This is a genomic window from Paenibacillus physcomitrellae (assembly GCF_002240225.1).
GTDB classification, from domain to species: domain Bacteria; phylum Bacillota; class Bacilli; order Paenibacillales; family Paenibacillaceae; genus Fontibacillus; species Fontibacillus physcomitrellae.
Genome location: NZ_CP022584.1, coordinates 2,865,858 through 2,923,528, shown reverse-complemented (window position 1 = coordinate 2,923,528; position 57,671 = coordinate 2,865,858). Strand labels below are relative to the sequence as shown.

Genomic DNA, 57,671 nt, shown 5'->3' with positions numbered 1-57,671 from the left:
AATAACGCTTCCGTGAATGGAACCGTGCATTGGGACGCCAATGGTCATGCCGATTATGGCCAAGCCTCCGGAAGCCTGGACTTCTCGCAGTATCATGTATACAGCGTCGAATGGGATGCAAACTATATCCGCTGGTTTGTAGACGGCAATCCATATAACGAATTCTATATTGCCAATAACACGGGTAATACGGAAGAATTTCAGAAGCCGTTCTTTATTCTTCTGAACCTGGCAGTAGGCGGAAATTGGCCGGGCAGCCCGAACAGTTCAACGGCATTTCCTGCGCAAATGCAGGTCGATTATGTGCGGGTTTATCAGCAATCCTCGGCCCCGGCTCCTTCGCCTATTGTCAGCGGGGGCATCTATACGATCGCTTCCAAAGCGAGCGGCAAAGTGCTTGACGTGAAGGACGTCTCCACGGCAAGCGGCGCCAAAATCCAGCAGTGGACTAACTTTACGGCTCCAAACCAACAATTCCGTGTCGACAGCACCGGTGACGGCTATTATAAGTTGACCGCTATTCACAGCGGAAAGGTGCTGGATGTGCCAAGCGCTTCAACAGCCAGCGGAGTGCAGCTCCAGCAGTGGGATGACAATGGCTCCGATGCGCAAAGGTGGAGAATTGTGGACGCCGGGGGCGGTTATTTTAAACTGGTATCCAAGGTCAGCGGTCTCGTCCTGGATGTAGCCAGCGCCTCCACGGCGGATGGGGCGGCCGTCCAGCAGTACACGGATAACGGCACAGACGCGCAGCGTTGGTTTTTTACAAAAGTAAATTAACGGAAGTGAATTAACAGAATAGAAGGAGGAGACTGGATCAAGGACCGGTCGTTCCGAAGACACCAGCCGTTCCGAAGGCAGCTTGAAAGGCCTGACGGAACGGCTTTTATTTTTACTGCGAATAACTGACTGATTATCTCTGATTAGCTTGATTTAAATAACTGATCTATTTGGGCCTGAAATTCTTTGAAATCGCCTTCTTATGTTGCAACCTTTATCTGGAAGGCCTCGTCTTAAAGATTAAATCAACCAGTAATAACTACCAATTCAGAAGACGGAGGGGTTTAAAGATGAATATTTGGGCTAAGAGATTGGGAGCAGTAGCTTTGGCGGGAGGATTGCTTGCAGGAGGCTCGGCTGTGGGTACACTGATTAATCCGACTACTCCCGCTTATGCGGCGGACAGTGAGTCCCAGCAGAACACGATTACCGTGACGGGAAGCGGCGAAGTATCGGTGAAACCGGATGTGGCTTATCTGTCGCTGGGTGTAGAGACAACGGCGGCTACGGCCAAAGATGCCCAGTCTAAAAATGCGGCAAGCCTGCAGAAGCTTACTGCTCTGCTGAAGGACACATGGAAGATCAGCGCATCCGATATCCAGACCAGCCAGTTCTATGTACAGCCGAACTATACGTACAATGACAAAGAAGGACAAAAGGTCAACGGATATACGGCTTATCACACCCTGCGGGTGAAGTATAAAGACCTGGACAAGATCGGGCAGCTGCTGGATGCGGCCTCCAGTGCCGGTGCCAACCGGATCGATAACGTTACGTTTACGGTAGACAATCCGGATCAATACCAGGAGCAGGTCATTACGAAGGCCATGGCCAATGCCGGCGTTAAAGCGGGTATTATTGCAAAAGCGGCCGGACGCAGCCTTGGTGTTGTAGTCAACGTCGTGCAGAATGACGGCGGATATACGCCGATCGTCAAACAAGGCGAGTCGTTCCTTGCGAATGCTTCCGCCGCCGACAGCGCGGCCAGCACCTCCATTGAAACCGGAGAGTTGACTGTAAATACAACTCTGACGGTTCAATATTCGATGAAATAAGGTCACGTTATAAAATACGCAGCGCAAGCAGCCTGTCCCGGGTCGGGGCAGGCTTATTTTTTTCCGCATAAGCCATAGAAAAAAAGCTCCGTTAACTCCGAATTAAACTTCTCGGCATCTCCGGAATTTTTCGAGGCTTCCAGCAGCTGTTTGGAGTTCGAAATGAACATTTGCAGGTAGGCGATGAACACGGGCAGACTGACGCTGGACGATACTTCCCCGCTTTGCTTGCCGCGTTCAATCAATCGGATCATGAGCGGAAAAGCTCTTTCCTTATATTCGTTTTCAATGAAGCGGCTGATTTCCGGATCCTGGGCGATCAAATCCTCAACCAGGCTCGAGGAGACCAGTGAGTAGGTGTTTTGTTTGTTTCGGAGGACATAATCCATCGTTTCCCGGAAGGAATGTCCGGCCTCCATAAAGGTTTCAAATTCATCCATTGAGGTCATCGCGCGGTCTTTAAAGGCCTCCCGCAGCAAAACTTCCTTACTGCCGAAATAATTATAGATCGTGACCTGGGACACGCCGGCTGCTTTGGCAATGTCGGTGATTTTCAGTTTTTTGTAGGGCCCGTTCTGCAGCAGGGCAAACGTAGTTTGTAAAATCTTTGTTCTGATTTTGGCCGTTCGTTGTTCAAAGCCGTTTGGGGCTGCCTTTTCTTCAAAGCCGTTCATTTCCGTCTCACCTGCCTCATTTTCGTTCTTTAACCTAATAATGAAATTATAACACGAAAATATTACATAAATAGATTGACGGGGAGAAAAGGGAAGCGTAGTATGAGTTGTGAAATAATGTGGTTAAAATATTTCATAATTTTGAGGCGGAGGTGCGGTTATGTTGGCCGTACAGCATTTGACGAAAGTATTTGCAGGAGGAAAGGGAATTCACGACATCACGTTTGATGTCCAGCCTGGCGAGGTATTTGGTTTCCTGGGGCCGAACGGGGCCGGGAAATCGACGACGATCCGCCATATTATGGGGTTTATGAAGCCGGAACAAGGCTCCTGCACCATTAAGGGGATGGATACGTGGAAAAGCCGGGAGAGGGTCCAGCAGTTGGTCGGCTATCTGCCGGGGGAGATCGCTTTTTTTGAGGGGATGACCGGTAAAGGTTTCCTTGATTTCATGGCGGACATGAAACATCTGAAGGACCACAGCCGCAGACAGGAGCTGATCGGGCGGTTTCAATTCGATGATCGTACCCCAATCCGCAAAATGTCCAAAGGAATGAAGCAGAAGGTAGGTATCGTTGCGGCTTTTATGCACCGGCCCGAGGTGATCATCCTGGATGAACCTACGTCAGGTCTGGATCCTCTGATGCAGCGTCTCTTTATTGAACTGGTACTGGAAGAGAAGGAGCGGGGTACCACTTTCCTGATGTCTTCCCACAGCTTTCCTGAAATTGAAAGAACGTGCGACCGGGCGGCGATCATCAAAGACGGCAAACTGGTCGGCGTTAAAAATATGCATGAGCTGCGGACGATGCAGCGGAAGTGGATCGATATTACGTTTGCGGATGCGGATTCGGCCGTAAAGTTCTCGGCATCCGGCCTGGATATTCAAAACACCAACCGCAGCAGGGTTGTAGTGGCGGTGCAGGGGGGCGACTACCCGGCTGTCCTTAAGGAGCTGGCGAAGTACCCGGTCGTCAATCTGGAGATTGCGGCACAGAATCTGGAGGATATATTTATGGATTATTACGACGCGGGTAAGGAGGCGGCGAAATGAACGGGGTATTGTATAAAAGAATGCTGGGCATCAAGCTCAAGGGGCTTTTGCAGTATGCGATCGGCGCCGCTTTTTATATGCTGCTTATGCTTGGCGTTTATCCCAGCATAGCCGGCAATAATTCGGCGGTCGATGAGGTGATCCGCTCCCTGCCGGAGGGGGTTTCGCGGGCGTTTGGCCTGGGCAGCGGCTTCGGCAGCGTGGATGCCTTTATATCCGGCGAGTTCTACGGGCTGATCATGCTGGTGCTGCTCGGCGTCTTTACCGTCCAGCTGTCAGGTACGCTGATGAGCCGCCTTATCGATCAGGGATCGATGGCTTATCTGTTATCCGCTCCTACAACGCGTGGGAAAATCGCCTGGGCGCAGGCTTTGGTGCTCGTCACCGGTCTCCTGCTGGTGGTGGGCGTCACGACGTTAGCGGGGTTCGCCGGTTATGACTGGCTGATCGGCGGAAGATACTCTTTTGACGGGACCGCTTTTGTCTGGATGAACGTGCAGGCCTTCCTGCTCTTTTTTGCGCTTGGCGGATTGTCTTTTCTGATCTCCAGTTTAAGCAATGAAGAGAAGAGGGCGAAAGGGATCTCCGGAACGGTTGTCTTTTTGTTCTATACCTTTGATCTGTTAGCCAAGCTGAGCGAAAGTCTGGACTGGATGAAGTGGCTGACCCCGTTTTCCCTGTACCGTCCAAGCGACATTGTCGCCGGAGGAGGACATTTGCTGCTGTCAGGCGTGGTTTTGTTCGCCTTGGGCGTCCTTTGTTATGCGGCTGCTGTCATGAGCTTTACAAGGAGAGACCTGCCGCTTTAACCGCAGGGCAGTGTTAGGTCGATGACCCTGCGGCTTGGCCGTTTGCCTTTGAGGACAGATTCCCCGTTTCCTCTTGTGAAGCTCCTTCATATGCTAGATAGAGAGCATAGCTGAAAGGTGCTGAGAGGAGCATATGAGTTATCAATATACGGCAATCGGCGATTCGCTGACGACCGGCTTCGGGGCGCTGCCCGGAAACGGGTTTGTCCCCGTTTACCGGCGGATGGCGGAGGTCAGACTGCGGGAATTTGTCGCATACAACAATCTGGGAGTAAACGGATTGACCAGTTCGGAGCTGAACCAACGGGTGAGCCGAAATCCGTCATTCAGACAGGCGCTTAAAGAGGCCGATATGATTACGATCTCCATAGGAGGCAACGACCTGATCAAGGCATCCAAAGCCGCACAGGCACAGCCCTCGAATACGTCGCGGATCTTGCGCGGGGCCTTGCAGGAGTGCAAACAGAATTTTTCCAGTATCATAAGCGAAGTGTACCGTTTGAAATCCGGATATGGAAAACCTCATATCATCCGTGTGGTAGGCCTTTATAATCCTTATCCGAGGATTGGCGAGGCGACGGACTGGGTTCAGCAGTTTAACCGCTATGCGGCCCAGTACAGCAATCAGGTCTACGGTTTTGCCAACATTTATCCGGATTTCGCCGGACGGGAGAGAGAACTGCTGTTTCTGGACCATCTCCATCCGAACGGAAGAGGATACCGGACGATTGCCGAGCATCTGAACGCTTTGGGTTATGGAAGATTGGGATAGATAATAGATATAAGAAGAGGTAATAAGACTGGAGCCTGCATTCGGACGGATGCGGGTCTTTTTATTTTTGCCCGGAAAATGGCAGGATTGTCTCTGGATTGTTACCGGAACTTTAATTTCTAGGGGCAAGGGGAAGCTATAATAGAACGGGTAATAACGATTGGGTGAAGATGGCAGTCGAATCAGCAAGCAACGAAAGGGATGACCGACATGAAAGTGACCGACATGAACAGGAACCACAATAGGAATCATAGAAAATGGAGCGGCGCTTTGCTGGCTGCGGCCCTGCTGGTGGGGACAAGCGCAGGTTCGGTACAGCTCGCGTCAGCGGCTTCAGCCTCAGCCTCGAACTCGAACTCGAAGTCTGCTCTGGCAGCTCCGGCAGCGTCCAAAACGCAGGCCTCCATCCATCTGATGCTAAACGGTAAACCTCTTGCGCAAAAAGCATTGGCGGGACTAGAGGGAACATTGATTCCGCTTGGGGCCCTCCGGGACAGCCTGGGCTTTAAGGTGACCTATGACGCCAAGACGAAAACCTATCAGCTCGTCCGGGGGAATCTGACCGTCCAGCTTGCTCCGACGACTTTCGGAACGGTGGGCGTCAGCATAAACGGGGCCACGCAATTTCCGAATTACGAATGGATCAATAAGCAGGGGCTTAATTATGTGTCCGTGCATTTGCTGACGGATAATCTGGGCTACCGCACAGAATGGAACAACGCGACTAAAACCGTAAATCTCTTACCTTTCCAATTAAACAGCCTGAAAGTAACGGCGAACACCTTGAACCAATCAGATAAAGTAACGAATATTCAAATTCAGTATCCGGTAATCAGCGGGCTCGCGAATACTGAGGTTCAAGAGCAGATCAATAAGATCTTTAAAGATCGGGCGGATGCTTATGTGCAGGATTCCCTGAAACGTTCAAAGGATCTCGGCCTTGGACCGCAAGGTGCTAAAAATGAATTCGATATGTATTACACTGTCACCTATAACCGTAACGGATATCTCAGCTTCCGTATGCTGAACTATGATTACACAGGCGGCGCGCACGGAATGAGTTATCTGGAAGGATTCACCTTCCGTCTGAGTGATGGCAAACAGGTTGAGCTTACAGATCTTCTGAAAGCTAACCCCGACTTTGTGGAAGCTATTGATGCCAAGGTAGGGGCCAAACTGAACAACGATCCCGGCTACTTCGGCGGCTTTAAAACCGTAGGAGACAAACCGGGTTTCTACCTGAAGGACGATGGCCTCGTAACCTTCTTCCAGCTTTATGAGTATCTGCCTTATGCGGCCGGCTTCCCGGAATATTATCTTCCTTTCTCATCGCTGCTGCCCAAAGGGGCAGACCCGCTTACTGCAGAAGCTGACAAATGACACATTTGAAAAGCCGTATCCGGCGGAGGTGTTTTCCCTCCCAGCCGGGTACGGCTTTTGTTTTTAATTCCGGCTACGGGGTGAGCTGCTGCTGGAAGGGGAGCTGCTGGAAAAAGGAAAAGCGGCAGCCCGCTGCCGGTGTGCACCGCAGAAGGTTGCCGCTTTTAGGATTTCTTTGAAAGTTACCGATTGTAGAGACGCTCTTAAAGGTGGCCCTGAAAATAGTCCTAACTTCGTTCGGTAAGACTTATACGCCTTCCGAATTCACTTTCTCGATCACTTTGTCGATCAGGCCGTATTCTTTGGCTTCCGCCGCGGTCATGAAATAGTCGCGGTCGGTGTCTTTTTCGATGCGTTCCAAAGGTTGACCTGTGCGCTCCGCCAGGATCTTGTTCAAGCTGTCCCGCATCTTCAGGATGCGGCGGGCACGGATTTCGATATCCGTAGCTTGGCCTTCGGCTCCGCCCAGCGGCTGGTGAATCATGACTTCACTGTTCGGCAGTGCGTAACGTTTGCCTTTCGCTCCGGCATTCAGCAGGAAAGCACCCATGGAAGCGGCCATGCCCACGCAGATGGTGGAGACGTCGGATTTGATGAACTGCATCGTATCGTAAATCGCCATACCTGCCGTAATGGAACCGCCAGGACTGTTAATGTAAAGGTGAATGTCCTTGCCAGGCTCTTCGGCATCCAGGAACAGCATTTGCGCGATAATGGAGTTGGCTACAACATCGTTCACTTGGGAGCCAAGGAAAATGATCCGGTCTTTGAGCAATCTGGAATAAATGTCGTAAGCACGCTCTCCGCGGTTACTTTGTTCGACGACCATAGGAATATAACTCACGATAAAAACCCTCCTAAATGATAATGTTAAAGTCATATGCTCAGTGCCCGGCAATCAGAAGCCGCAGCATTGTTAACAGGTTAACCCGTCCGGGTCCAGTGGCTACAAGATTACAGGATTAACCAAAACCCCGAAATTTAAACCCTGCCCAAAGAGTCAGACACTGTTAATAACCACATCATAAACAATTTCAAACAGAAAGTCAAAGAAAGTCAAACTAACCGATCAAAAAAAGCCCGATTCCTCGGACTACTGGTTAAACATATATAGGGTACTGTTATTCCTGCTCTTTTGGACAAGCTTCAAAAGCTGTTGAAAGGTCAAGAGTTTAAAAATGGCGCGCCCGCGAGGAATCGAACCTCGATCTCAGGCTCCGGAGGCCTACGTCATATCCATTGGACCACGGGCGCACAGATTAAGAATCAAACTAACGTCGATAAAGTCAACAGAATTTATTATAGTCGCTTCCAAATTAAAAAGCAAGCCCGTAAATGCAAAGAGTCCTTTCATTTCTTGCAGGCTGCGGGGATTGCGAATAACGTATGGAAAACTTGCTCATTCTACGGACGATACACTTGCAACAGGAGCAGAAATTGGTTAGAATATCAGTGGGACTTAAAACGTTAACCCGGGACATTTTAAGACCAGAGGAATGGAGAGAGATAGTCGAAGCCGCAGGAGTGAAGACATTGCGAGATTTGTTGGAGATCCAAAAGCAGCTTCTGCCTGATCTCATGGACGTTCTCAAGAAGAGATATCTGATCCTGAACCAGATCATGCTTGAAGAAGTCATCGGAAGGCGCACACTGGCGCTCTCCCTGAATATGACGGAACGCGTATTGCGCGCGGAAACCGATCTCCTTAAAGCTCAAGGTCTTATTGAAATCGAGAATGTGGGCATGAGAATCAGTGAAGCTGGCCGCCAGCTGCTGGAACAGATGAAGCCGTTCGCGAAAGAACTGCTGGGGCTGTCCGAGATGGAGAAGAAGATCCGCGACACCTACGGATTACGCAAAGTGGTTGTGGTGCCAGGCGACTGTGAAGCGGCTGAAACCGCCAAACGCGAGCTGGGCCGCGCAGGAGCAAGGGCTTTGCTTGAGGTGATTGGGGAGAATGACGTGGTTGCCGTAACCGGCGGTTCAACGCTGGCCGTTATGGCTGAGCAGCTTACACCCCCGTCCGCACCTATTAAAGGAAGCTGGTTTGTACCGGCCCGCGGAGGTCTGGGCGAAAGCCTGGAGATCCAGGCCAACACGATTGCTTCCGGCATGGCGAAACGGGTCGGCGCCGAATACCGGCTGCTGCATGTTCCTGATCTGCTTGGCCGGGAAGCTTATGAATCCCTTGTCCATGATCACAACATTCAAGAGATCGTAAGCCTGATCCGCAAGGCGCGAATCGTGGTGCACGGCATCGGAGACGCTATGGAGATGGCGCGCAGGCGCAAGCTGGATGCGGAGATGGTGGAAGAGCTCGCGAGAGACGGGGCCATTGCCGAGTCCTTCGGTTATTATTTTAACGAGCAGGGTTCCGTAGTTCATAAGATGTTAACTTTGGGTTTAAGGCTCGAGGACATCAAGTCTACGGAGACGATCATCGGTATCGCAGGCGGGCGCAGCAAAGCGCAGGCCATTCATGCCGTGCTGAAATTCGGGCAGGAGGATATCCTGATCACGGATGAGGCGGCAGCCGAAGAGATCATTAAAGCTTTGTAGAAGCGAAATTAGGTATGAATTAACGTTGTTTTACTCAGGTCATCAGGCCTGAATAAATATAAAAAAATTATTTTCTTTGGGAGGATCTATCAATGAGTGTAAAAGTAGGCATTAACGGTTTTGGACGTATTGGTCGCTTGGCATTCCGTCGTATTCAAGAAGTAGAAGGTATCGAAGTAGTAGCAATCAACGACTTGACTGACGCTAAAATGCTGGCACACCTTCTTAAATATGATACAACTCAAGGCAAATTCAACGGTGACGTTGAAGTTCACGAAGGTTTCTTCAAAGTAAACGGCAAAGAAGTTAAAGTTCTGGCTAACCGCAACCCTGAAGAGCTTCCTTGGGGTGACCTGGGCGTTGACATCGTTCTGGAGTGCACAGGCTTCTTCACAACTAAAGAAAAAGCCGAGCTTCACCTGAAAGGCGGCGCTAAGAAAGTTGTTATCTCCGCTCCAGCTACAGGCGACATGAAAACGATCGTTTACAACGTAAACCATGAAACTTTGGACGGAACTGAAACTGTAATCTCCGGTGCATCTTGCACAACGAACTGCCTGGCTCCTATGGCTAAAACATTGAACGATTCCTTCGGTATCGTTGAAGGTTTGATGACTACAATCCATGCTTACACTGGCGACCAAAACACTTTGGATGCTCCGCATGCGAAAGGTGACTTCCGCCGCGCTCGTGCTGCTGCTGAGAACATCATCCCTAACACAACTGGCGCTGCTAAAGCGATCGGCCTGGTTATCCCTGAACTGCAAGGCAAACTTGACGGCGCTGCACAACGTGTTCCAGTTGCTACAGGTTCCCTGACTGAGCTGGTTACTGTTCTGAACAAGAAAGTAACTGTAGACGAAGTAAACGCAGCTATGCAAGCAGCTGCTGATCCGCAAACATTCGGTTACACAGAAGATGAAATCGTATCTTCCGATATCAAAGGTATGACTTTCGGTTCCCTGTTCGACGCTACACAAACTAAAGTGTTGACTGTTGGCGACCAGCAATTGGTGAAAACAGTAGCTTGGTACGACAACGAAATGTCCTACACTGCACAGCTCGTTCGTACTTTGGAACACTTTGCTAAACTGGCTAAATAAGAGCCTTGCTTGAAACCAAAGAGCGGAAACAGCTAGTGTTTCCGCTCTTTATACATGATGAGTGTTTTTCCTTGAATTGCAGATAATCAAATTTAAGGGTGCGGAGGAACGAACTATGAATAAAAAAAGTGTTCGCGATGTAGAAGTAACAGGTAAACGCGTATTTGTACGCGTCGATTTTAACGTGCCGCTCGAAGACGGCAAAATTACGGACGACACTCGGATCCGCGAAACGCTGCCAACGATCAACTATTTGATCGGAAACGGCGCGAAAGTGATTCTGGCGAGCCACCTGGGCCGCCCTAAAGGTGAAGTTAACGAGTCTATGCGTTTAACAGCTCCTGCTGAACGTTTGGCTGAGCTGCTTGGCAAACCGGTTGCCAAAGCGGACGAAGCTGTAGGCGAAGCCGTGAAAGCCAAAATCGCCGCATTGAACAATGGCGACGTACTTGTGCTTGAGAACGTGCGCTTCTATCCAGGCGAGGAGAAAAATGACCCTGAGCTGGCTAAACAATTTGCTGAGCTTGCCGATCTGTTCGTCAACGACGCTTTTGGCGCTGCTCACCGTGCGCATGCTTCTACAGAAGGCATCGCTCACTATCTGCCGGCCGTATCCGGTCTTCTGATGGAGAAAGAATTGTCTGTACTGGGCAAAGCCTTGTCGAGCCCGGACCGTCCTTTCACCGCGATCATCGGCGGCTCCAAAGTTAAAGATAAAATCGACGTGATCGACAACCTGCTGAACATTGCAGACAACGTACTTATTGGCGGCGGCTTGTCCTACACCTTCTTCAAGGCTCAAGGCCATGAAATCGGTTTGTCCCTGTGCGACGACTCCAAACTGGATGTGGCGCTTGGATTCATCGAGAAGGCGAAGAAGCTCGGCAAGAACTTCCTGCTTCCGGTTGATATTGTGATCGCTGACGACTTCAAAGCGGATGCTAACGTGGATATCGTGGATGTCGACGGCATTCCGGAGAAATGGGAAGGCGTGGACATCGGTCCTAAGACACGCGCTATTTACGCTGACGTGATCAAGAACTCCAAACTGGTGGTCTGGAACGGACCTATGGGCGTATTTGAAATTGAACCGTTCTCCGGCGGAACACGTGAAGTGGCAGAAGCTTGTGCGACTACAGAAGGCTACACGATCATCGGCGGCGGTGACTCCGCAGCAGCAGCAGAGAAATTCCATCTGGCTGACAAAATGGACCACATCTCCACAGGCGGCGGCGCTTCCCTTGAATTCATGGAAGGCAAAGCTTTGCCGGGCGTAGTGGCTTTGAACGATAAATAAGACGGCTTGGACCGGTGCTGAGTGGCACCACGGATTTAAGAAAGAAACATTGGAGGTTTAACGGCATGAGAACACCAATCATTGCAGGGAACTGGAAAATGTTCAAAACGGTTTCCGAAGCAAAAACGTTCTTCGAAGAAGTTAAAGGCAAAGCGGAAGTAGCTGGCGTGGAAAGCGTCATCTGCGCTCCGTTTACCAACCTCCCGGCATTGGTGGAAGCGGCTAAAGGCACTTCCATCAAGATCGGTGCCCAAAACCTTCACTTCGAAGACGAAGGCGCGTTTACCGGTGAAATCAGCGGTAAAATGCTGCAGGAGCTCGGTGTCGATTACGTCATCATCGGGCACTCCGAGCGCCGTGCTTATTTCGGCGAAACGGATGAAATCGTGGGCAAGAAGGTACATGCTGCATTTAAATACGGCATTACGCCAATCCCTTGCGTAGGCGAGAAGCTGGAAGAACGTGAAGCCGGCCAAACCAAAGAGGTAGTGAAGGTGCAAACCGAAGCGGCTCTTCAAGGCTTGACGGCTGAACAGGCTGCTCAAGTGGTTATCGCTTATGAGCCAATCTGGGCGATTGGCACAGGCAAATCTTCCACAGCTCAGGATGCTAACGAAGTGATCGCTTATATCCGCAGCCTGGTGGATGGCTTGTACGGCTCCGAAACAGCGGGCAAAATCCGCATTCAATACGGCGGCAGTGTGAAACCTGAGAACGTTAAGGAATACATGAGCGAAAGCGACATCGACGGCGCGCTCGTAGGCGGCGCAAGCCTGCAGCCTGCTTCCTACATCGCTCTGGTTGAGGGGGCCAAGTAAGATGGCTGGAAATACTGTACCTAGACCCGTAGCTCTGATCATCATGGACGGTTTCGGTCTTCGCAATACGGTAGAAGGCAACGCGGTTGCCCAAGCCAAGAAACCGAACTATGACCGTTACCTGAAAGAATATCCCAATACCACTTTGACCGCCTGCGGCGAAGCGGTAGGTTTGCCTGAAGGCCAAATGGGCAACTCTGAGGTTGGCCACTTGAACATTGGCGCAGGCCGGATCGTTTATCAGGATTTGACCCGGATTTCGAAATCGATTCGCGAAGGCGAATTTTTCGAGAATCAAACCTTGGTTGAAGCGGTTCGCTTTGCCAAGAAAAACGGCAAAAAATTGCACCTGTACGGGCTTTTGTCCGACGGTGGCGTGCATGCGCACATCGACCATTTGTTTGCGATGCTGGAGCTGGCCAAGAAAGAAGATATGCAAGAAGTGTATATCCATGCTTTCCTTGACGGCCGCGACGTAGCACCGGACAGTGGTGAAGGTTACCTGAGCCAGCTGATCAAGAAGATCGAAGAGATCGGCATCGGCAAAATTGCAACGCTTTCCGGTCGTTACTACTCCATGGACCGCGACAAACGTTGGGACCGCGTAGAGAAATCCTACCGTGCGATCGTTTACGGTGAAGGCCCTCATTATGTGGACCCTCTCCAAGCTGTTAAAGATTCTTACAGCAATGGTGTATTTGACGAGTTCATGGTGCCGACTGTAATTGTGGACGGTCAAGGAGAGCCGGTCGGTTCCGTTGAATCCGGCGATTCCGTTGTGTTCCTGAACTTCCGTCCAGACCGTGCAATCCAGCTGTCTCAAGTGTTCACCAACCTGGATTTCCGCGGTTTTGACCGTGGGCCGAAATTCCCTGAAGGCCTGCATTTCGTATGCTTGACCCTGTTCAGTGAAACGGTTGGCGGATACGTGGCGTACGAGCCTAAGAACCTGGACAATACGCTGGGCGAAGTGCTTGTGCAGCACAACAAGAAACAGCTTCGCATTGCGGAGACTGAAAAATACCCTCACGTAACGTTCTTCTTCAGCGGCGGACGCGATGTAGAGCTTCCGGGCGAAACCCGTATCCTCATCAACTCGCCGAAGGTTGCCACTTACGACCTGCAGCCTGAAATGAGCGCTTACGAAGTAGCGGCCGCAGCCGTGAAAGAGATCGAAGAAGAAAACTTCGATACGATCATCCTGAACTTCGCCAACCCGGACATGGTTGGACACTCCGGCATGCTGGAGCCAACGATCAAGGCGGTTGAAGTAACGGACGAATGTGTAGGGAAAGTGGTTGACGCGGTTGTTTCCAAAGGCGGCGTAGCGATCATCATCGCCGATCACGGCAACGCGGACATGGTATTTGACGAGAACGGCCGTCCTTTCACGGCTCATACGACGAACCCTGTTCCGTTTATCGTAACTTCCCATGACGTCGTTCTGCGCGAGCATGGCATTCTGGCCGACGTTGCGCCAACGATTCTGGATCTGATGCAGCTGCCTCTGCCTGCCGAAATGACAGGACAATCCATGATCGCTAGCCGCAAATAAGCCTGCTTGCTTGCGAAAGCGAACATAAAGCGTTAGACTTCTGCTCAGAGAAGTTTTAACAGCTAAGCCAACTGAACTGGCTAATACACACAACTTGAATTCAAAAAATGATTTCAAAAAGGAGAATACTCAAAATGACTATTATTTCTGACGTATACGCACGCGAAGTCCTTGACTCCCGCGGCAACCCGACTGTTGAAGTTGAAGTTTATCTGGAATCCGGCGCTATCGGCCGCGCTATCGTACCATCCGGTGCTTCCACCGGTGCTCACGAAGCTGTTGAGCTTCGCGACGAAGACAAATCCCGTTACCTGGGCAAAGGCGTTCTGAAAGCCGTAGCTAACGTTAACGACATCATCGCTCCTGAAGTAATCGGCATGGACGCTCTGGACCAATTGGGCATCGACAAAATGATGATCGCTTTGGACGGAACACCTAACAAAGGCAAACTGGGTGCTAACGCCATCCTGGCTGTATCCATGGCTGTAGCCCGCGCTGCTGCAGACGCTTTGGACCTGCCTTTGTACGTTTACCTCGGCGGATTCAACGCTAAGCAGTTGCCAGTACCTATGATGAACATCGTTAACGGCGGCGCACATGCCGACAACAACGTTGACGTGCAAGAATTCATGGTACTCCCTGTAGGCGCACCAAGCTTCAAAGAAGCGCTTCGTATGGGCGCTGAAATCTTCCACAACCTGAAATCCGTATTGAAAGGCAAAGGCCTGAATACAGCAGTTGGCGACGAAGGCGGGTTTGCTCCTAACTTCACTTCCAACGAAGACGCTTTGACTTCGATCATCGAAGCGATTGAGAAAGCCGGCTACACACCAGGCAAAGACGTATTCCTGGGTATGGACGTTGCTTCCACGGAGTTCTACAAAGACGGCAAATACCACCTGGAAGGCGAAGGCAAATCCTTCACTTCTGCTGAGTTCGTTGACCTGCTCGCTTCTTGGGTAGACAAATACCCAATCATCACCATCGAAGACGGCTGCTCCGAAGACGACTGGGAAGGCTGGAAGCTGTTGACTGAGAAATTGGGCAGCAAAATCCAATTGGTTGGTGACGACCTGTTCGTAACAAACACTGAGCGTCTGGCTAAAGGTATCGAAGACGGTATCGGTAACTCCATCCTGATCAAAGTAAACCAAATCGGTACTTTGACTGAAACTTTCGACGCTATTGAAATGGCTAAACGCGCTGGTTACACAGCTGTTATCTCCCACCGTTCCGGTGAGTCCGAAGACAGCACAATCGCCGACATCGCGGTTGCAACAAACGCTGGCCAAATCAAAACAGGTGCTCCTTCCCGTACAGACCGTATCGCAAAATACAACCAATTGCTTCGCATCGAAGACCAATTGGGCGAACTTGCTCAATACAACGGCTTGACATCTTTCTACAACCTGAAGAAATAAGAAGTTTGTAGAGGTTTAAGCTTTTACGGGTACAAACAAAGTCTGTAATCCCCTGGTATGCTTCGGTATGCCGGGGGATTTTTATATGCTGGAGGGGCTTGCAGCTTAGCAAGAATTCTTTCAAATTTTACTCAAATATGGCAAAACGCTGTTCATTCGTATACAATGACTGCAGAGAGAGCCATACGTCCATACCAATTTTGTAAAAGGGAGGCATCGGCATGAGACACTTGTTTCAACTGAACGCTGTTTGGAACGGCGGCCGCAACAGCGAAGGAACCATCGAGACCGGCAATTTGAAAACGGTTATCTCCATTCCGGAGCCGATGGGCGGACCGGGAGTTGGCACAAACCCGGATGAAATGCTGCTCGGGGCTGCGGCAACCTGTTATTTGATCACGTTGGCGGCCGCGCTGGAACGATCGGGAATCGAGACGGAGAGCTTGTCCCTGAATTCTGAAGGAACCGTGGATGTGACCAACAATATTTTCACTTATGAAAGTATTGTCCATCGTCCTCATATCGTGCTTAAAGCCGGTACAAGCGAACGCGATGTAGAACGTGCCCGTTTGATCGCCGGGAAAGCCGAGGGAGCCTGCATGATCTCCCGGGCGCTGGCAGGGAATGTGGGGCTGACTACGGAGCCTGATATTGAGGTAGCTCCTGCTGAAGCGGCACTGTAAGACAGGCGGTTTGAATAAATAGGTAAAAGGCTGCAGGGTTCCTGCGGCCTTTTTTATAAGTGGCGGCATATAGCCTGGCCTGGCCTTAGAATGTGAATGAAATCCGGATTTCTGAGGCGGCAGGTACAGCCCGTCTGGGGATTTCAAGGACTTAACGGGTCGAAGGAGGGGAAGGCGAAATCGTGACAACGAACGTTCTGCATGAGATTGTTAAAAGTTATGGGATTCAGCAGCCTGTGATTACTTATATCAGGCACAGCGAGAATCGGACCTACAGAATAGATGGGGCAGACGGAAGCTACCTGCTGCGCATTCACCAGCCCGTGAAGGACAGTATGGCCGGCCTGCAGCATACCTATGAAGGGCTACTTGTTGAACTGGACATGCTTGAGCAGCTTGCCAAAGGAAGCAGCCTGCTTGTGCAAGCCCCTTTACGTCAGACGGATGGAGAGTTGATCTACGTCCTGAAACAGGGAGGGGAGAAGCTGAACTGCTCTATACTCACCTGGCTTGAAGGCCGGGATCTACAAAGAGAGGATACGGCTGCTCCGGAGATGGCGCAGAAGCTTGGGACACAGGTGGCGAAGCTGCACGCTTTCTTTAAAGGTTACAATCACCCCGGCCTGAAGTACCGCCCCAGCCAAGACCTTTCGTATAACGAACGTCTAGTGCAAACCATCAAGCGGGGAGCTCCGATGGGTCTATTTACAAATAAGGACGTCCTCATCATTGAGGAAACGATCCAGCTAGTCAATTCAAGGATACGGCAGCTTGGGATCACCGAGGACACGTGGGGGCTCATCCACGGCGATCTGGGGATGGGGAATACGCTAATTAATGACGAAGGGGAGACCAGCTTCATTGATTTTGGATTTTTTGGTCGTGGCTACTATTTAACAGATATAGCAATGGGGACCTTTATGGTTCCTTACGGTCACAGGGATGTCTTTCTGGACAGTTATTACGGGTATTTGGGAATGGAGCCCTACGATTTGCAACTAGTAGAAGGTTTTATGCTAATTGCCGTTATCGGTTTCTATGCTTTTGAGCTGGAGAATGAGGCCTATCACGATTGGATGCGTGAGCGCATGCCTAAGCTGTGCAAGGACTTATGCAGGCCTTATCTGGCCGGGGAACGTATTTGTTATAAGTTTTAAAAAAAGGAACCCCTTGACCTGTGACGATCATACAAACGGCGCCCGCTAATGGGCGCCGTTTGTATTTCAGGGTCATATGGGGTTGATGAGCTGCGTCAAAAGCTTTGCTGAGCTTTGAACCCTCAGCTCTTACTCTTTAAGCCTTCTGCAGGCCAAAAGCTTCCGCCACAAGCTGATAGGAACGCAGACGGGCTTCCAGATCGTAGATTGGAGACACAAGCAGCAGCTCTTCCGTCTGATACTCCTCGGCCAGCTTCTCCAGCTTCGCTTTCACCTGATCCGGCGTACCGATGACGCGTCTTTGGCGGGCGGCTTCAATCCGGGACAGGTCGTACGGCGTGTAAGGATAGTTCTTGGCCGTTTCGACAGACGGCAGATAGGCAAGCTCCATGCCGGTCTCCAGCGCGTAGAAATACAAGCTGACACTGGAGGACAGATCAAGCGCCTCTTCTTCGGTCTCGGCGCAGATCACCATGACGGCGGCAAGGGCGCGAGGTCCTTCTTCCATCAGGGACGGAACGAACCGTTCCCGGTACATGTGGATCGACTCCGCGCCGCCAGCCGTGCCGAAGAACTGCGCGAAGGCATACGAAGCGCCGACTTCGGCAGCCAGTCCAGCGGTGCCGCCGCTGGACCCGAGCAGCCACAGCTCCGGCGCCGTAGGCACGGACGGGGCTGCCAATATGCCCGGGAAGCGGTGGTCGGCCGGTACGGCGTCATTCAGATACGCAATCAGGTCGACGACCTGCTGCGGATAAGTGTCGCCGTGATGGTACCGGCCTTCCTGCAGCGCCCGTGTGGACAAGGGCCGGCCGCCCGGCGCGCGGCCGATCCCGAGATCGATCCGGCCGGGGTACAGCGCCTCCAGCAGGCGGAAATTCTCCGCCACCTTATAGGCGCTGTAGTGCGGCAGCATGATGCCGCCGGAGCCCACCCGGATCCGCGAAGTGTGCGATGCCAGATGGGCAATCAGCACCTCGGGGCTGGAGTGAGCCAGACTGCGCGAGCTGTGATGCTCGGATACCCAATACCGGTGGTAGCCGAGTCGATCCGCCTCCTGAGCAAGCCGGGTAGTATCGGATAAGGCCTGAACAGCTGTTCCGCCTTCATTTATATGCGATTGGTCGAGAACACCTAGTCTCGTTAACATGTCATCACCTCAATTCCTACTTTATCAATTGAAGGGTAGGAGGTCAAAGTTTTATTGTTTCATAACAATAGAAGTCGTACTCTGACTAATGGACGGATGGGGGGCCGCAGAGCTGGGTGTGTACAACTAAACCGATAACGAAGATATTCTTATAATTAACCTTTTCTCGAGCGGAAATCCCTTTTCTATTCATCTTGCTAGGAATTATAACTTGTATTCAGCAAAGCGGCTGTGATAAAATATAAGCAATGTGTAGTTTGGATAACTGTTTTTTGATGATTATAGATGTGCCAGCCTGGGGGGTGGAATGAATGGATATTCTGTTGAAAATTTTGTTAGTTATCTTTTCCATCGGTTTGATTACAATCGTTCTTTTGCAAAAGGGCAAAAGCGCAGGTCTTGCCGGTGCCATCTCCGGAGGTGCGGAGCATCTTTTCGGTAAAACGAAAGCACGCGGTATGGAATTGGTGCTGGAACGTACGACAATCGTTTTGGCGGCGGGATTTTTTATCCTGGCAATTCTAGTTGCAGTAGTTGAATAAGATAGCGCTGTTCGAATGAGACATTTCGAATCAGATAAATGAACAAGAGCCTTCGATCCTAAAGATCGGAGGCTCTTTGTTTTGCTGATAAGCTTCAGGTAAGCTGCCGGGTAAGCTTCAGATTATGTAAAATTACGGGGCTTGCTGGGGTATTGATGATTAGCGGGCTGCTCTTTCAGGGGCTTTCTTATAGGTCTTTCTTAAAGATTTTCTTTAAGTCTTTCCTGGTGTTTAATGTTTTACCGGGATTGCTGCTGTGGTGATGCTCTGAGACTCGGGTTCTGGCTTTCATGAATCTGAATTTTTGGGATAAATACGCTGGAGAGAAGAAAGATTTGTGGGTCAAGCAGCCTGGCTTTGATTTCAAAGCTGTCCCTGTGCCTTGAATGGCCTGGATCAGGCCGGATAATTGACCGTACTGATGGGACAGACCGGCATGAATGTCTTCGATGGATTGTCGGTTCGCCATCATCTGCTCGGATAAATGCAGCATTTTGACTGTAATTCTGAGGAATCGTTCCCGAATGTCGTAGGGATTAACGGTACTGGCTGAAGAGGCTGTTTCGCCTGGAGCCCGAGCGGATTCCGCTATCTTTTCCCATTCCAGTGTAAAACCGGCGGCATCCAGCGAAATCCGGATGTCTTGACAGACCTGAACGGCATGCTCCAGTTCGAGCTCCAGCTCTGTGCTCCAGTTGTACAAGAGGTCGGCGGTCGATTGTAAATCGGCTGCTGCTGCGGTTGTTCGGGTCTGCATTTGCTCGCAGGCTCTTCTCCTGCTAACAAGGGTGAGCACTGCTTGTTCAAACCTTCGGGCGTTGATGGCCAGGATAGCTGTAGTGAGCAGGCTTCCGCCCAGAAGGAGCAGCTCGTTATCAGCCAGAAATTCGTTGTTGGCCTGAAACAGCTGACTTACCGTCATGATGGTGGCGGTGACCAAACAGCCGTTAAAAAGGATGAGCCGGGAGTTCGAGTAAAGCGAGCATAAAAGGAGACTTATGTACAGCGTCAGAAAGTTAAACAAGCCGGAATTTCTAGCCAGGGCATAGCAAGTAATCAGAGCGAACAGTGCTGCCGTAATGTAGGGGATAGAGGAGATTTTTAAATTCTTGTAATGCATCAAGGTTGGAAGACTGCAGGCGATGCCTCCGCCGATGATAACAAACAACAGTCTGGGGTCATCCTGTCTGAGCAAAGGATCCCTCAGGACGACAAGAATAAGAGCAATCCAGGCCAGTACGACGAACAAGCCGTTACGAGACTGGTAAAAGGTGCTGCGATCCATTCCTCGACCTCCTTCTGAATGATGGGGGGCAGCTAATTAACAGCAGATAAACAACAGTTGAACAACAGATGAACAGCTGTAAAAAGTGCCCGCTACCCTCATTATCGGGGGACTCCTTCCGTTTATTTATAAGGGATTGTGTAAAGCGCCGTGACTGGCGGAAAGGATTTCAGGGTTTACGGATGCGCAGGGTTAAATTCGTGTATACTAGGTTATATACATGGAAAAGAAAATATTGGATTCTATTATAACGGCTTCTTCATTGGACGGGGCTTTTGAGGTGAAATCATGATAACGGAAAATACGCTGCTCGATTTTATGCGGGAGACCGCTTATAAACCGATGACTTACCAGGAGCTTGAGGAACATTTTCAAATTTCGGATGCTTCCGAATTTAAAGCGTTTCTGAAACTGCTGAATGAGTTGGAACAAAGCGGAAAAATCGTGCTGACCCGCACGCAGCGCTACGGTGTTCCCGAGCGGATGGATCTGCTGCGCGGACGCCTGCAGGTGCATGCTAAAGGATTTGCATTCCTGATCCCGGAGGATCGGGAGCATCCGGACGTTTATGTCCATGCGAACGATTTGAAAAGCGCCATGAACGGCGATACGGTGCTGGTCCGCGTGAACAGCAAAGGACCGGCGGAAGGCCGGCTGGAGGGCGAGGTTGTCCGCATCGTGACGCGGGCGGTGACCCAGGTGGTCGGCGTGTTCCAGCATCACGAGACATTTGGCTTTGTGATGCCGGATGACAAACGGATTAACCGGGATATTTTTATCGCTCAGGAGAAAATGGGCGGTGCCGCTAATGGCGACAAAGTGGTCGCTCGGATTGTTTCTTATCCGGAAGGCCGGGCGGCCGCTACGGGTGAAGTCGTGGAGATTCTGGGTCATAAAGATGACCCGGGCGTGGACATTTTGTCCATTATCCGTAAACACCAGCTGCCGGAGGAGTTCCCTGAAGACGTCATGGAGGAAGCGACCGCCGTGCCGGATACGATTGATCAGGAAGAAATCGTGCGCCAGGGGCGCCGTGACCTGCGTGACCGGGTGATCGTAACTATTGACGGCGAAGACGCCAAAGACCTGGATGACGCGGTGAATGTGGAACGTCTGGAGAACGGCAATTACCTGCTTGGCGTACACATCGCCGATGTCGGCTATTATGTGAAGGAGAACTCGCGTCTGGACCAGGAAGCCTACAACCGGGGCTGCAGTGTTTATCTGGTGGATCGCGTTATTCCGATGCTGCCGCATCGTTTATCCAACGGCATTTGCAGCTTGAATCCGAAGGTGGACCGTTTTACACTGTCCTGCGATATGGAATTCGACGAGCAGATGCGTGTGGTCCGGCACGATATTTATACGAGTGTAATCCGGACGAAAGAACGGATGACGTACACGAATGTGCGCAAGATTCTGCAGGAGGAAGATCCTGAGGTTACGGAGCGTTACAGCGATCTGGTCGATACCTTTAAAAATATGCGCGATCTCGCCCTGCGCCTGCGCGGCAAACGGATGAGACGCGGCGCGGTGGACTTCGATTTCGAGGAATCGAAGGTGATCGTGGATGAGTCAGGCAAGGCGGTCGACATCGTCAAACGCGAGCGGTCCATCGCGGAGCAGATCATTGAGGAATTTATGCTGGCTGCCAACGAGACGGTAGCCGAGCATTTCCACTGGCTGAAGGTGCCGTTTATTTACCGGATTCATGAGGATCCGGATCAAGAGAAGCTGATGAATTTTATGGCGTTCATCGCCAACTTCGGTTATGCCGTGCGGGGCAAAGGCAACAAGGTTCATCCGCGCGCCCTTCAGTCGCTGTTGGAGGATATTGACGGCACGAAGGAGCAGACGGTGATCAGCACAATGCTGCTTCGGTCGATGAAGCAGGCGAAGTATGACGCTGAAAGCACGGGTCACTTTGGACTGGCAGCGGAGTTCTACACGCATTTCACCTCACCGATCCGGCGTTATCCGGACTTGGTGATCCACCGGGTCATCCGCGAGGTGATCGAAGCCGGTGGTGCCCTACCTGCCGACCGTCAGGAATATCTGGCGAGCCGGATGGCGGACATTGCGCAGCAGTCCTCGGAGCGGGAACGGATTGCCGTAGATGCGGAGCGCGACACGGAGCAGCTGAAGAAAGCCGAGTTCATGCTGGACAAGGTCGGCGAGGAATTCACCGGCATGATCAGCAGCGTAACCAGCTTCGGCATGTTTATCGAGCTGGATAATACGGTGGAAGGCCTGATCCGTCTCAGTGCGATGACGGATGATTATTACCATTTCCATGAGCAGCATATGGCGCTGATCGGGGAACGCACGTCGCGGATCTTCCGGATCGGCGACGAGGTCAAGATCCGCGTGGCCCGCGTGAACATGGACGACCACACCATCGACTTCGAGCTGGTGGACATGAAGCCGCGGCGCCGTGAACGCGGCGGGGATTTGGAGCCGGGCGGCGGCGGTGGCTTTGGCCGGGGCGGCGGTAAAGGCGGCCGCGGGAAGAAAGGCGCGGCCGGCGGGTTTGGCGCTGCCGGGCGCGGCAAAGGCAGCGGCGGTGCTGGCAGCGGCCGTGGCAAGGCCGGCGCTGGTGGTTCCGGCGGCGGCAAAGGCAAAGCCGCCGGCAAGGGCAAGCCGCGCGGCGATGCGCGCGGCGTGTTTGGCAGCCCGGACGCGTGGAGTCCGGGCGCAGGCGAGCCGCCGGCATCGGGCGGCTCGCAGGGCCGTCACCGGGGCGAAGCCGGTGACGGGGTGCTGGCCGCGGCCGAGGCGGCAGGCCGCGGTGAGGGCGCGAAGCCGGAAGCTGGCGCCGGTGGCGTTAGTTTCGGCTTCGGCTCGGGCAAGGGCGGCTACGCCAGCGGCTCGCCGAACGGCTTCACCCGCGGCGGGGATAGCCGCGGGTATGGCAAGGGCGGCGGTGGTGACAATGGCCAACGCCGCAAAAAGACGTCCGCCAGCGGGATCTTTAACGCTGGCGGCGCGGGCGGTGCTGCCGTCACCGGAGATCCTTCCGGCTCCGGCAGCAAGAAACGCAAGAAGAAAAAGCAGGGCGGCGGCAAAGCCGGTAACGGCGCTGGCGGTTCAAGCCGCAGCGGCGAAGGTGATTCGGGCAGAGGTGGTTCTGCCAAGAACGCTACCGCAGCTTTTGTCCGGAAGAAAAAGAAATAAGAAAAGCTTCAATTCTTTACTGTTCATTTTTCGATGAATGAGGCTTCCAAATAAGGTATTCATCATGTGCTGCGGGCTTTGGGTCCGCAGCCTTGATTTTGCCTGCGCCTGTTGATACAATTGAGTTCTGAGTCGCTTAGGTAGGTATTTTTTGAATAAGGGAGTGAGCACATGGGTAAGAAAACGACAGAAGGCAAAGTTTTGGCCCAGAACAAGAAAGCTTCCCATGACTACTTCATCGAAGATACGTATGAGGCGGGCATGGTGCTGACGGGAACGGAGATCAAATCGCTGCGGGCGGCGCGGGCGAACATTAGTGACGCTTTTGCGACGATTCGGAACGGTGAAATTCACGTCCACAACATGCATATCAGTCCTTTTGAACAGGGCAACCGCAGTAATCCGGAAGATCCGACGCGCGCGCGCAAGCTGCTGATGCACAAATCGCAGATCAACAAGCTGCTCGGACAGTCGAAACAGGAAGGCTATACAATTGTGCCGCTAAAGGTTTATGTGCGGAACGGTTACGCCAAGCTGCTGCTGGGTCTTGGTAAAGGTAAGAAGCAGTTCGACAAACGCGAAACAGCAGCCAAGAAAGACGCTCAGCGCGATATTCAGCGTGCTTTGAAGGAACGTCAGAAGGTTGCACGGTAACTTCGCAGCGAATTAGCAGGATTTATCGGCAGTTCCAGCAACTTGGCGAGCAGTTCTTCGCCGGTTGTGTTATAATAATTGATGTACCGTTGATATAGCATTTCTGCTATACGTTGGCGCTTGACCTTCTTTTATGGAGGGAAGGATCAAGTAAGTAATGTGCTTCCTGGAGCTTCGGCATCCGATTTAATCCGGAAGACACCCTTTTTGTAGATAGGCCCGGCGCTGTAAGGTGCTGGTGAGCCGATTCTCATTTTACGGGGGCGTTTTTGGATTCGACGGGGGTTGTTCGAGCATGGGTAGCGGGTAGTGGGGACGCGTCCACTTCATCAACGCTAAAGCCTATTAAACGGCAAACAACAATCTAACTACGCTCTCGCAGCTTAATAACCTGCAGACGTGCTCTCGCTCTGCATCGCCCATGTGCCGGGATGAGGGCTCAACCTTTAGTGGGATACGCTGTCTAGTCTCCGCCTGCGGCTAGCTGAAGAAGATAACCAGGCTGACCCAAAGGGAATCCGGTGACGGGGAGTTCCTAGGGTGACATCAAAACTGTCACTACACCCGTAGAAGCCTATGTGGCGTTGCCTTCGGACAGGGGTTCGACTCCCCTCGCCTCCATTAAAAAAACCCGCTGGTAAGCGGGTTTTTTCCTTTTCCGAAGTGAAATTATAGACGGAATGTAGACAAGAAATTTTTAGTTCTTTATTTTGTGGATTCTTGTAGACAAATCGTCTACAAGAATCACAGTTTAAGACTAATCGTGACAAATCATATCTGATACTGCTTGAAGGAACCGGGTTAATATAGACAACTGGCCAAGGCATGAGATACCTACGGAAAACTAGACTACAAGATGGATGAGAGCGATGCGGAGCAACAAAATGAACAGCGGAAAGGCTGTAGTGCCTTTCCGCTGTTTTCTGTATACAGGTTTTTGCCGCGAGCTGGATATATCTAATCATCCTGGTTACATAATCACTTTTTTGAGGTCGTTGAAAATAAATAAAATAATGTAAGGGGTAAATTACTCTTTAGTTTCTTCACCGGCCGCAACCATTTGATCTACCCAAAATATCTTCATATACTCTTCGACCATCGGAGCTTGCCATTCTTTGATTGCCTGTTCTAGTTCGGTCCAATCATCTTTTTGATATTTCGGTAATAGAGTATCGACTGAATGGTCAAGAGGGTTGTCCGTCTCTAAGCCAAAGGCACTTTTTACTATGCTCATAAATCTTTGAGGCAACTGATACAACTCTTTTTCCTTTAGGAATTCATAAGCTGAGAAAGATTTAGATGTTCCTTTTTCATAACCATCAGGCATCTCAGATTCAAATGTATACTGAAAAACATATTTTTTATTACCTCTGGCTAGTGCCAACTTCTCTAATTTGTGATTGATCGTGATGACTGATTTTAATGCAGGGACACCTCTTCGTTGTTTTTTAGAATTATATTCTGTTATATCAAAGTCGTGTACAACTGTATAACTAATATTGAAATTGTTTAGTATATTCATAATTACATACATAGTGGGTTTACCTGCGCAATTTATCACGGTTGTTCTGTTAAGTACTTCTTGTGACAATAATCCGTCACTCACAAGCTTTTCACCAATAACTTTAAAAGCAACAACTTCTGTGTCACCTTCAACCAAAATTGCGTGATCTGCAAAAAACACTTCGTTAACATATGGATTAAACTTTAACAAAGCTTGAAAACGTTCTATATCATCTGTTTCCATACCATAAATATCTGAGCTAACTTGTGCTACACTAACCAGTTTATTTTTATCTAATGACAGTTTTGCCAATGTCCTATTTGGCTTTGATAAATCTATAAAATTAGGAGAATGTGAAGTTGCGATTACTTGGAATAAATTATCGTCAGCAAGTGAATACAACGTATCTTTGAATACCTTTGCAATTTGAGGATGAAGGTACAATTCAGGCTCCTCAATTGCTACTATTAGAGACCTCTTGTACAGTGATTGTTCTTTTTTATCAGACGGATATTTACTTTTAAATTTCCTAAATCCTTTGAGTATTGAAACAATAAAGGTGCGTTGAACCCCGTTCCCTTGAAAATCTATACCTGTTTCTATACCGTTATAGTTAAAGAAGGGGCTAACACTCGTGCTTACAATCTCATCCATAGGTTGGACGTCAACTTTGAAGTTTATTTTTGTAGATGTTACATCATTAAGGAAGGTTTGGACTTCGGACTCAAAATACTTTATTTTCTCATCATCATGCTGATTTATTTTCTCTTGAAGCTTTTTTGTTTTCTCTTCTGCAACTGAATACTCATCAAGTGAGTGGATGATATCTTTATAGAGTGTTGTTAAAGTCTTCATATTATCCGAACTATTTTTTAGTTCATCACTAGCATTTTTCACAGCTGGAATATAAATCACTTCAGGGAAAACACTGACAAAATGTGAAGAATTATTTCCACCGCCTAATTTTCCGTCCCAACCAGCGTCCTCTAGATCATGTTCAAGGGAGCCCGTGGTTTTTGCGGCTCTTTTTACATCTTCACCAAAATTATAAACTGCACGAACAATGAAATTATGAGAATCGGAATGCATAGAAGCACGGATACCATGCATTTCTGCCTCTTCTAATGAGATATCTGTAAATGTCGCATGAAATGAAATTGGTAGCGAGGTGTTGTGTCTAAAATAGTATTTGGAGTCGATCTTCTTATCGCTTGAACCGAATAACTTTAATGCTTGCAATATTGTACTTTTACTACAATTGTTTGGGCCAATTATCACAGTTATATTTTCCACATTGATACTTAACTCTTTGATTCCTTTAAAGTTTCTTATTGTTAGTTTTGACAGCTTCAATGGATTTATTCCCTCCCGTAATAACTAAAATTGAATATTTATTCGACATAGCAGAGCGTTATTCCTTCATTTGGAATATAAACCATTTTTAATTAATGGGAACGCATGGTTACTTAGTCTATGTAGGGTTCATTTTGTCTTCAAAGGTGGTTTTTAATGCATTGCAACAACACTGATATTTTGCTGGACCTATTGGTAAGCCCATGTTATAATAGAGTCACAAACATGATATAATATTAGGCTAAACAGAGCGGAGTGAAAAGAATGAGCTATCCAACAATATCACTGTTCTCTGGAGCCATGGGACTAGATTTAGGTCTGGAATCAGCAGGCTTAGAGATAAGAGTTGCACAGGATTATGATAAGTGGTGTGAGAAAACTGCAATTGCAAATAACAAAAATTTTGTTTTTGGTGATATAAAAGAATTGATACAAGAAGACCCGAGTTGTTCGTTTCTTCTAAGAAAGGCTGATCTAAGAGCAGAAGAAGTTTTTGCAGTTGTAGGAGGCCCCCCTTGCCAAGCGTTTTCCACTGCTGGGAAGCGGGAGAGCTTAGGTGATCCACGCGGTTCTTTGTTTATGGAATTCGCTCACGTTATTAGAACAGTCCGTCCTAGGTTTTTTGTAATGGAGAATGTAAAAGGACTTACATCCGCATCAATAACAAAACCACCTAAGGGAAAGAAAAAAAGCGATTATACTGAAGATGAAAAACCGGGTTCAGCATTTAAGATAGTAAGGCAGACGTTGGAGGGGTTGGGATATAAAATTGTATTTGGTGTCTTAGATGCTGCTCATTTTGGTGTTCCGCAATTCCGTGAACGTTTAATTATTATTGGTTCGAGAGATCACGAAGATATTTTTTTACCTGCTCCAACACATTTTCAGAGACATCAAGACCCTGACTACAGATGGATGACATTAGGGCAGGCAATTAGAGATATTGAAGATGAGCCTGGAATATGCGGATCGTTCTCTAAAGATCGGGTAGATATTTTAAAGCATGTCCCAATGGGAGGGAATTGGCGTTCATTGCCGGTAGAACTGCAATTGAAAGCAATGGGTGGGGCATATAAGAGCGGTGGTGGGAAAACAGGATTTTTCAGGAGGCTGGACTACAATCAACCTTCACCAACACTACTTACAAGCCCTGTTCAAAAAGCAACATTGCTTTGTCATCCCACAAAAGATAGACCCCTGAGTGTTCGGGAGTACGCTCGTATTCAGCAATTTCCTGATGGCTGGACTATTGAAGGAACTGCAGATGATATTTATCGCCAAATAGGCAATGCGGTGCCTGTTGGGCTTGGAAAAGCAATAGGACAGGTACTATTATCTGTTGCTGAAGGGTCAGCAACAGTTGAAACCAAACGTCTACGGGGGACGAGTGTTCATAAAACTTTAAATGAAGTTGCAGTTACCAAAGAACTTGAGATTGCCAAAGCTTAAGTTGTGGAAACCCGTCCTGTGTAGGATGGGTTTTTCATTTGGTTCTTTTTTCCTATTAAGGTCCTGTTCATAGAATGCATCTTTGGTTATAATTACAGGTGCTGATGAAATGGAGGGACAAGAATGGATGCAGAGACTCGCTTGCAGGTTAAGAACCACATTACTATTGCAATGAATAAGAAAATACATGACATGACTATAGGCAATCCTTTCAGTGAAGATGCCATCCTTACAACAAACCCTTTCGGTGCTCGTATCGTACCTGTTGAGGTTTGGAAGGGGAGTAAGTTTGAGCGTTCCTTTGTTACAACGCTCGGTCAAGGTATTTTTGAACAAATCGGAAGGATCATAGCTCAGGGAACAGGCGCATACGCTGAAAATCAGCATACAAGTGTTCTTACTTTAAATACTTTCCAAACTCAAACAATCGAGCAGATAGTTGAGCGACAAGGTAAAGATAAAGGTAAAAATAAGGTTGCTCCGAATGTAAATAATGAAATCAAAAAGATTCAAGAACTGTCCATTGATTCTACTGTTCCGGTGTCTGTAATCAGTGATCTTTATGTCAGGAGGTTGGATGGGCATGAGGAGTTCTATTCTTTTAAGACTGTCAAGCCCAACAAGGATCAATCTGCAATTGCGAAGAAGAGTCTCTTATATTTAAAAGTAGCAAAGCCTATGTGTGATGCTTACTTTGGATTGCCGTATAACCCTGCTGGGGAAGGTAATTCATACGGGTCGCAATCTCATAAAATTCCATATAAATATTTTGATATGGATGATGACAAATTTGTCTTGGTTGGTTCCGACTTATGGAATCGTATCGGACAAGATGAGGGCACTTATAATGAGCTGTTAGAAATTTTTGATGAAGTTGGTGAAGTCACCCGCAAGAGAATTAAAGCTGAGTATTTTTAAACCTTAATTGTAAAGGGCACTCCTAGCAGTGCCCACTTTTATTGTGACCCGCTATGCCCAATTAAGTTTGCTCTAATAGAATGTTTGTTGCTACCCTCTGTAGGTTATCAAAGTACTGAAGGCTTTTTTGTATGCCAAAAACAAGGAAATGAGTGATTGAAATTACCTATCCCCTCATGGTAAGTGGTAGTCTCGAAAGGGAAAGTCATTAATCTAGGAGTAATGTTAATGAAATATTTAGAAGTAAAAGAGAAGAGTGAACGGGAAAGAATTCTCTTAGAATTTGGGTTGACCCTGAATCCTTCAGTAGAAGAGTTAAGTCAGGGAGTATCTAAATATGTTTATGAGAAGTGTGAATTTTCCATACCAAGCAAGATTAAAGGGATATTTAAATATATTCATAAATTGAATTTGAACAGCAAAGAGAGATCAGTACCAGAAGATGAACTATTTCGCGATATTGAGATTCATTTAGAGTTAAATACTCATATGCTAAGGATTTTAAATAGTTCAGAAGAGAGATTAAAGGGTATTACTACAAAAATGGAGGCTCTAAGGAATAGCTTGAGTTATAGAATTGGGGAGTTTCCGCAGGCACCTGAAAGGGATTGGATGAAGCCCCTAATAAAAATATGTGAAGAGGATTTTGAGGTCGAGGTAATAAGGAAGCAGAATTCTTCTTCCAGGAATCAAATTTATGCTCCAAATAGCACCAGTTTCTTTTTTATATTTTTAAGTGCATTTTATAACAATTATAGGCGGTATAAACAATTAGATATTGATAAAAGTTTTATAGGGTTAGTTACGTGTTTTATAGAAATAATGAAGGAGTTTCCTATAGATCAACAAATCATTAGTAAATATTTATTCGAGAGAACCTTCAAAGTCAATTTAATAAAGCAAATAAGAACTGTTTTAGATAGTGCCGCTAGTACTAAAAAAGAATCGGGAGAGGTATCCATTTCTAAAAGTGAAGAAAATGGCGATCCACAGATACAAGATCGGTTATCTTTCTACATTGATTTTTATAGCAATGAAGGCAGAAGTTTACTTAGTCTTGCGACGCTTTTACCGAATATCCATAGCAGGGGTAAGTTCGTTGATTATATTAACCAGACAATTCTAAGTGGAGTGTATACGAAGATTGTGCCTGAATACACCTACGGATGGTACGGTAGTTCTTCCATTTTTAACTCTTCTGAAAACATGTATAAAGAGATAAGGAAAATGATCTTAGAATTGTCTGTAATAGCATTCCCTTTAATGGAGTTATATCACTACCATTTAAGTGAGATGGGCTTCTCAGATGAAAATAAACAAAGTAAATATTCTCCTGCATTAGCTGAATTCAATCTTTCAGTTCCAGATATTGATAAGACAGCCATTGCAATAATGGGGGATATATCTAATATTGAGAAGATGGTTTCTCAAATAAAAGATAGTGAGGTTGTTGAAGACCTAGATAAGATTGATCATTACGATGAGCTAGCTAGGTTTCTTTTAGAGCCTCAAAGTACACGTGATCTTTGGAGAAGTAGAGTAGATGAGTTATTAGATAAATTAAAATAATAGTAAAATAAGAGGTTGTCCAAATGGACAACCTCTTATTTTACTGTATTTAAACCTGATTTTTCTAGTACTAATTTTTTTGAAGGGCTGTTCTGAATATTAATCTCTAGAAAAGTTATATTTCTGTTATACCCAAAAACAACACCTTAAAGGAGATGTTCAGAATGGAGAACAACAGTGTTAATTTATTAAGTGGACTAAGTAAGCAAGGGGAAAAGCTGGTTAAGATACTATCGAATGGAGAGGGCTCTCATATTTCCATTATTGCAATGAGTGATACTAAGCTACAAGCAAACGTAAGTGGAAAAAGCGTGCAGCCATATGCAGCCTTTATTGGATCAAAACTAGGGGGTAAAAAATCTTATTCAGCTTATTTGGATAATGAGGTAAAGAGTCTCAACTTAAAGGAAAATGGATTTATCAGAATAATCATAGATGCTAATGACAATCAAGAACTAAAGTATCACTATTACTTAAATGGTGAGAGTGAAATTTTCAACAATTCAGTGCCGGCTAGCGATGATGTTATCGTACTATTCATAGAGACGCTTGATTTTACACAGTTTTGTATATTTGATGGGAGTCTTAAGTACAAAAAGACAGCTGAAGTATTTGCTACTAAGCAAGCAACAAAAGAAAGCATCCGAGTAATAGCGTTCGCTCTTATAAAAAATATCTTTCCTGAACTAAAGCTCGATGCTTGGTTTAGTGAGGAGGAAGATAGGGATGAATAATAACTATGGAAAATATCGATTTGAAGGGCTTGATAATAATACAACGTCTTACGAGGACAGACTCGATTTCGATACTGAGGAAACACTATTTTCAGAAGATAATGAGTACTCTTTAGAAGTTCAACAAAGGTTTATAGATCAGGAATCCGAGATAGAATCTGGTATCGTAGAATCAAGCTGTATTAGTGAGGTGGTTAGTAGTAAAAACAGACTTGAAATGGTTAATGCGTCTTCAAGTTTTGTTGCAAAATATGTAAAAATTGAATATATCATATATCTTCAAATATTGGATAGATACATTATAAAAAGTTCAAATAATGATATATATATTTACACGGAAGAATTTGGTTACCACAAAAGGTTGTCCGATAATGAATTGATAGTCCTTATACGAAGTAGCATGGATGAAGAACAAGATAGGCAAATAAGTCGCTATAAATTAGAGGAAATAATCTTTCTTCTAAAGAGCTGCCCAGACATACAACTTGATATAAATGCATTCGATAGTCAAAAAAATATGATTAATTTCCGGAATGGTGTTCTTGATCTTGTACAAAGAGTATTAATTCCTCATCATCCTCAATACTTATTCACCAGCTTTATAGATTCCGAATACTACGATTCTAATACGTACACCGGGGCTAGTTTAAGAAATGAGAACTTTTTAAGTTTTTTAGATTTTTCTACGGAGGAGGATGCAAAAAAGGAAGCAACACTTCAAGAAATGACGGGCTACATTTTAAGCAACTACACAAATGCAAAGAAGTTTTTTGTCTTAATGGGTAAGCCACACAGTGGGAAAAGTGTTTGGTTGAGCATCCTTCAGAACTTAATAGGTAAAGAACACACCACCGCAATGACATTAAAACAATTATCTGAAAATAGATTCATGCAGGCACGACTTGCACATTCCAAATTAAATATCTCACCGGAAATGAATGAGGACGGTCCTTTGAAAGGCACAGAATTTATTAAGGCTATTACGGGTGGGGATTTAATTACAGCTGACCGTAAAGGCCAGGTTTCAATTGAATTTTATGGAAAAACCAAGCTGATAGCAGCTGGTAATCATATGCCTAAATTAAATAAGCGTGATGCTACACATGCGTTTACTGATCGGATTTTATTTATTCTATTTAATCACTCAGTGCCAGAGAGCATGAGAGATAAATCACTCCTAGATAAGATTTTATTTGAACGGGATTACATTGTATCTTGGGCTATAGAAGGTCTCTACAGACTAATAGAAAATAACTTCATATTTACAGAAAGTGATGAGTCAACTCAATTTAAACAGCAATATGTGGAGGAAATGAATAGTGTGACTCAGTTCGTTAAGGATTGTTGTTTAATTGATTTAAGCAACAGCGATATTAAGGCTCATAGAAGAGACTTACTACCTGCATATGAAGAGTTCTGCAAAGCTAACCAAATCCCAATATTGTCCAAAGAGGAGTTGTGGAGGGAAATTAGCAGTTTGGGAGTAAAGCCAGGAAAATTTAGAATAAATGGTTCGGTACCTTTATTGGGATTTAGAGGAATTCTTTTGCAAAAGAGTTTCTAGAGTTTTAAAAGCAGTAAGAAATTTCTCTTAATGTCTACATTAGCTACGGTTATTTTTAATCACTAAGAATTACCTAACTTACTAGGATTGCCATAGATATATCCGTAGAAAACGAATGCTACTGTGAAGCTACAGAATGAGCTACAAGTTTATGAAAGTAAAAAGTTAATTAGCGAGTTTGGATTATATATTATTAATTGGAGGTTCATTGAAATGACCAAAGACAACCAGCAGGTGTGTTACACAATTAATGATTTAGCAGCAATTCTTCCCCTAGGGAGAAACTCCCTTTACAAGCTGGTGAACAGAAGTGATTTCCCAAAAATAAGGGTCGGCAGAAAGCTACTAATTCCTATTACTTCTTTTAAAGCTTGGTTGGAGCAGAATCAGAACGGAGTTAATTAATGAAACACAGGAAAGCGAGTACATCTAAAGAAATGTGTCTATAGTGAAAGGAGAGCATATGGCTGGAAGTATTCAAAAAATAGGAAAAAAATTTAGAGTTACCAAAGAATTAGGTAAGGATCAGAATGGAAAACGGCAGAGAGAGTATGTGTACGCTTCAACAGAATCTGAAGCAAAGAAGCTGCTAGCCGAATTTGAGTATAATCAACAACGTAACCTGTTGGTTCAAACAAGTGAGATTACAGTATTAGAGTTTTTTGAACACTGGTTAGATAACTACGTAAAATACAATTGTGAAAAAACTACTGAATATGGATATCGAAATATAATATTCAAGCATATTGCACCTTATCTTGGGCATATTCCGCTACAGAAGCTACAACCAAGTCATATACAGCAGTACTATAAGTATTTGATGGATGAGAAAGGACTTTCGCCCAATACAGTGCATAAACATCATGCCAATATACGAAAAGCATTAGATTATGGCTTGAAGCAACAGTTTCTTTACAGGAATGTGGCTGATGCAGTTTCATTGCCTAGAAGAAGAAAATTTGAAGGCCACTCATACACCAAAGAACAGCTTGTTTTACTCTTAGAAAAGGTGAAGGAAACAAAGCTCGAGTTACCTGTAACACTTTCAATTTATTTAGGACTACGGCGGGAGGAGATATGTGGTTTGAAATGGAAATCAATCGATTTTAATAATTGTACTCTACAGATTCAAGAGGTCAGAACGAGTGCCGGTAAGGATGTAGTCGTAAAGGCTCCGAAAACTGAAAAGAGCAAAAGAACGTTATTCTTAAATAATGAAGTAATTGAAGTTCTACAGAAAACTTTAGAGCAACAGAGAAGCTTTAAGCAAACCCTCGGAAAAGATTATATAGACAGTGAGTATGTGTTTACACGTGATGATGGTAAACCGTACAGAGTGAATTCTATTACAGAAAGATTCAATGAATTTATCCAAAGGAACAATTTTCCTAAAGCCAGATTACACGATTTAAGGCACTCATTTGCCAGCGTCTTGTACGAAGAGGGAGTAGATCTCTTAGCAATATCTCAGGCATTAGGACATAGTGATATTTCTACAACAAGTAGAATATATACCCATCGTTTTGATAAAACGCACAAGAGTACTGTCAGTGCTATGAGTAATGCTTTGAGAAAGGAATAAGTGAAATAAGAATTCTTTACTCAAATGTACTAATTTATCAAAGAAGCAATCTTTCATAGGTTGCTTCTTTTACTTTGTAGCAAAACGCATGCTTTTTGGCACTGTCTCAGAAAGATTAAATGCATATGTCAAAACGTTATTAAAAGTCTTTTGGCATGTGCCATTCAGTTCGTAGACAATATGGCATGAAAAAGGAGGGGAATAGAATAGATGGAAATGGGGTATGGTCGAGTATCGGCTAAAGACCAAAATCCAGAAAGGCAACTATTGAAATTCAGGGAGCTTGGAATTGATGAAAGATATGTATTCCTGGATAAGTTGAGTGGAAAGGATTTTAATCGCCCACGCTATCAAGCAATGCGTCTAATGATTCGCGAAGGTGACCTAATTTACATCGATGCATTAGATCGTTTAGGGCGTGACTATGAAGGAATTATAGCTGAATGGAAGTATATTACCCGTGAAGTAAAAGCAGATATTATTTGCCTAGATAATGAAACACTATTTGATTCTAGGAAATTTAAAAGGATGGGTGATTTTGGAAAGGTTATGGAGGACCAATTTTTAAGCCTGCTGGCATATGTGGCCGAACAAGAGAGAAAGAAAAATAGGCAACGACAGGCAGAGGGAATTGAAGTTGCAAAGGCCGAAGGTGTGAGGTTTGGGCGCCCGAAGAGAGAAATTGATGAAATGTTTATTAAGATCTACAACGAATGGAATTTAGGAGAAATAACCGGAGTAAAGGCTATAGAGAAATTAGGAATGAAGCGGAGGACTTTTTATAGAAGAGTAAATGAATATGAAGAGCTTCTAAAAAGGCAAACAATTGGAGGTATCAAAAATGACTGATTACAGAAAAAACGAAATAAAACAGCTTCTATCAGTATCTCTTTGCGAGAAACAGGATAGTTATCTAATTCAAGAGCTGTTTCAGAATTTCCCTACAACAAGTGAATTGTTGGATGCGAGTGAACAGCAGCTAATACGGCTTAAAGGAATTGGAACGAGGAGAGCGCAACAAATAATGGCGTTATTTCGACTGACAAAAGTCCTTTCTATCCCAAGCTATGAGGATCACTACACTATACAGAGCCCTAAGGATGTTCAGTATTTGTTAGCCCCAGAATTAAGACATTTAACCAAGGAGCACTTTATCTGCCTTTTCTTAAATACAAAGAATCGTTTGATCTTTAAAGAAACTATCTCAGTCGGATCACTCAATGCTGCTATTGTACATCCGAGGGAGGTTTTCCGTGCAGCAATCAAACATTGTAGTGCTTCCTTTATATGCATACACAATCATCCAAGTGGTGATCCAACTCCGAGTCAAGAAGATATTCAGATTACTAAACGGCTGTATGAAGTAGGGGAAATAGTCGGTATTGATCTGCTAGATCATATAATTATAGGAGACAACAGTTACTATAGCTTAAAAGAACATGGTCACATGTAGCGACTATGTTCTTTTTCATGAGAACTACATTACTGTTCGTTCAAGTGGTCGAGGTGAGAAAACAGGACTTTCAACATGTCAAGTGCCATTTGCTTTTCTTGAATACTACGATTATTGACTATCTGTTTTAATGCTTCAAAAAATTGCTCATTGTTTGAGCTAACTGAATCTTGCAATAAAAAATCTACTGTAACACCAAATTGATTAACCAGTTTAATTAACGTATCCAAAGATAGGCTTCTTTCTCCCCGTTCAATCTGCCCTATATATGCCTCAGAAACTTCAACTTTTTCAGCTAACTTTTCCTGAGTAAGATTCAATTTTAGTCGTTCTTCCCGTAATCTCTTTCCGAGTTTAGTGTAATCCAATTTTTTGTACCCCCTTTTAATTAACAGTAGATAATGAAAAGGAGAATATTAATTAACTATTAGTTGTTTTTATGTTTACTGATAGTTTTGTTTTAGATATACTTCTTAATATGGTGGATATTTAAGGAAAAGTTTTTGAGAAGGGGGTGATTGAAAATGGAAGATAAAGTTATGGAGTCCATTGGTCGTACTGCAATAGCAGGAGGGGGAGCCCTATCTGGTGCAGCTGTTGGAGCAGCATTAGGAACAGCAGCTTGCCCTGGAATTGGCACGGGAATAGGATACCTAGTGGGTGTCGGAATAGGTTGCCTTGGGAGTGTTAGCCTAACTAATAAGTGGTTTAAAAAGGAGAATCGATATGAATGAAAAATGGGGAGAAATGAAAAAAGCTGCTAAAGATGCTGTAAGTCGCACTTTGGAAAACGGTTTTGATGTATTAAAAACAGCCAAAGAGCTAAATGAATCCTTTACTAAAAAATCGGATTCAGACAAGAAGTAACCCGTTAAAAAATAAGAAGGAGAGAAAATTATGTTCAAAAAATGCATAAGTATTGTAAGTACAGCAATTTTTATTTTTGGATTACTTGGTCAAACTCTAACCACGTATGCTGCTGATCCCCTGACCAAACGAATTATTTTAAAGGTAAATCACGCGGGGATGTTTGTCGACGATGCTCAATATACAACCTATATCGATCCGATAACATATGCATCACCTACTGTAGTAGATAATAGGGTCCTTTTACCAATCAGTAATCTAATTAAGGAATTCGGTGGAACTACAACTTGGGAGCCGGCCCAAAAGAAAATCACAATCAACCTCAACTCTAAAAAAGTGATTCTGATTCTGGATAGCCGCACAGCTTATGTAAATGGCTCAACAATAAAGCTTGATGTTGCCCCGACCACGATTTCTGGAAGAACGATGGTTCCTTTAAGATTTGTAAGTGATAATTTGGGGCTACAGCTAGTTTGGGACCAAAAGAATCAAATTATAGCCTTATATCAAGGGCATTTTGACAACGTCCCCACTGACTATAGTGATTACTTCTTACCAATCACCTCCGATGATTCAAATAACAGTACTCCTCAAGAGAATAACAACAACCAAGATGCCACCAGTAATAAACCAATTTCTAAAGAAGGAGTCAAAATCAATATAGGTGATCGTGTACAATATAGCTTTTTCTATGGGGAAGTGCAGAAAATTGATGGTGGGCGAATATTAGTGTATTGGGATAGTAAGGATAACCTTTGGCTAAAAGATGGTGATGCTGATTACTGGGCTATGCTTGCTGGCATCAAATATAAGTCATCTAGCTGGATTGATGCTAGTGATTTGACTGTTCAAAAGTAGAATAATGTTTTAATGCCACTTAGTTTTTATCTTAACCTTACTGAAAGACTTCTACTGGAGAGGGACCTTAAACCCCAACTTTACTTGGGTTTAAGGTCCCTATGTGTATAAATTACTCTATGTTCCTCTATGTTGAAATCTTTTATAGAACTACTTTAGTTAAGAGTGTTCAAAAAATGAGACATTAGCTGGTTTGCAATTGACTCAGATAGACCCATTAGTGCAAATGCAAGATATTTACCCACAGCTTCAGGATATTTAAATATTACATATAAAGCAGCCAAAACAACAAATATCTTGACTAAATCACGTTTAAGTATCAATTCAATCACCTCCATTGTATATTGTTTTTAAAAAACAACATTGTTTTTATAATGCAATATTATCAAGAGATATCTTCTGTTGTCAATAGATAACACCGGTTGAATTATAAAGACAACAACTGTAATATTAAAAATAATGAGGTGTTATAAATGCGGTCATACAGTGAAATTCTAAAGAAATACATTGATGATTCAGGATTGTCTTTAAGTCAAATTGAGACACTTCTTCGGGAAAAAGGATTATCGACCAATAAGGCTTATATAAGTAAGTTGCAAAACGGTAAACTTCCCCCTGCTGGAGATGAGATTAATAAAGCTTTATCAGAAGTATTGGGTGGAGATGAAGATGAATTAATTTGGGCATCGTATGCTGAAAAATCTCCTGTACTAAAGGAAATTGTTGATAAGCTTATTGAGTCGTTTAAATTATGGTTTTTAAATAATAAAGAAATAGTGGTTGAGCTCATTAGTCCGTTAGTCGATGTTGAAGAAAGTGTTCTAAATTCTGACTTAGAAAACTATATAGACCGGTTTGTGTCTCAATTAAGTTTTAAGGACAAAGTAGAGACGATTAAACTCTGTGCAACATTTATTTCAGAACAGAACCTTAAAGAAGATGCTCAATTAGAGAACGGATTATTACAAATTGATCCCTCTAGGTTTCTACAAGAGGAGGATAAAGTAAGATATCGAGATAAATTTCAAAGTACAGAGATACATTCTATTGGTGGACTAACCTCTGATGAATATTTATTCTTATCCAAGCAACTTCAGTTATATAGATCTTTAGGTTTGAAATCTATATAGCAATTAAAAGTTAATAATCGTAGTATGCAAATCTCCTGTCCGATTTTTGTAGACATGATGTAGACGAAACGAATAAAACTAGCTAATACGTTATGAAATGTATTAACACATCTTAAGAAGTATCTATTGGGAAAAGCTTATTATATAAGGCAAACGAGGACTTATTGGTATAATAAGAAATCTTTTAAAATTCGAGGGACAACAGTTCGACTCCCCTCGCCTCCATATGCAGTACCAAAAAAGCGACCTCGTGAGGTCGCTTTTTTTGTTATAGGCTTTAGCCTGTTGAGCGCGTGAAACGTGCGAAATATAAAACCACCCGCTATGCGGGTGGAGGGATCTAGGGTTACACCAATAAGACCATCCGGATAAAATTGAGATGTTCAGGCTCAATTCGAAAGGATGGTCTTATATGGCAAATAAAAATTTTAGTTTAGCGCACACAAAGTGGATGTGTAAGTATCACATTGTGTTCACCCCGAAGTATAGACGTAAAGAGATCTACAATCAAGTGAGACGAGATCTAATTGAAATTATGAAGCGTCTATGTAAATACAAAGGAGTCGAGATCTTAGAAGGCCATATGATGCCGGATCATGTCCACATGCTGGTAGCGATCCCACCGAAAATATCTGTATCTTCCTTTATGGGCTATCTAAAAGGGAAAAGCGCACTCATGATCTTCGAAAAGCATGCCAATTTGAAGTATAAGTATGGGAATCGGAAATTCTGGGCGGAAGGCTACTACGTAAGTACAGTAGGGTTAAATGAAGCCACCGTCGCCAAATACATTCGAGAGCAAGAGGCACATGACCAGGCAGTAGATAAGCTGAGTGTAAAAGAGTATGAAGATCCATTCAGCAGCAACAAGAGCAAGAAAAAGTGAAACCAGTTTAACTGGTAAGTGAAAGAGACAAATAACACTGAGCCTGAACGCTTTGTGGTCAGGCTAGCGTCTTTAGGCGCAGTTTGGCAACAGGGGGTTATACCCCTAGTGCAAACCACCCGTTGGACGGGTGGTTCTGATTTTCGTATACGTTGCGGTTAGTAAATACGAGTGGTTGTTGGGATTGTGCTGATTCTGACGATGAATAAGAAATAATTCTGATGATGTAGGGTGTGGTACCAGACCCAGTTGTTAAAAAGGTATGGTAGTCGTTCTTAAGTGTGTAGGTTGTTAAATCACCAGCTTACAGGTCAAGTCCCAGGTCAAGCACAATGTTTAGCATCCGAACAATGATTGCTACCGACTGCTCGCGGGTAGCGGTAGCGTTCGGTGCAAACTTGTCGTCGCCGACACCGCTCACAATACCTGCCTGGCTAAGCTGATTGATATAGTCAGCGGCCCAGTTATCGTCGATATCAGAGAAGTTCGTTCCATTAGCTGCACTCATATTCAGAATACGAGCCAAGATTGCAGCCATTTCGGCGCGAGTAATCTCTTGATCCGGCTTGAAGTTGCCATCACCCGTACCGTTCACGATACCTGCACGATGCAATGCACTAATGTCAGTACTCGCCCAGTGACCGGCCGTATCAGAGAAGGAACCATCCGCTCTTGTCGTGTCAAGACCCAGCGCGCGGACGATCATCGTAGCAAATTCGGCGCGTGTTACTTTCACAGAGCCGTGGAACATACCATCAGATTTGCCTTCGATAAGACCCAGCTGTGCAGCAAGCTGTACTGCCTTAGTAGACGAGCTTGCAGCAGGTAGGTCAGAGAAGTTGACTGGCTCGTTCGATTGCAGTGCTTGTTGCACTGCGGCCTTCACTTGCTTTACATCTACAAGTTGGCTATCCAACAGCGGCTTCTCTGGAGTTGGCTTCTTATCTGTAGAACCATCCGCTGCACCTAAACCTATAACTGTATAGAATGCCGCCTTAGGTCTATAGCTGTTGTCGAACAGCAAAGGCATACCCGATCCACGCCAGCTTTGAATATCGGCTTTGCCCCAGAATGTAACGCGGTCGATATTGGCAGCATATTTCTTGTAAATGGTAAACAGGGTGCCGTATTCATTCGCTTGTTTAGCTAACTTCGCTTCGTCAAGGTGATAGTTGTTGTTGGCTGAGTAAGGAATATCAAGCTCAGAAACACTGACACTAGCTCCAGCATCAACGAATCTTTTGATAGCTCTTTCTACTTCTTGTGCATTCACGTCCGGCTTGCTATTAATCCAGAAGTGAGATTGCATGCCAACGCCTTCGATCAACTTGCGATCATCATAACGGGAATCTTGCTCCCACTGCGCGTTAAGGTCTTCAACCATTTGAGCAATTTCCTCGTATTTGTAAGTCTCGTTGTAGTCGTTGTAATACAACGTAGCTGTGCTGCCAATTTGGGCCTGAGCTAAGTGTGCGAATACGAACGCATCGTAAATATAATCCGCGCCGCTCTCGCCTTTGCTCTCGTCCGCGCCATTGGTATAAGCAGTAAGCCAAGGTGAACTGCGTAGACCCGTTTTCCAATCCGTACCATTGAATTTTGCCGTGTTGTCGTCGAAAGCTTCGTTTACAATGTCCCAGGAAATAAGGTTAGGGCTGTTGAAATGCGTGATTACATTGGTAATATAAGTTTCCATATTAGCTTTGGCGGCTGCACGTGTGCCAGAAGCGCCAGAGTTAATGAAAGCTGGAGTCTGTGAATGCCATACAAGCGTATGCCCGTGAATGGACTGGTTATTCTCTTCAGCCCACTTAACAATTTGATCAGAACCTGCAAAGTTATACTTGCTGAGATTCGACAAGTCGCTTGCCGAAGAGATGTTCTTCAAAATATTTTCAGGCTTCATCGCATTTTCAGCGGTTACTACGTTGTACTGCTTGTCGTACATGGCAGTAAGTGTTGTATCCGTAGTTTGCTCTGGCTCCATGATGTTGCCGATTTTGAAGTATTTGCTGTAAGCGTCTTTCAGCGAGGGCAGCGACAGATCCCACTTCGGTTCCGGCCATACATAATCGTCTGGCACGAATGTAGAAGCCTCGGCAGCCCAATCTACCAGAGTGTTTCCACTATCATCCGTGATCTTAATGCTGTTCAGAATAAAGTCATTACTGCCTGATGTGCCACGAATACCAATGTTACCAATAAGTCCTTGATCAGGTTCGCTGCCGCTCATGGTGAAGTCGATCGCAAAGTCAGTCGCTTCAGCTTTTTCGACACCCGTGTACGAAGCCGGAATTCCGTCAGCTTTTACGCCAACTGCATAGGTGCGGTTAGGATCTGCTGTGACAACTCCATTATCTCCTTGAGTATAACCGCCATTATCATTGCCTGTAACCCAACGTACTCGATATCCAGTTGCCCCTGTGGAAGTGGCGTTGAATGTAAGGTGATATTTTGCGTCTTTAACAGGTGTGAAAGCCACTGCGTCGCCAGTAGAGAAAGGCCATACTGAACTGTCGGTACCCAAAATAATGTTAGCGCCTGACCAGCTGTCGCCATTGGATGTCAGCGAAACATGGACACCAGGAACATTCGACAATGATTTAGGAGGCATGGCTGTTCCACCTTTAACTTTAATTACAAGTGTATCAATCACAAATCGGGACAAACCAGGGTCGGCTTGTATTCTAAGCCCCGAGGTTTCGCCTGTATCTGCAGCTGCTGTTCCGCTATAACTTAATGTGAATGTGTCAGCTGCATCGACTGATTTTAAAGTGGCATAGGAAGATGCTGAACCACCTAAAATAATTTGTGCGCCGTTAGGAATCGTAAAGCCAGCAGGAATATGCCCTGTCAGTTCAACAGTGTAATCAGCGCCAGCTGTTAAGCCGATTGCGGAAGCTTTAATGTCAACGCCATGCCAGCTATCTGTTCTGTTCGAAAGGTCAAGTGATACTGTGCCGTTACCGTTAGAGATCGCGTTGATGGTTAGAGGGCCGGCTTTTTGCAAATAGGTATTTCCACCAGCAGAAACGAGATCAGCAAGCCCGGTATCCTGTTGCAGGTCGTAGGCTGTAACAGCCTTATCAGAAGCCGGGGGTGTGTCGGTTGGAGGTGTTGGAATTGTTGGGGTAGTTCCTGTGGATGTGATCATAATACTGTCGATAACGAACTTATCTAAAGTGCCTTTAGTATCTTGGATCCTTAGGTTGGTTGATTTATCCACATAGCCGCTAAGTGTTGCATAGTCAAAAGCATAATCCAATGTAAACGAAACACCTGCTGCAGCGTTATCCGTAGTCTTTAAATAGTCATAGCCGTCATTAGACTTGCCAAGCAGCATTTGATCGTCCTCGTAGCCTGTTGCATCTGCTGGTAGGTGACCTTTTACTTGAAGCTCAAAGGTTGCCCCGCCAATCGCCTTTATTGGCGCGGTCAAAATATCAACGCCGTTATAGTTTGCTGTTCTTCCAGAAATTTCGATTGTTTTTACCCCGGCAGTGTCAGTAACATTAAAGGCGTTGTCACCAGATTTTTGCAAGTTATCTGTGGAAGTAAATGCGCCAGCGACAAGTTTGGCATCGCTTTGCATATCGTAGATAACATTCGGGCCGCTAGGATCCGCCGCCCTTGCATTGTGCGTTATTCCAAACTGTGGCAAAAATAAGGCAACCGCAAACACTACCATCATAATCTGTTTAAACCGTTTGTTCATGGTGTTACTTCCCCTCCCCAAATATGATCTAGCCTCTCGGTACTTGCCGAGGTTTGTGGCATAAGGATTTTCTTGTACCGCCAATCCTGCCTTCATCCCACTGCTGTTTTGTTGGCTCGACCTCCTGAAGTTTTTGTAAAACAATAATGTAATCGCATACATAAGCGCGGTGATAATTTATGTATATCAAAAAAAATGAAGGCTAGCCTTGCAGTATATGCACGACAGATATCAGGTCTTCTCATAAGGGAGCCAAATAAATGGGATGGTGAAATAAGCGGAGCATCGAATAAGATTTTGTCCGCATGCGTTGATACTACATCCTAAAAAATATAGAATAACACTAAGAACGTAATCGCTTTCAACGAGGAAAATAATCTTATATATCATAAGGAAGAGAAGGATAGCCTTGCCATACATGCACGAGCGTTATCATTTCGCGCAAAGGGAAATCTAGCCGAATGGATGGGATGAGGTAAAACCTATGAATTCAATGGAACGAATCAATAGTGCGATTGATTATGTTGAAGCCCATATCACAGAGGAAATTGACTTTCAGCAGGTGGCTCGAAGAGCGTACTGCTCGGCATACCATTTTCAACGTATGTTTTCCTATATAACGGATATCTCCATCTCTGAATATATTCGCCGCAGGAGGCTAACGCTGGCTGCGTTCGACTTGCGTGAGGGCGGGGAGAAAGTCATCGACGTAGCTGCCAAGTATCGATATAAATCACCTGAAGCTTTCTCGCGGGCATTCAAAAGCATGCACGGTATCATGCCCACGCTGGCGCGGAACCCGGGCACGTCGCTCAAGGCCTATCCTAAGCTTTCCTTCCATATGTCTATGGATGGCGATAGCGAGATCAGTTATCGGATCATGCAGAAGCCTGCTTTCGAGGTATGCGGAATTAAAACGGATATCATCGCGGATCCGGAGCGGACGAACGCCCAGATCACTAAGTTCTGGGATGATAATATCGACAGCGGCGCCGTGGCTCAATTCCATCGTGATATCAGGCTGGACTATAATACTCCGCTTAACGCTGCGCTTTTCAATTATTCGCCGAGGATGTTCTCCTATATGATTTGCTATGATTCGCCTAGCAGCAGCGTGCCTCCGGGATACTTCGTGCTGCCTGTTCCGTCACTTACCTGGGCGGTGTTCTTTACCGATAAGCATCCTGGTTCGGAAACCACAAGGGTTGTTCGTCGCTTACGCGAACGGATTTTCCTTGAATGGTTCCCAACGTCCGGTTACACGCAAGCTGAAGGTCCAGAATTTGAGATGTTTAGTCAGGACAACGGTATCTTTTCTGTGGAGGTATGGATTCCAATTACGAAAGCGGATAGATGCTAGTCTATGAGTCTTCGAAGAATTTGTAACTTTGAATAGCCAAGGTTCGCCTCCATACATAAAATCCACAACCGAATCCGGTTGTGGATTTTATTTTTACAAATAAAACTAAACAAATTTGATCTGCAATCTTCGAAAAAGAAACTGCAGACAGCTCCCTTACTTTATCACCCTAACGTCTCCTGTGCTTCACAAGGCTATACGGTATAATGGGTACCAGCAAACAGGTTCCCGGCACATTCTAATAGCTTATTAGCCAGCGTTAACAGGACGGCGAATCGAACAAGAATGCCCTTTGTACCGGACAAATGGGAGACCCCGTAGTCCTCGGGCTTAGCTAGTCCAACAGATTGACCCTTTATCGAGCACGTTCGCGAGTCTGCCGCAGGAACTGAATCCTCTACACTTGTAATATAGGTTACATTAGGCACTTTACTCATGTCGTAAATCAGGGGGACTGCCAAGAATGAAAGGCTTATTGCACGAATGGCTCAGACGGCGATTGCAAACGCCTTATAGAAGCTTACGCTTCAAGCTGATGACTTTTTTCCTTCTTGTGGCCATTATTCCGCTGCTTTCTTTGGGAGTTCTATCCTACCGTTCGTCGTCCAGTCTGACCCACAATCAATTTGGTAAATACGGACAATATGCGGTTACACAGGTACAAAATCAGGTTGATGCGCAGCTAAACCAAATGAAAATCACGGCGGAAAGCATTTATTCTTATTTGCTGGATCCAACGAAAAGCGTCATTACCGAAGAAGTACCGAGGACGTATAGGCAGATCCAGGAGAAGAATGATTTTGAGGACTTTTTGAAAGCGCTTAAGTCAGATGACTACACTCGAATCTATGTGATTACACAATCGGGTTATTACTATGGTGATAACGATCTATACATGAGCATGCTGGAGCAGGAAAGCTGGTGGAAAGACTTCTCTTCCTCCCATACCGACGAATATTGGATCGGTATGCACCCGGCCATTTATTACAAGGAAGGTTCAAAAAATGCCGGTGAGGACGTGATCGGGCTCATCCTGCCGATACGTAATCAACAAGGACCACTGGAGAATGCGCGTATTCTCATCGAGATGAAGGCGGACAAAATCTATAATTTGTTTCATCTGCTCGAACGTGATACGAACGCCCATGTTGCACTTCGCGGGAATTCCAATCAATCAATTTACAAGACAAACGATCATTTCATTCCCCATGCGGATGATGTGATCTGGACGAGTCTGCTCAAAACAAACGACTGGACAATCGAAGCCAGGCTGTCTTATCAGCAATTTTATCGATCCACGGCAGTTATTCGCTCTTATACAGTCATTGGTTTGGCGGGGGCGATGCTGCTAGCCATGCTGCTGGCTTACTGGCTGTCCTCACGGCTTACCGGCAGAATCAAACATTTGAAGAATTTGATGCTCAAAGCAGGAACGGGTCAACTCGAAGCCCGGTTCACCATCGATTCCGATGATGAGCTGGGCGTGCTGGGCAGAAGTTTCAACAACATGCTTGAGCAGATACAATCGCTGTTCGACGAAGTGGCGCGGACCGAGAAGCTGAAGAAAGAAGCGGAGCTCAGGGCCATGCATTATCAAATTAATCCGCATCTGCTGTTCAACACGCTGAACTCGATTCAATGGAAGGCGAGACTGCAGGGCAATGAGGAGATTAGGCAGATGCTGTATCACTTAACGGTGGTGCTGGAAGGCAATCTGGATCTTTCCCAGGAGCTGGTGACGGTGGAGCAGGAGCTGAAGCGGATTGATCACTTCTTAAGCATTCAGCGAATCCGATTCGGGGAGGTGTTCGATTATGAACGGGACATTGATGAACGGGCGATCCATTGTCTTATACCGCGGATGAGTCTGCAGCCGTTATTCGAAAATATATTTTTCCACGGCTTTGAGGATGGCGCCGGGCGCATCGTCCTGCGGCTGAAAGCAGAGAACGATTACCTGCAGATGATCCTGGAGGACGATGGGCGAGGGATTGACGAAGCTAGGCTCCGAACGCTCCTGCAGGCGGAAACGCCAAAGACTACGCGGGGAGGTTTGGGGCTTTATAACGTTGATCAGAAATTTAAGCTGCATTTCGGGCCGGGTTTCGGTCTTCGCATAGAATCGACGAAAGGGAAAGGGACGACGATCACGTTCGTATGGCCTAGAAGAGAGGAGACTGAGGATGGACGTGCCAATTAAAGTGTTGATTGCTGACGATGAAGTCATTGTACGCAAAGGATTACGAATGACGGTGAATTGGGCGGACTACGGGATGGAGATAGTAGCAGATGTGCCGAACGGTACCAAGGCTTGGGAAGCCTTTGAAGAACACAAACCTCAGGTGGTCATCACGGATATCGTAATGCCGGAGCTGGACGGCATTGAACTGACTAAACGGATTAAGGGCGCGGAGCCTAAGACAAAAATATTGCTGTTAAGCTGCCACCGGGATTTCGAATATGCGCAGCAAGGCATCAAGCTGGGTGTCTCCGGCTATTTGGTGAAGACGGCCTTCGAAGATGAGGAATTGGATCTTTATTTGGATGAATTCCGGCGAGAGATCCTCGCTGAGCGAGCGGCAGCAGGAACAGAAGCGGCGGCGGAGGCCCGATTCAATGCGTTGTTCAGCTCTTGGCTGTATGGGGCGGATAATGAATTTGAGGGCGAGCTGCAGCAGCGCTGGAACGCGGAATGGAGCTGGATGGAGCATGGTGTGTACTTGTATGTCATTCAGGTGGCTCAGGATTTTGGCGAGCTGCTGGCTTCCTTGGATCGATTGGATCCGGGAGCAGTTATTCCTTTTAGCCGCGAACGCTGTTACGCAGCAGCATCCCCGGCTATGAAGCTCAAGCTCGATACGCTCCTGCTTGAGCGTAAGAGCGCGATCGCTGCGATGTATGTCCACAAGAGCGGTGAGATCAAGCACCCCGCAGCCTGGATGGAGGAAGCGCTTGAATTGCATCGCAAGGTGGAGCTCGAACGCAAGTATGGAATCGAAGCCGAGAGCTGGCCCTCGCCGCTGCTTCAGGCCGTCCGTCTGGTGGCAGACAATTTAAAATACCCGTGGTCAGTCACTGAGGTAGCCGAACGGGTTGGTTTAAGCCGCAGCCACTTCAGTACACTGTTCAAGAAGGTTTCGGGCGAGAACTTTATAGATTTCCTATATCGGCTTAGATTAGAGCTGGCTTGTGAGCTGCTCTGCCATACAACGATGACGCTACAGGAGATCGGGGAGCAGATTGGCATGAGCGACGGCAAGTATTTCAGCAAATGGTTTAAGCGCAGCAACGGAATGACACCGAGTCAATTCCGTGGCCGACAAAAGGACGAATCCCGGCAAACGTAGCGACCCCTGTCTGCCAGCCGCAGCCATAGTCGGACAAATACGCCCAAAACGACGAACGCCCGTCAGTGTTGAACCGCTTACATCATCTCTACAATAAGGGATGTAAGCGGTTTATAAATTTACTCCCGCTTACACTCGCTCATTACTTAAATAAATAGCATAGGGGGAAGACAAATGAAGAAAAGCGTCATCGTCCTGACAAGTATGCTTCTGCTGTCCATGCTTGCGCTAAGTGCTTGCGGTTCAAGCGGCAGCGGCAATTCTGGCAACAACGGTGGGAATGCGGCTGCCGGCAAGGACAACGGCAGCGAACAGCAGACTGCAGGTGGCAGCTCGCAGGAGCCGGTTACCATTCGTTTTGCCACATGGGATACAGGCCAGTCCTTGCAGTTCGAACAGGAAGTGGCCAAGCAATTCGAGCAGAAGCATCCGAATATCAAAGTTCAAGTGGAACCGTACGGCGACGGATTTGACCAGAAGATGTCGGCCGGCTTCGGGGCAGGCGATCCGCCGGATGTCATGTACATGTATAACTTTCCAACCTATAAAGAATCATTGGAGCCGTTGGACAGCTATATCGAGAAGGATGCGGATTTGAACATTGATGATTTCTATCCCGGATTGCTGAACTATGACCGAATCGACGGGGTTACTTACGGTTTGCCGGTAGGCTTTACGACAAGGGTCGTTTACTACAACAAGAAGCTGTTTGATGAAGCAGGTGTCGCGTATCCCCAAGATGGCTGGACCTGGGATGATCTGAAGCAGATGGCGGTTAAATTGACGGATAAGAGTAAAAAGCAGTACGGCATCGGCATGCGTGCCAGCGTCGACGTATATGGGCTGCAAGGCACGGTATGGAGCAACGGCGGCAGCTACGTCAGCGACGACGGCAAGCAGATCGACGGTTACATGAATGGGAAAGAGACGGTAGAGGCGCTGGAGACGCAGAGCAATGCCATCAAGGATGGCTACGGCGTGCTGGTCGGTGGCAAAAACCAGCAAAGCGGCGACGATATTTTTAAAGCCGGGAAAATTGCGATGTGGGAAACGGGCCTTTGGCCGCTGCAAGGCTTTAAGGACGCCAACATGGATTTTGGAACGGTCGTAACGCCGGCATTCGGCGACAAGCCGCTCAAAGGGGTTATTAACGAATCCGCCATTTCGATTGCCAAGGATTCCAAGCATAAAGAGGAGGCCTGGGAGTTCTTGAAGTTCTTCGTATCACCGGAATCCATCAAGATTCGCACGGCAGACCTGCCTGTCCGCTCCAGCACTGCGAAGGAGATGAATTTGTCGGAAGATCCGCTGTATAAACCGTTCTATACGATGCTGGATCGCTCGACGAACATCCCGGCATTTCTGCTCAATCCGAAATGGGATCAAATCGACAGCAATCTGGCGACAGCGGTCGAAGCGATTATGCTCGGCAACGATGCACAGGATGCGATGGATCAGGCCGTCAAGGACTCCGAGAAATATTTGAATCATTAACACCCATTCTCACGGAAGGGACGGACAGAGATGAATTCTACCGTTAATACCCATTATCCGCTTGCGAAGGGGCGCAGAAAGATCAAGTGGGGTAGGGTCACACCCTACCTCTTTATCTTTCCTTGGCTGTTCGGGCTGTTTGCCTTCACGCTCGGACCGCTGCTTTTTTCGCTGGTTGTCAGCTTTTTCGATTGGCCGATTGTCGGCCAGTCCCATTTTATCGGCTTCGGCAATTATATTGAAATGTTCACTGCCGACCCGTTGTTTTGGACCTCCTTGGAAGTGACGGTCAGATTTGCTGCTTTATTTGTTCCGCTCAATCTGATCATTGCGCTTGGACTTGCCATGCTGCTGCATCACAATCGGCGGGGGAAGGCTTTTTTTCGCACCGTGTTTTATCTGCCTTCGGTTATTTCCGGCGTAGCGCTTGCGATGATTTGGGCCTGGGTGTATAGCGGTGAATACGGCATTCTGAATTATTTCCTGTCGCTACTCGGCATTCAAGGGCCGGACTGGCTGAACAGTTCAACCTGGGCCCCGGTGTCGATTGTCATCGCAAGCCTCTGGGGGCAGGGAACGATGATGCTGATTTTCCTGGCAGGGCTGAAGAACATCCCTCAAGAGTTGTTCGAGGCCGCCTCGATCGACGGGGCGGGTTCGGTGCATAAGTTCCTGCGGATTACGCTGCCTATGCTCAGTCCAACGCTGCTGTTCAATCTGATTATGACCATCATTTCGGCGTTCCAGCAGCTGACGTTGTCGCTTGTGCTTACTGGGGGAGGACCGCTGCACAAGACGTATTTCTACGCCATGTATACGTACGAGAACGCGTTCAAATACTCGCGGATGGGTTATTCCGCCGCTAATGCCTGGTTTATGTTCATTATTGTGCTGGTATTGACGCTCTTGGTATTCAAGTCCTCCTCCGCTTGGGTGTACTACGAAGGCGAAGTGAAGAAAAACAAAGGCGCATAATAGAAAGGAGGAGATCCGAATGCGCAGAAGCTTGAATTACTTCTTATTGATCATGTTTTCAATTTTATTCCTGGCGCCGTTCTTCTGGATGGTGACGACAGCGTTGAAGTCAATCGATGAACTTTATTTGTTCCCGCCGAAATGGATTCCATCAAAGCTGCACTTCGATAATTTTATCGATGCCTGGAAATCGCAGCCGTTCCATATATATTTGAAAAACTCCTTGACCGTGACCATCATGACGATGCTCGGCCAGCTGATCTCTTCGTCTCTGGTCGCTTACGGCTTCGCCCGGTTTCAATTTAAAGGCAAAGACTTTTTGTTCATCCTGCTGCTGGCGACGATGATGATCCCTTGGGAAGTGACGATGATTCCCTTGTATATGGAATTCAATTGGCTGGGGTGGATCAACTCGTTAAAAACGCTGATCGTGCCATCGTGGTTCGGGGCGCCGTTCTTTATTTTTCTGATGCGGCAGTTTATTATGACTATTCCGCTTGAACTGGAGGAGGCCGCGCGTATAGATGGGGCAAACCGGCTGCAGATTTTCACAAGATTAATCATACCCCTGATGGCGCCGGTGCTTATTCTAGTAGGTGTCTTCCAATTCCTGAACAGCTGGAACGATTATCTGGGGCCGCTCATTTTCCTGAACGATCAAAGTAACTATACCCTGACGCTGGGGCTTGCTTTGTTCAGGGGCGTATACGGTGTAGACATGAGGGGTGTTATGGCGGTAACGGCATTGATTTGCCTGCCGCCGCTGGCAATCTTTTTCGCGGCGCAGCGCCATATCGTAGGCGGTATCGCGAGCACCGGCATCAAAGGCTAACGGAATCAAAGGGCATCGGAAGATGAAGATGACTCCGATCTCGTCTGCGCAATTTAGAGAGGATGGTGACGAAATGGAATTTAACTTGAAGGGTCAGGCGTTCAGTACGTATGGTGCGTACACGGCTTTTTCTTATCCTTTTGATAGAGATAGCGATTATAAGAACAACGTTTGCTTGCGTATTTTGTACGGAAGTTTCGCCGATCAGGAGCATTATCCGATTCTGCTGCTGGATGAGCTTGGGAGGCAGGTGCTCTACCAAGCTATCGGTACGCCGGAGGAATGTAGGCTGATCGGACAGGACCAAGAGCTGAGGTTTTGTTATCAGGACACAAAAACGATTCATTTCAACGGCAATTGCGGCGTGCAGATCGACAAGGAAAAGTTAAAGCAATATGATCGCATTATTTATCACAAGGACTCTATGTGGGAATTTGCCGGTGATACTTCTTCTTTAATGGTGATCGTCGATAAGGGCAAAGTTCAAAACGACTCTGTTTGGAACCGCCAAGGAATAGGAAACGAGCGGTTTGCGTTCCGATTAGATCCGGACGATTCGGGTCAGCTTGATTTTCAAATCGTGCAATTCGACGTCACGTTTCACCCGCAGCCTTATCGGGATTATCCATTTAATGTGCAGACGAAGAAAAAAGAGTTCGCCCGGTTCGCAGCCCAAATGCCGAGTGTCCCGGAACCATATGCAGAGCTTGCGGAATTGGCTCTTTACATCAATTGGTCCGGCGTGGTTGAGCCTGAGGGCTACGTCAAGGTACCGGCTATGCTCATGACCAAGTCCTACATGAATTTTATCTGGAGCTGGGACTATGCCTTTAATGCTTTGGCCATGTGCCAAGGCTGGGAGCAGCTTGCTTATGATCAGTTCTTGTCGATGGCTCGTGTTCAGGATGAGGACGGCGCTTACCCCGATTGCTTTCATGCCCGTAAAATCATTAGGGGGTTTGTAAAACCTCCCGTTCAGGGATTTATCCTGGAACGTATGATGGAGCATTCTCTCCCTTCGGAGGAGGTCTTGCAAGAGCTGTACCACTCCATTTCCAAGCTTACCGAATGGTGGCTGAGCTACCGGAGCGGCGCCGATGGAATTCCGCTCTATTATCACGGCAATGATTCGGGGTGGGATAACGGGACTGTATTTGCCGAAGGTGTCCCGGTCCAATCGCCTGATCTTTGTACTTGGCTGATCCTGCAAATGGATTTCCTGAAGCAGACAGCCCTGAAGCTCAATCAACCGGAAGAAGCCGCGGACTGGGAGAGAAGAGCCGATGATTTGTTAGCCAGGATGCTGACAACGCTCGTTGAAGAGGATCAATGGATTGCCCGAAAGGTTCCGGAGAACACGATCGTCGGCACAACAAGCCTTATGCTGTACATCCCGCTGCTGCTGGGCGACAGATTGCCTGATCGATTACGTGAGCGTATGCTTGGTTCACTGCTGGAGCACAATCGGTTCCGAACGGCAAACGGATATGCTTCCGAAGCGCTGGACAGCGATTTTTTCCAAGAAGACGGCTACTGGAGAGGGGCGATTTGGCCTCCCCTGGCCTATATCGTATCGGAAATTTTGAGAAGAAACGGGCATGAACAAGAAGCTTTGGAGAATGCCGAAAGCTATTGCAGAGTCTGCGCCGCGTCCGGGTTTGCCGAGAACTACAGCGCTTTGAACGGCCGGGCTTTGCGAGATACCGGATACACCTGGTCGACAAGTGTATTCCTGATCTTCCTGCGCGATTATTTAAGTTCTGCAACCCCTGCAAGTTCCGCCGGACAGCTGCAAGACAAATAAGCACGGCCAATAAGCCTTCAGCCAGAAATGGTTGTTGGCTTTTTTTACAAGCCATTGCAGAAGACAATAAATTTGCAGTAAAGTTGTAAATCAGCTCCAACTGTGGTATAGTTATTTTATTGAAATTTCGACCTGAACTCACATATTGTAGAGGGTTATGATTTTCATTTATAGCCTTGTACAATATGTGATTTTTTTTTGAAATTTGAAGATCATGTACAAAATTAAAAATATGGAGGTAATGAATCATGGAAAAAGGAACAGTAAAATGGTTTAACGCAGACAAAGGTTTTGGTTTTATCGAGGTTGAAGGCGGAGACGACGTATTCGTTCACTTCAGCGCTATCGTTGGCGACGGCTTCAAATCGCTGGACGAAGGTCAACGCGTTGAATTTAATGTAGTACAAGGCAACCGCGGCCCGCAAGCCGAGAACGTTGTTAAACTGTAAGACAGTGTGAGAAAGTCCCAACTGGTGTTGGGGCTTTTTTTTCGCTCATTATTCCAGAAGAGAAAGAGGGATGCTGCTTGTACTATTCACGGAAAAGACAGATGATCGACCTTCCAGAGGAAATGACAGCGATTTGGTCATGCACCAACGAAAATTGCAACGGGTGGATGAGGGACAACTTCGTTTTATTGAATCAACCGATCTGTGGCCAATGCAGCTCGCTTATGGAAAAGAGTGAGAAAATGCTGCCTATTTTAGCTAATACAAGTCCTAATCAGACGAAGCGTTAAATCGAGCGAGGATCATCAGGTAATCCAGATTCACCTATTGAATTTTTTTCATTTTGCTCCTTATATTACTTTCATCATCAGGATAAGAGACACTCGCGAAGAGTGTCTCTTTTGTTAATTCAGGCCAACAATTCCAAGCGAAGTTTTTCGCTAATCGTGTTTCGTAATCTATTGATTTTATTAGTTCAATTTCCGATAGTTAATATATTAGGTAATTTTTCATTAAAATATTGGGGGAATTACACCATGACGATTACATCCTTAGAGCAACTGATTGCGATGGTCCCTGTGTTCAAACAAGCGGTTCCCGTTGAATTATCCATTGCAGTCTGTGACAAGGAGAAATTTATAGCTTATTGGCCGGGGCAGGATATCCAGCTCCCTATTGAGGTTGGACAGCTCCTGCATGAGGAAGAACCGTTGACCCGGGCTATTAAAGGGGATGCCCCGATTAAAGCCGATGTGCCCGCCGAATTCTATGGATTCGAGTTTGTTGGAACGGCTTCGCCGCTTCACGATCCGGAGGGAGAGGTAATTGGCGGCATTGCGGTACAGGTACGCAAACAAAGAGAATTAATGGACATTTCCGATCAAATATCCGACGCCCTTTCGCAAGCGAGCAACGAGCTGAATGTCGTGGCTAACGGGTCAAATACACTGGCTGACCATACCGAACAGCTGCTTGATTTGGCCAAGGAAACGGTGGTTCAAGTCAACAAGACGGATGAAATTATTAAGCTTGTCAAAAATGTAGCCGACCAAACCAACCTGCTTGGCATTAACGCAGCCATCGAGGCGGCTCATGCGGGGGATACAGGCAGGGGGTTCGGCATCGTAGCCGGGGAGATCCGCAAGTTATCCCATACCACCGTCGACTCCACCAAAGAGGTGCAAGAGGTGCTGAAGAACTTCAGAGAGGCGACGAACCGCATCGAAACCTCGATTGAGCAAATCACGAAAGTGGTGGACGAGCAGGCAGCGTCTTCCCAGCAAATTTCATCGTTCATCGAAGAAATTCATCAAATGTCGGAGAAGTTAAACCTGTACGCCAAGAAGCTTTAATGCGGCAAGCCCGTTTACCTTTCCGCAATCATATTAAGAAACCAGCCTACCGAGGCTGGCTTTTTTCTGTTCAAATCTACTGTTAAAGAAGGCAGCTTGATGCCTTTGATTTTGATCAGGGGCGCTCGGTACATAAGCACAAATTCTTTCTCGGTATTTCCTCTTTGCAGCTCGGCAAAAGCTTCATAGATCTGGTCGAGTTTATCGGCTACCTCTAAAATACGGCTTTCCACGGAATCGTCCTTTCCTTCCCGCAGCTGACGGCGGAAGATCGATTTAAACTCTTCCGGAATATGCTCCTCGATAAAATGAGCCACCATGCCTTCCTCAACCTGCTGCAGCATAGCGCGAGCTCGAGGGAGTAATGCTTCACAGGCGTCTTGATATCGTCGATAAAAATTTCCCCGTAATCATGACTGCTCGTGATTTCGAACAGCTTCTTTCAGTCCACGGTGACGCTGTGGCTTTCTTCAATATCCGCCAAGGTTTTGGCGTATTGCACGACTTTCCAGGAATGCTCGGACACGCTGTGCTCCTGAAACTTGAACTTACCAGGGCATCGGATAATTCGCTCTAAATCGGTTAACGATTGGAAGTAGGTATGAATCCCCATCTTATGAGTTCCTTTCATGTTGGAATGAATAGCGCGCTGTATACCTAGTATAAGCCTCATTTGTTATTGGATCGTTAACTGGGAAAGGAAGTTATTACATTAAAGTGGATATGAGAATTCTAATCTTATATAAAAAAAACGACAGTCCTTGTTCGATACTTCCAATTCAGCTAAACTAGAAGTAGATTTAGGTATATTTTCCTATTTCACTTTCTGTAAAGCTGCTTTTTATTCTTCATTTCTAACAATATGAGGTGAGTTATGAAAGAAAAGATGGTTCAGCTGACCCGGATGACGCAAATATCCCATCGTGGACATGTCTTATATATCTATGATGAGGTAGACCATTATGTTGACAACGCTGTGTATTTTGTCCTAGCTGGCGTTGAACATGGACATCATCTTCTGATAGTCGAAAACAAGGAAAGGTATAAATCTATACAACAAAAACTTCAAGAAAGGTTAACTTCAAAGCAGCTTGAGAGGGTTTATCATTTTGATTATGATCAGTTTTACCGTGTATGCGAGGACAGTAAAGAGGAAACGTCTATTCACAATTTTGGAAAAGAGGGGCCTCCTTTTTTTGATGTGCAAACGCCAATCAGAATATGGACACATGTAGAATGTTCATGGAATGATCCGGATATTATACTGAAGCTTCAAAACTTTGAAAAGAGAGTAGACTGGGCGATAAATTCACCTCAAATCATCTCGGTTTATGCCTATGATGGAAACCTGATTTCGGCTTCCTTGCAGAATACCTTATTGACCCAACATGAATACTTAATGACCGACCAGGAATTGCTAAAGTCAGCGCTGTATAAAAAAGGGGAAGTTGTTCTCCCCCTCCGGTCAGCCAAGCAGAAGAACAACAGCGTGGAAAGAAAATTGAGAGCCACAGAACACCAATTGGATTCTTTTATCATGCGGAATTTGGATGCGATCATGATCCTGGATAATGATAATAAAGTCCTTAAAGTAAATGAGGCTTTTGAGAAAAAATTTGGTTGGTGCGCAAGTGACATTTTAGGGATGGATACCAACCAGTTGATGTTTGTCCCTGAGGATCGAAAATTCGAGGTGGCCCGAAACCGGAGTTTTGCCCTGTTGGGTGATAGTATTGAAGGCTACGAGACGGTTAGAAAAACAAAGCAGGGACAGGAAACCGATGTAATGTTATCCTGTTTTTCCTTGCGTGATGAAAATGATAAAGTGAACGGAAGAGCGGAGATTCTTCGGGATATGACGGAAAGCAAACAGGCTCAACAGCTAATGATTAGAAGTGAAAAACTGTCAGTGGCAGGAGAGCTGGCGGCCGGCATTGCTCATGAAATACGGAACCCCGTCACTACGATTAAGGGCTTTCTCCAATTAATTAAGTCCGGCAGTACAGAAAAAAAGATGTACTATGAAATTATGTCGGCGGAGATCGGTCGGATTGAACTCATCCTCAGTGAACTTTTAGTGCTTGCCAAACCTCAGGCCACTCACTTTGAGCGAAAGAAAATTAAGTCTATTATTAAAGATGTCGTTACTTTATTAAGCGCTCAGGCAAATATGTATAACGTGGTAATGGAAACTGAATTGATGCAGAAAGAGATTTGGATAGAATGTGAAGAAAATCACATTAAACAGGTATTCATTAACATTTTGAAAAATGCTTTTGAAGCGATGCCCCATGGAGGGAAGGTCCTTATTCAGAGTAGAATAGCGCGAAACCACATAATCATTCGTTTCATCGATCAAGGCTCCGGAATTCCGAAGCATATCTTGGCGAATCTGGGGCAGCCTTTTTATACAACTAAAGAAAAAGGAACCGGTCTGGGGTTTATGATCAGTAAAAAGTTGATTGAGAACCACGGAGGCTGTATTTCTTTGTTCAGTGAAGAAAAGAAGGGAACGACGGTGGAAATCTCACTTCCTTTAATGAAGACTTTTACA

The 57,671-nt window shown here is 46.3% G+C and carries 50 protein-coding genes, 1 tRNA gene, 1 other RNA gene and 1 pseudogene (2 of these 53 cut by a window edge); 43 read left to right on the top strand and 10 right to left on the bottom strand.

Features of this window, described 5'->3' with window-relative positions:
- Positions 1–780: the 3' portion of an RICIN domain-containing protein gene (locus CBE73_RS13230; RefSeq protein ID WP_094094608.1), read on the top strand. 468 nt of this gene lie to the left of the window's left edge; 780 of the gene's 1,248 nt are visible here — the last part of the coding sequence; the start codon falls outside the window, past its left edge; it ends in the stop codon at positions 778–780.
- 290 nt (positions 781–1,070) lie between these two features.
- Positions 1,071–1,835 (top strand): SIMPL domain-containing protein, encoded by a 765-nt coding sequence (locus CBE73_RS13225; RefSeq protein WP_094094607.1) that lies wholly within the window; start codon positions 1,071–1,073, stop codon positions 1,833–1,835.
- Between the two features lie 53 nt (positions 1,836–1,888).
- Here the strand turns inward: CBE73_RS13225 and CBE73_RS13220 are convergent, their stop codons facing one another.
- Positions 1,889–2,509: a TetR/AcrR family transcriptional regulator gene (locus tag CBE73_RS13220; RefSeq protein WP_094094606.1), complete on the bottom strand. Its 621-nt coding sequence runs from the start codon at positions 2,507–2,509 to the stop codon at positions 1,889–1,891.
- A gap of 160 nt (positions 2,510–2,669) precedes the next feature.
- On the opposite strand from CBE73_RS13220, the gene CBE73_RS13215 reads away from it, so the two are divergent.
- From CBE73_RS13215 to CBE73_RS13200, 4 genes are all read left to right on the top strand, one after another.
- On the top strand, positions 2,670–3,563 hold the full coding sequence (locus tag CBE73_RS13215) for an ABC transporter ATP-binding protein (RefSeq protein WP_094094605.1): 894 nt from the start codon (positions 2,670–2,672) through the stop codon (positions 3,561–3,563).
- Positions 3,560–4,372, top strand: coding sequence for an ABC transporter permease subunit (locus CBE73_RS13210; RefSeq protein ID WP_094094604.1), 813 nt, complete (start codon positions 3,560–3,562; stop codon positions 4,370–4,372). The genes CBE73_RS13215 and CBE73_RS13210 overlap by 4 nt, the downstream gene beginning before the upstream one ends.
- 133 nt (positions 4,373–4,505) lie before the next feature.
- Entirely contained in the window at positions 4,506–5,144 is a 639-nt protein-coding gene (locus tag CBE73_RS13205) for a GDSL-type esterase/lipase family protein (RefSeq protein WP_094094603.1), read from the top strand.
- A gap of 201 nt (positions 5,145–5,345) precedes the next feature.
- Complete coding sequence (locus tag CBE73_RS13200) at positions 5,346–6,524, top strand: PdaC/SigV domain-containing protein (protein WP_094094602.1); 1,179 nt, start codon at positions 5,346–5,348, stop codon at positions 6,522–6,524.
- A gap of 247 nt (positions 6,525–6,771) precedes the next feature.
- On the opposite strand, the gene clpP is transcribed toward CBE73_RS13200, so the two are convergent.
- Both clpP and CBE73_RS13190 read right to left on the bottom strand, forming a co-directional pair.
- Positions 6,772–7,368 carry an ATP-dependent Clp endopeptidase proteolytic subunit ClpP gene (gene clpP / locus CBE73_RS13195; RefSeq protein WP_068698746.1) on the bottom strand — a complete coding sequence of 199 codons (597 nt, stop codon included), beginning with the start codon at positions 7,366–7,368 and terminating at the stop codon, positions 6,772–6,774.
- Positions 7,369–7,703: 335 nt separating this feature from the next.
- Positions 7,704–7,778 (bottom strand) — tRNA-Arg (locus CBE73_RS13190).
- A 279-nt stretch (positions 7,779–8,057) separates the two neighbouring features.
- On the opposite strand from CBE73_RS13190, the gene CBE73_RS13185 reads away from it, so the two are divergent.
- From CBE73_RS13185 to CBE73_RS13150, 8 genes are all read left to right on the top strand, one after another.
- On the top strand, positions 8,058–9,083 hold the full coding sequence (locus CBE73_RS13185; RefSeq protein WP_094094601.1) for a sugar-binding transcriptional regulator: 1,026 nt from the start codon (positions 8,058–8,060) through the stop codon (positions 9,081–9,083).
- Positions 9,084–9,175: 92 nt separating this feature from the next.
- A complete protein-coding gene (gap, locus tag CBE73_RS13180) occupies positions 9,176–10,186 on the top strand; it encodes a type I glyceraldehyde-3-phosphate dehydrogenase (protein ID WP_094094600.1) in 1,011 nt (336 codons plus the stop codon).
- Between the two features lie 115 nt (positions 10,187–10,301).
- The gene (locus CBE73_RS13175) at positions 10,302–11,483 is read left to right on the top strand and encodes a phosphoglycerate kinase (protein WP_094094599.1); all 1,182 of its coding nucleotides are present in this window, start codon (positions 10,302–10,304) and stop codon (positions 11,481–11,483) included.
- Between the two features lie 65 nt (positions 11,484–11,548).
- Complete coding sequence (tpiA, locus tag CBE73_RS13170) at positions 11,549–12,301, top strand: triose-phosphate isomerase (protein ID WP_094094598.1); 753 nt, start codon at positions 11,549–11,551, stop codon at positions 12,299–12,301.
- 1 nt (position 12,302) lies between these two features.
- On the top strand, positions 12,303–13,856 hold the full coding sequence (gpmI, locus tag CBE73_RS13165; protein ID WP_094094597.1) for a 2,3-bisphosphoglycerate-independent phosphoglycerate mutase: 1,554 nt from the start codon (positions 12,303–12,305) through the stop codon (positions 13,854–13,856).
- 134 nt (positions 13,857–13,990) lie between these two features.
- A complete protein-coding gene (gene eno / locus CBE73_RS13160) occupies positions 13,991–15,277 on the top strand; it encodes a phosphopyruvate hydratase (RefSeq protein WP_094094596.1) in 1,287 nt (428 codons plus the stop codon).
- A gap of 221 nt (positions 15,278–15,498) precedes the next feature.
- The gene (locus CBE73_RS13155) at positions 15,499–15,960 is read left to right on the top strand and encodes an OsmC family protein (RefSeq protein WP_094094595.1); all 462 of its coding nucleotides are present in this window, start codon (positions 15,499–15,501) and stop codon (positions 15,958–15,960) included.
- Between the two features lie 182 nt (positions 15,961–16,142).
- Positions 16,143–17,117 carry a phosphotransferase enzyme family protein gene (locus tag CBE73_RS13150; protein ID WP_094094594.1) on the top strand — a complete coding sequence of 325 codons (975 nt, stop codon included), beginning with the start codon at positions 16,143–16,145 and terminating at the stop codon, positions 17,115–17,117.
- A 136-nt stretch (positions 17,118–17,253) separates the two neighbouring features.
- Here CBE73_RS13150 and CBE73_RS13145 read toward each other — a convergent pair whose 3' ends face one another.
- Positions 17,254–18,267 (bottom strand): LLM class flavin-dependent oxidoreductase, encoded by a 1,014-nt coding sequence (locus CBE73_RS13145; RefSeq protein WP_094094593.1) that lies wholly within the window; start codon positions 18,265–18,267, stop codon positions 17,254–17,256.
- 311 nt (positions 18,268–18,578) lie between these two features.
- Here CBE73_RS13145 and secG point away from each other — a divergent pair, with 311 nt between their 5' ends.
- Positions 18,579–18,809, top strand: a complete 231-nt coding sequence (gene secG, locus CBE73_RS13140; RefSeq protein ID WP_094094592.1) for a preprotein translocase subunit SecG — start codon at positions 18,579–18,581, stop codon at positions 18,807–18,809.
- Positions 18,810–18,996: 187 nt separating this feature from the next.
- On the opposite strand, the gene CBE73_RS13135 is transcribed toward secG, so the two are convergent.
- Positions 18,997–20,094 (bottom strand): hypothetical protein, encoded by a 1,098-nt coding sequence (locus CBE73_RS13135; RefSeq protein WP_094094591.1) that lies wholly within the window; start codon positions 20,092–20,094, stop codon positions 18,997–18,999.
- 288 nt (positions 20,095–20,382) lie between these two features.
- Between CBE73_RS13135 and rnr the strand changes: the two genes are divergently transcribed.
- From rnr to ssrA, 3 genes are all read left to right on the top strand, one after another.
- Positions 20,383–23,268 (top strand): ribonuclease R, encoded by a 2,886-nt coding sequence (gene rnr / locus CBE73_RS13130; protein WP_094094590.1) that lies wholly within the window; start codon positions 20,383–20,385, stop codon positions 23,266–23,268.
- 171 nt (positions 23,269–23,439) lie between these two features.
- On the top strand, positions 23,440–23,922 hold the full coding sequence (smpB, locus tag CBE73_RS13125; protein WP_094094589.1) for an SsrA-binding protein SmpB: 483 nt from the start codon (positions 23,440–23,442) through the stop codon (positions 23,920–23,922).
- Positions 23,923–24,181: 259 nt separating this feature from the next.
- Positions 24,182–24,546, top strand: a transfer-messenger RNA (tmRNA) gene (gene ssrA / locus CBE73_RS13120).
- Positions 24,547–24,949: 403 nt separating this feature from the next.
- Here the strand turns inward: ssrA and CBE73_RS13115 are convergent.
- Positions 24,950–26,779: an ATP-dependent nuclease gene (locus CBE73_RS13115; protein ID WP_094094588.1), complete on the bottom strand. Its 1,830-nt coding sequence runs from the start codon at positions 26,777–26,779 to the stop codon at positions 24,950–24,952.
- Between the two features lie 264 nt (positions 26,780–27,043).
- Between CBE73_RS13115 and CBE73_RS13110 the strand changes: the two genes are divergently transcribed.
- The 9 genes from CBE73_RS13110 (at position 27,044) to radC (ending at position 36,048) form a co-directional block, all read left to right on the top strand.
- Entirely contained in the window at positions 27,044–28,228 is a 1,185-nt protein-coding gene (locus tag CBE73_RS13110; protein WP_094094587.1) for a DNA cytosine methyltransferase, read from the top strand.
- A gap of 123 nt (positions 28,229–28,351) precedes the next feature.
- Positions 28,352–29,146: a TdeIII family type II restriction endonuclease gene (locus tag CBE73_RS13105; RefSeq protein WP_094094586.1), complete on the top strand. Its 795-nt coding sequence runs from the start codon at positions 28,352–28,354 to the stop codon at positions 29,144–29,146.
- Positions 29,147–29,374: 228 nt separating this feature from the next.
- On the top strand, positions 29,375–30,715 hold the full coding sequence (locus CBE73_RS13100) for a hypothetical protein (RefSeq protein ID WP_094094585.1): 1,341 nt from the start codon (positions 29,375–29,377) through the stop codon (positions 30,713–30,715).
- Between the two features lie 164 nt (positions 30,716–30,879).
- The gene (locus CBE73_RS13095) at positions 30,880–31,449 is read left to right on the top strand and encodes a hypothetical protein (protein WP_094094584.1); all 570 of its coding nucleotides are present in this window, start codon (positions 30,880–30,882) and stop codon (positions 31,447–31,449) included.
- Entirely contained in the window at positions 31,442–33,013 is a 1,572-nt protein-coding gene (locus tag CBE73_RS13090; protein ID WP_157739559.1) for a DNA primase family protein, read from the top strand. Before CBE73_RS13095 ends, CBE73_RS13090 begins: the two co-directional genes overlap by 8 nt.
- Positions 33,014–33,226: 213 nt before the next feature.
- Positions 33,227–33,418: a helix-turn-helix domain-containing protein gene (locus tag CBE73_RS13085; protein ID WP_094094582.1), complete on the top strand. Its 192-nt coding sequence runs from the start codon at positions 33,227–33,229 to the stop codon at positions 33,416–33,418.
- A 58-nt stretch (positions 33,419–33,476) separates the two neighbouring features.
- Positions 33,477–34,595, top strand: coding sequence for a site-specific integrase (locus CBE73_RS13080; RefSeq protein WP_094094581.1), 1,119 nt, complete (start codon positions 33,477–33,479; stop codon positions 34,593–34,595).
- 210 nt (positions 34,596–34,805) lie between these two features.
- Positions 34,806–35,444 carry a recombinase family protein gene (locus CBE73_RS13075; protein ID WP_094094580.1) on the top strand — a complete coding sequence of 213 codons (639 nt, stop codon included), beginning with the start codon at positions 34,806–34,808 and terminating at the stop codon, positions 35,442–35,444.
- Positions 35,437–36,048: a RadC family protein gene (radC, locus tag CBE73_RS13070; protein ID WP_094094579.1), complete on the top strand. Its 612-nt coding sequence runs from the start codon at positions 35,437–35,439 to the stop codon at positions 36,046–36,048. The genes CBE73_RS13075 and radC overlap by 8 nt, the downstream gene beginning before the upstream one ends.
- 29 nt (positions 36,049–36,077) lie before the next feature.
- Here radC and CBE73_RS13065 read toward each other — a convergent pair whose 3' ends face one another.
- Positions 36,078–36,416, bottom strand: a complete 339-nt coding sequence (locus CBE73_RS13065) for a helix-turn-helix domain-containing protein (RefSeq protein WP_094094578.1) — start codon at positions 36,414–36,416, stop codon at positions 36,078–36,080.
- A gap of 156 nt (positions 36,417–36,572) precedes the next feature.
- Between CBE73_RS13065 and CBE73_RS13060 the strand changes: the two genes are divergently transcribed.
- From CBE73_RS13060 to CBE73_RS13055, 3 genes are read left to right on the top strand one after another with little or no spacing between them, the layout of a single operon-like run.
- On the top strand, positions 36,573–36,782 hold the full coding sequence (locus tag CBE73_RS13060; RefSeq protein WP_094094577.1) for a hypothetical protein: 210 nt from the start codon (positions 36,573–36,575) through the stop codon (positions 36,780–36,782).
- A complete protein-coding gene (locus CBE73_RS22160) occupies positions 36,775–36,915 on the top strand; it encodes a hypothetical protein (protein WP_174704726.1) in 141 nt (46 codons plus the stop codon). Before CBE73_RS13060 ends, CBE73_RS22160 begins: the two co-directional genes overlap by 8 nt.
- A 30-nt stretch (positions 36,916–36,945) precedes the next feature.
- Entirely contained in the window at positions 36,946–37,773 is an 828-nt protein-coding gene (locus CBE73_RS13055) for a copper amine oxidase N-terminal domain-containing protein (RefSeq protein ID WP_094094576.1), read from the top strand.
- A gap of 155 nt (positions 37,774–37,928) precedes the next feature.
- Here CBE73_RS13055 and CBE73_RS22155 read toward each other — a convergent pair whose 3' ends face one another.
- On the bottom strand, positions 37,929–38,111 hold the full coding sequence (locus CBE73_RS22155; RefSeq protein WP_174704725.1) for a hypothetical protein: 183 nt from the start codon (positions 38,109–38,111) through the stop codon (positions 37,929–37,931).
- Between the two features lie 135 nt (positions 38,112–38,246).
- Here CBE73_RS22155 and CBE73_RS22150 point away from each other — a divergent pair, with 135 nt between their 5' ends.
- Both CBE73_RS22150 and tnpA read left to right on the top strand, forming a co-directional pair.
- Positions 38,247–38,903: a helix-turn-helix domain-containing protein gene (locus CBE73_RS22150; protein WP_174704724.1), complete on the top strand. Its 657-nt coding sequence runs from the start codon at positions 38,247–38,249 to the stop codon at positions 38,901–38,903.
- Positions 38,904–39,315: 412 nt separating this feature from the next.
- Positions 39,316–39,789 carry an IS200/IS605 family transposase gene (gene tnpA, locus CBE73_RS13045; RefSeq protein WP_068693347.1) on the top strand — a complete coding sequence of 158 codons (474 nt, stop codon included), beginning with the start codon at positions 39,316–39,318 and terminating at the stop codon, positions 39,787–39,789.
- A 304-nt stretch (positions 39,790–40,093) separates the two neighbouring features.
- Here the strand turns inward: tnpA and CBE73_RS13040 are convergent, their stop codons facing one another.
- The gene (locus tag CBE73_RS13040) at positions 40,094–43,504 is read right to left on the bottom strand and encodes an endo-1,4-beta-xylanase (protein WP_174704723.1); all 3,411 of its coding nucleotides are present in this window, start codon (positions 43,502–43,504) and stop codon (positions 40,094–40,096) included.
- Positions 43,505–43,988: 484 nt separating this feature from the next.
- Here CBE73_RS13040 and CBE73_RS13035 point away from each other — a divergent pair, with 484 nt between their 5' ends.
- The 10 genes from CBE73_RS13035 to CBE73_RS12990 all read left to right on the top strand — a co-directional run bounded on the left by CBE73_RS13035 (position 43,989) and on the right by CBE73_RS12990 (position 55,117).
- Entirely contained in the window at positions 43,989–44,864 is an 876-nt protein-coding gene (locus tag CBE73_RS13035) for an AraC family transcriptional regulator (RefSeq protein ID WP_094094574.1), read from the top strand.
- Between the two features lie 463 nt (positions 44,865–45,327).
- Positions 45,328–47,064, top strand: a complete 1,737-nt coding sequence (locus CBE73_RS13030) for a sensor histidine kinase (protein WP_094094573.1) — start codon at positions 45,328–45,330, stop codon at positions 47,062–47,064.
- The gene (locus CBE73_RS13025; protein ID WP_094094572.1) at positions 47,048–48,211 is read left to right on the top strand and encodes a response regulator; all 1,164 of its coding nucleotides are present in this window, start codon (positions 47,048–47,050) and stop codon (positions 48,209–48,211) included. The genes CBE73_RS13030 and CBE73_RS13025 overlap by 17 nt, the downstream gene beginning before the upstream one ends.
- 174 nt (positions 48,212–48,385) lie before the next feature.
- Positions 48,386–49,705, top strand: coding sequence for an ABC transporter substrate-binding protein (locus tag CBE73_RS13020; RefSeq protein WP_094094571.1), 1,320 nt, complete (start codon positions 48,386–48,388; stop codon positions 49,703–49,705).
- Positions 49,706–49,735: 30 nt separating this feature from the next.
- The gene (locus tag CBE73_RS13015; RefSeq protein ID WP_094094570.1) at positions 49,736–50,680 is read left to right on the top strand and encodes a carbohydrate ABC transporter permease; all 945 of its coding nucleotides are present in this window, start codon (positions 49,736–49,738) and stop codon (positions 50,678–50,680) included.
- A gap of 19 nt (positions 50,681–50,699) precedes the next feature.
- The gene (locus CBE73_RS13010; protein WP_094094569.1) at positions 50,700–51,512 is read left to right on the top strand and encodes a carbohydrate ABC transporter permease; all 813 of its coding nucleotides are present in this window, start codon (positions 50,700–50,702) and stop codon (positions 51,510–51,512) included.
- Between the two features lie 73 nt (positions 51,513–51,585).
- On the top strand, positions 51,586–53,316 hold the full coding sequence (locus CBE73_RS13005) for an MGH1-like glycoside hydrolase domain-containing protein (RefSeq protein ID WP_094094568.1): 1,731 nt from the start codon (positions 51,586–51,588) through the stop codon (positions 53,314–53,316).
- A gap of 248 nt (positions 53,317–53,564) precedes the next feature.
- A complete protein-coding gene (locus tag CBE73_RS13000; RefSeq protein WP_068698711.1) occupies positions 53,565–53,765 on the top strand; it encodes a cold-shock protein in 201 nt (66 codons plus the stop codon).
- Positions 53,766–53,842: 77 nt separating this feature from the next.
- Positions 53,843–54,055, top strand: a complete 213-nt coding sequence (locus CBE73_RS12995; RefSeq protein WP_083180409.1) for a cold-shock protein — start codon at positions 53,843–53,845, stop codon at positions 54,053–54,055.
- 246 nt (positions 54,056–54,301) lie between these two features.
- A complete protein-coding gene (locus tag CBE73_RS12990; RefSeq protein ID WP_094094567.1) occupies positions 54,302–55,117 on the top strand; it encodes a methyl-accepting chemotaxis protein in 816 nt (271 codons plus the stop codon).
- A gap of 14 nt (positions 55,118–55,131) precedes the next feature.
- Here the strand turns inward: CBE73_RS12990 and CBE73_RS12985 are convergent.
- A pseudogene (locus CBE73_RS12985) lies at positions 55,132–55,730 on the bottom strand (YfbR-like 5'-deoxynucleotidase).
- A 261-nt stretch (positions 55,731–55,991) separates the two neighbouring features.
- On the opposite strand from CBE73_RS12985, the gene CBE73_RS12980 reads away from it, so the two are divergent.
- Positions 55,992–57,671, top strand: the 5' portion of a protein-coding gene (locus tag CBE73_RS12980; RefSeq protein ID WP_094094566.1) for an ATP-binding protein. Its footprint extends 3 nt past the window's final position; 1,680 of the gene's 1,683 nt are visible here — the first part of the coding sequence; the start codon lies at positions 55,992–55,994; its stop codon lies beyond the right edge, outside the window.

What these genes read in the sequence shown, in the direction of transcription:
- CBE73_RS13100 (WP_094094585.1), top strand. Translation starts at nt 29,375, where the DNA reads ATGAAATATTTAGAAGTAAAAGAGAAGAGTGAACGGGAAAGAATTCTC.
- gpmI (WP_094094597.1), top strand. Translation starts at nt 12,303, where the DNA reads ATGGCTGGAAATACTGTACCTAGACCCGTAGCTCTGATCATCATGGAC.
- CBE73_RS13210 (WP_094094604.1), top strand. Translation starts at nt 3,560, where the DNA reads ATGAACGGGGTATTGTATAAAAGAATGCTGGGCATCAAGCTCAAGGGG.
- CBE73_RS13215 (WP_094094605.1), top strand. Translation starts at nt 2,670, where the DNA reads ATGTTGGCCGTACAGCATTTGACGAAAGTATTTGCAGGAGGAAAGGGA.
- CBE73_RS13220 (WP_094094606.1), bottom strand. Translation starts at nt 2,509, where the DNA reads ATGAACGGCTTTGAAGAAAAGGCAGCCCCAAACGGCTTTGAACAACGA.
- CBE73_RS22155 (WP_174704725.1), bottom strand. Translation starts at nt 38,111, where the DNA reads ATGGAGGTGATTGAATTGATACTTAAACGTGATTTAGTCAAGATATTT.
- CBE73_RS13225 (WP_094094607.1), top strand. Translation starts at nt 1,071, where the DNA reads ATGAATATTTGGGCTAAGAGATTGGGAGCAGTAGCTTTGGCGGGAGGA.
- CBE73_RS13175 (WP_094094599.1), top strand. Translation starts at nt 10,302, where the DNA reads ATGAATAAAAAAAGTGTTCGCGATGTAGAAGTAACAGGTAAACGCGTA.
- CBE73_RS13005 (WP_094094568.1), top strand. Translation starts at nt 51,586, where the DNA reads ATGGAATTTAACTTGAAGGGTCAGGCGTTCAGTACGTATGGTGCGTAC.
- CBE73_RS13090 (WP_157739559.1), top strand. Translation starts at nt 31,442, where the DNA reads ATGAATAATAACTATGGAAAATATCGATTTGAAGGGCTTGATAATAAT.
- smpB (WP_094094589.1), top strand. Translation starts at nt 23,440, where the DNA reads ATGGGTAAGAAAACGACAGAAGGCAAAGTTTTGGCCCAGAACAAGAAA.
- secG (WP_094094592.1), top strand. Translation starts at nt 18,579, where the DNA reads ATGGATATTCTGTTGAAAATTTTGTTAGTTATCTTTTCCATCGGTTTG.
- CBE73_RS13155 (WP_094094595.1), top strand. Translation starts at nt 15,499, where the DNA reads ATGAGACACTTGTTTCAACTGAACGCTGTTTGGAACGGCGGCCGCAAC.
- CBE73_RS12990 (WP_094094567.1), top strand. Translation starts at nt 54,302, where the DNA reads ATGACGATTACATCCTTAGAGCAACTGATTGCGATGGTCCCTGTGTTC.
- CBE73_RS13010 (WP_094094569.1), top strand. Translation starts at nt 50,700, where the DNA reads ATGCGCAGAAGCTTGAATTACTTCTTATTGATCATGTTTTCAATTTTA.
- CBE73_RS13200 (WP_094094602.1), top strand. Translation starts at nt 5,346, where the DNA reads ATGACCGACATGAAAGTGACCGACATGAACAGGAACCACAATAGGAAT.
- gap (WP_094094600.1), top strand. Translation starts at nt 9,176, where the DNA reads ATGAGTGTAAAAGTAGGCATTAACGGTTTTGGACGTATTGGTCGCTTG.
- CBE73_RS13055 (WP_094094576.1), top strand. Translation starts at nt 36,946, where the DNA reads ATGTTCAAAAAATGCATAAGTATTGTAAGTACAGCAATTTTTATTTTT.
- eno (WP_094094596.1), top strand. Translation starts at nt 13,991, where the DNA reads ATGACTATTATTTCTGACGTATACGCACGCGAAGTCCTTGACTCCCGC.
- CBE73_RS13060 (WP_094094577.1), top strand. Translation starts at nt 36,573, where the DNA reads ATGGAAGATAAAGTTATGGAGTCCATTGGTCGTACTGCAATAGCAGGA.
- CBE73_RS13035 (WP_094094574.1), top strand. Translation starts at nt 43,989, where the DNA reads ATGAATTCAATGGAACGAATCAATAGTGCGATTGATTATGTTGAAGCC.
- CBE73_RS13110 (WP_094094587.1), top strand. Translation starts at nt 27,044, where the DNA reads ATGAGCTATCCAACAATATCACTGTTCTCTGGAGCCATGGGACTAGAT.
- CBE73_RS13080 (WP_094094581.1), top strand. Translation starts at nt 33,477, where the DNA reads ATGGCTGGAAGTATTCAAAAAATAGGAAAAAAATTTAGAGTTACCAAA.
- CBE73_RS13020 (WP_094094571.1), top strand. Translation starts at nt 48,386, where the DNA reads ATGAAGAAAAGCGTCATCGTCCTGACAAGTATGCTTCTGCTGTCCATG.
- CBE73_RS13030 (WP_094094573.1), top strand. Translation starts at nt 45,328, where the DNA reads ATGAAAGGCTTATTGCACGAATGGCTCAGACGGCGATTGCAAACGCCT.
- CBE73_RS13040 (WP_174704723.1), bottom strand. Translation starts at nt 43,504, where the DNA reads ATGAACAAACGGTTTAAACAGATTATGATGGTAGTGTTTGCGGTTGCC.
- CBE73_RS22160 (WP_174704726.1), top strand. Translation starts at nt 36,775, where the DNA reads ATGAATGAAAAATGGGGAGAAATGAAAAAAGCTGCTAAAGATGCTGTA.
- CBE73_RS13105 (WP_094094586.1), top strand. Translation starts at nt 28,352, where the DNA reads ATGGATGCAGAGACTCGCTTGCAGGTTAAGAACCACATTACTATTGCA.
- radC (WP_094094579.1), top strand. Translation starts at nt 35,437, where the DNA reads ATGACTGATTACAGAAAAAACGAAATAAAACAGCTTCTATCAGTATCT.
- CBE73_RS13075 (WP_094094580.1), top strand. Translation starts at nt 34,806, where the DNA reads ATGGAAATGGGGTATGGTCGAGTATCGGCTAAAGACCAAAATCCAGAA.
- rnr (WP_094094590.1), top strand. Translation starts at nt 20,383, where the DNA reads ATGATAACGGAAAATACGCTGCTCGATTTTATGCGGGAGACCGCTTAT.
- CBE73_RS13135 (WP_094094591.1), bottom strand. Translation starts at nt 20,094, where the DNA reads ATGGATCGCAGCACCTTTTACCAGTCTCGTAACGGCTTGTTCGTCGTA.
- CBE73_RS13025 (WP_094094572.1), top strand. Translation starts at nt 47,048, where the DNA reads ATGGACGTGCCAATTAAAGTGTTGATTGCTGACGATGAAGTCATTGTA.
- tnpA (WP_068693347.1), top strand. Translation starts at nt 39,316, where the DNA reads ATGGCAAATAAAAATTTTAGTTTAGCGCACACAAAGTGGATGTGTAAG.
- CBE73_RS13095 (WP_094094584.1), top strand. Translation starts at nt 30,880, where the DNA reads ATGGAGAACAACAGTGTTAATTTATTAAGTGGACTAAGTAAGCAAGGG.
- CBE73_RS13015 (WP_094094570.1), top strand. Translation starts at nt 49,736, where the DNA reads ATGAATTCTACCGTTAATACCCATTATCCGCTTGCGAAGGGGCGCAGA.
- CBE73_RS13085 (WP_094094582.1), top strand. Translation starts at nt 33,227, where the DNA reads ATGACCAAAGACAACCAGCAGGTGTGTTACACAATTAATGATTTAGCA.
- CBE73_RS13145 (WP_094094593.1), bottom strand. Translation starts at nt 18,267, where the DNA reads ATGTTAACGAGACTAGGTGTTCTCGACCAATCGCATATAAATGAAGGC.
- CBE73_RS13205 (WP_094094603.1), top strand. Translation starts at nt 4,506, where the DNA reads ATGAGTTATCAATATACGGCAATCGGCGATTCGCTGACGACCGGCTTC.
- CBE73_RS22150 (WP_174704724.1), top strand. Translation starts at nt 38,247, where the DNA reads ATGCGGTCATACAGTGAAATTCTAAAGAAATACATTGATGATTCAGGA.
- CBE73_RS13000 (WP_068698711.1), top strand. Translation starts at nt 53,565, where the DNA reads ATGGAAAAAGGAACAGTAAAATGGTTTAACGCAGACAAAGGTTTTGGT.
- tpiA (WP_094094598.1), top strand. Translation starts at nt 11,549, where the DNA reads ATGAGAACACCAATCATTGCAGGGAACTGGAAAATGTTCAAAACGGTT.